38 protein-coding genes, 5 tRNA genes and 1 pseudogene (2 of these 44 cut by a window edge) are annotated in these 57,671 nt (G+C 52.2%); 14 read left to right on the top strand and 30 right to left on the bottom strand.

Going from position 1 to position 57,671, the window contains the following annotated elements:
- Together dnaX and BM123_RS11370 are read left to right on the top strand one after the other, a co-directional pair.
- Positions 1-1,314 carry the 3' portion of a DNA polymerase III subunit gamma/tau gene (dnaX, locus tag BM123_RS11375; protein WP_090168443.1) on the top strand. Its footprint begins 456 nt before the window's first position, so the window shows 1,314 of its 1,770 coding nt (coding positions 457-1,770); the start codon falls outside the window, past its left edge; its stop codon occupies positions 1,312-1,314.
- A 54-nt stretch (positions 1,315-1,368) separates the two neighbouring features.
- On the top strand, positions 1,369-2,040 hold the full coding sequence (locus BM123_RS11370; protein ID WP_245748518.1) for an ExbD/TolR family protein: 672 nt from the start codon (positions 1,369-1,371) through the stop codon (positions 2,038-2,040).
- Positions 2,041-2,273: 233 nt separating this feature from the next.
- Here BM123_RS11370 and BM123_RS11365 read toward each other — a convergent pair whose 3' ends face one another.
- Together BM123_RS11365 and BM123_RS11360 are read right to left on the bottom strand one after the other, a co-directional pair.
- A complete protein-coding gene (locus BM123_RS11365; protein WP_090168440.1) occupies positions 2,274-2,963 on the bottom strand; it encodes an SGNH/GDSL hydrolase family protein in 690 nt (229 codons plus the stop codon).
- Between the two features lie 52 nt (positions 2,964-3,015).
- The gene (locus BM123_RS11360; RefSeq protein ID WP_139211853.1) at positions 3,016-4,578 is read right to left on the bottom strand and encodes a lipopolysaccharide biosynthesis protein; all 1,563 of its coding nucleotides are present in this window, start codon (positions 4,576-4,578) and stop codon (positions 3,016-3,018) included.
- A 383-nt stretch (positions 4,579-4,961) separates the two neighbouring features.
- Here BM123_RS11360 and BM123_RS11355 point away from each other — a divergent pair, with 383 nt between their 5' ends.
- The gene (locus BM123_RS11355) at positions 4,962-6,194 is read left to right on the top strand and encodes an ABC transporter permease (RefSeq protein ID WP_090168434.1); all 1,233 of its coding nucleotides are present in this window, start codon (positions 4,962-4,964) and stop codon (positions 6,192-6,194) included.
- A 288-nt stretch (positions 6,195-6,482) separates the two neighbouring features.
- Here the strand turns inward: BM123_RS11355 and BM123_RS11350 are convergent, their stop codons facing one another.
- The gene (locus BM123_RS11350) at positions 6,483-6,974 is read right to left on the bottom strand and encodes a hypothetical protein (protein WP_139211852.1); all 492 of its coding nucleotides are present in this window, start codon (positions 6,972-6,974) and stop codon (positions 6,483-6,485) included.
- 108 nt (positions 6,975-7,082) lie between these two features.
- On the opposite strand from BM123_RS11350, the gene BM123_RS11345 reads away from it, so the two are divergent.
- From BM123_RS11345 to BM123_RS11325, 5 genes are all read left to right on the top strand, one after another.
- Complete coding sequence (locus tag BM123_RS11345; protein ID WP_090168430.1) at positions 7,083-8,951, top strand: tetratricopeptide repeat protein; 1,869 nt, start codon at positions 7,083-7,085, stop codon at positions 8,949-8,951.
- 204 nt (positions 8,952-9,155) lie between these two features.
- On the top strand, positions 9,156-9,902 hold the full coding sequence (locus BM123_RS11340; protein ID WP_090168428.1) for a LamG domain-containing protein: 747 nt from the start codon (positions 9,156-9,158) through the stop codon (positions 9,900-9,902).
- 310 nt (positions 9,903-10,212) lie between these two features.
- Positions 10,213-10,914, top strand: a complete 702-nt coding sequence (locus BM123_RS11335; RefSeq protein WP_090168426.1) for a porin family protein — start codon at positions 10,213-10,215, stop codon at positions 10,912-10,914.
- A 2-nt stretch (positions 10,915-10,916) separates the two neighbouring features.
- Positions 10,917-12,239, top strand: a complete 1,323-nt coding sequence (locus tag BM123_RS11330; RefSeq protein WP_139211851.1) for a cupredoxin domain-containing protein — start codon at positions 10,917-10,919, stop codon at positions 12,237-12,239.
- Between the two features lie 36 nt (positions 12,240-12,275).
- Positions 12,276-20,873, top strand: coding sequence for a SpvB/TcaC N-terminal domain-containing protein (locus tag BM123_RS11325; RefSeq protein WP_090168420.1), 8,598 nt, complete (start codon positions 12,276-12,278; stop codon positions 20,871-20,873).
- Between the two features lie 35 nt (positions 20,874-20,908).
- On the opposite strand, the gene BM123_RS11320 is transcribed toward BM123_RS11325, so the two are convergent.
- On the bottom strand, positions 20,909-22,264 hold the full coding sequence (locus tag BM123_RS11320) for an aminotransferase class I/II-fold pyridoxal phosphate-dependent enzyme (protein ID WP_090168417.1): 1,356 nt from the start codon (positions 22,262-22,264) through the stop codon (positions 20,909-20,911).
- A gap of 192 nt (positions 22,265-22,456) precedes the next feature.
- On the opposite strand from BM123_RS11320, the gene BM123_RS11315 reads away from it, so the two are divergent.
- The 3 genes from BM123_RS11315 (at position 22,457) to BM123_RS11305 (ending at position 26,372) form a co-directional block, all read left to right on the top strand.
- Positions 22,457-23,989 (top strand): sulfatase-like hydrolase/transferase, encoded by a 1,533-nt coding sequence (locus BM123_RS11315; protein ID WP_090168413.1) that lies wholly within the window; start codon positions 22,457-22,459, stop codon positions 23,987-23,989.
- 61 nt (positions 23,990-24,050) lie between these two features.
- Positions 24,051-25,820, top strand: a complete 1,770-nt coding sequence (aceK, locus tag BM123_RS11310; RefSeq protein WP_175489339.1) for a bifunctional isocitrate dehydrogenase kinase/phosphatase — start codon at positions 24,051-24,053, stop codon at positions 25,818-25,820.
- A gap of 18 nt (positions 25,821-25,838) precedes the next feature.
- Positions 25,839-26,372 carry a DsrE family protein gene (locus BM123_RS11305; protein ID WP_090168408.1) on the top strand — a complete coding sequence of 178 codons (534 nt, stop codon included), beginning with the start codon at positions 25,839-25,841 and terminating at the stop codon, positions 26,370-26,372.
- Positions 26,373-26,406: 34 nt separating this feature from the next.
- On the opposite strand, the gene BM123_RS11300 is transcribed toward BM123_RS11305, so the two are convergent.
- The 17 genes from BM123_RS11300 to BM123_RS11220 all read right to left on the bottom strand — a co-directional run bounded on the left by BM123_RS11300 (position 26,407) and on the right by BM123_RS11220 (position 44,875).
- On the bottom strand, positions 26,407-27,507 hold the full coding sequence (locus tag BM123_RS11300) for a tryptophan 2,3-dioxygenase family protein (RefSeq protein ID WP_090168405.1): 1,101 nt from the start codon (positions 27,505-27,507) through the stop codon (positions 26,407-26,409).
- 151 nt (positions 27,508-27,658) lie between these two features.
- A complete protein-coding gene (gene rpoC, locus BM123_RS11295; protein ID WP_090168402.1) occupies positions 27,659-32,044 on the bottom strand; it encodes a DNA-directed RNA polymerase subunit beta' in 4,386 nt (1,461 codons plus the stop codon).
- A 192-nt stretch (positions 32,045-32,236) separates the two neighbouring features.
- Positions 32,237-36,061, bottom strand: a complete 3,825-nt coding sequence (gene rpoB, locus BM123_RS11290; protein ID WP_090168399.1) for a DNA-directed RNA polymerase subunit beta — start codon at positions 36,059-36,061, stop codon at positions 32,237-32,239.
- 299 nt (positions 36,062-36,360) lie between these two features.
- The gene (rplL, locus tag BM123_RS11285; RefSeq protein WP_090168396.1) at positions 36,361-36,738 is read right to left on the bottom strand and encodes a 50S ribosomal protein L7/L12; all 378 of its coding nucleotides are present in this window, start codon (positions 36,736-36,738) and stop codon (positions 36,361-36,363) included.
- 134 nt (positions 36,739-36,872) lie between these two features.
- Positions 36,873-37,403 (bottom strand): 50S ribosomal protein L10, encoded by a 531-nt coding sequence (gene rplJ, locus BM123_RS11280; RefSeq protein WP_090168391.1) that lies wholly within the window; start codon positions 37,401-37,403, stop codon positions 36,873-36,875.
- Between the two features lie 22 nt (positions 37,404-37,425).
- A complete protein-coding gene (rplA, locus tag BM123_RS11275) occupies positions 37,426-38,118 on the bottom strand; it encodes a 50S ribosomal protein L1 (protein ID WP_090168389.1) in 693 nt (230 codons plus the stop codon).
- Positions 38,119-38,262: 144 nt separating this feature from the next.
- The gene (gene rplK, locus BM123_RS11270) at positions 38,263-38,709 is read right to left on the bottom strand and encodes a 50S ribosomal protein L11 (RefSeq protein ID WP_090168386.1); all 447 of its coding nucleotides are present in this window, start codon (positions 38,707-38,709) and stop codon (positions 38,263-38,265) included.
- 85 nt (positions 38,710-38,794) lie between these two features.
- Positions 38,795-39,337: a transcription termination/antitermination protein NusG gene (nusG, locus tag BM123_RS11265; RefSeq protein ID WP_090168383.1), complete on the bottom strand. Its 543-nt coding sequence runs from the start codon at positions 39,335-39,337 to the stop codon at positions 38,795-38,797.
- A gap of 12 nt (positions 39,338-39,349) precedes the next feature.
- Positions 39,350-39,544, bottom strand: coding sequence for a preprotein translocase subunit SecE (secE, locus tag BM123_RS11260; RefSeq protein WP_090168380.1), 195 nt, complete (start codon positions 39,542-39,544; stop codon positions 39,350-39,352).
- A 195-nt stretch (positions 39,545-39,739) separates the two neighbouring features.
- Positions 39,740-39,812: transfer RNA gene (locus tag BM123_RS11255), tRNA-Trp, on the bottom strand.
- An 863-nt stretch (positions 39,813-40,675) separates the two neighbouring features.
- A complete protein-coding gene (gene tuf, locus BM123_RS11250; RefSeq protein ID WP_090168377.1) occupies positions 40,676-41,869 on the bottom strand; it encodes an elongation factor Tu in 1,194 nt (397 codons plus the stop codon).
- Positions 41,870-42,082: 213 nt separating this feature from the next.
- A tRNA-Thr gene (locus tag BM123_RS11245) sits at positions 42,083-42,154 on the bottom strand.
- A gap of 48 nt (positions 42,155-42,202) precedes the next feature.
- Positions 42,203-42,275, bottom strand: a tRNA-Gly gene (locus BM123_RS11240).
- A 118-nt stretch (positions 42,276-42,393) separates the two neighbouring features.
- Positions 42,394-42,475 (bottom strand) — tRNA-Tyr (locus tag BM123_RS11235).
- A 49-nt stretch (positions 42,476-42,524) separates the two neighbouring features.
- A tRNA-Thr gene (locus BM123_RS11230) sits at positions 42,525-42,598 on the bottom strand.
- A 122-nt stretch (positions 42,599-42,720) separates the two neighbouring features.
- Complete coding sequence (locus tag BM123_RS11225) at positions 42,721-43,632, bottom strand: tyrosine-type recombinase/integrase (RefSeq protein WP_090168374.1); 912 nt, start codon at positions 43,630-43,632, stop codon at positions 42,721-42,723.
- A gap of 223 nt (positions 43,633-43,855) precedes the next feature.
- Positions 43,856-44,875: a tetratricopeptide repeat protein gene (locus tag BM123_RS11220; RefSeq protein ID WP_175489338.1), complete on the bottom strand. Its 1,020-nt coding sequence runs from the start codon at positions 44,873-44,875 to the stop codon at positions 43,856-43,858.
- Between the two features lie 54 nt (positions 44,876-44,929).
- On the opposite strand from BM123_RS11220, the gene ftcD reads away from it, so the two are divergent.
- Positions 44,930-45,904: a glutamate formimidoyltransferase gene (gene ftcD, locus BM123_RS11215; protein ID WP_090168619.1), complete on the top strand. Its 975-nt coding sequence runs from the start codon at positions 44,930-44,932 to the stop codon at positions 45,902-45,904.
- A 232-nt stretch (positions 45,905-46,136) separates the two neighbouring features.
- Here the strand turns inward: ftcD and BM123_RS11210 are convergent, their stop codons facing one another.
- The gene (locus BM123_RS11210) at positions 46,137-47,291 is read right to left on the bottom strand and encodes a hypothetical protein (protein ID WP_090168367.1); all 1,155 of its coding nucleotides are present in this window, start codon (positions 47,289-47,291) and stop codon (positions 46,137-46,139) included.
- A gap of 676 nt (positions 47,292-47,967) precedes the next feature.
- Between BM123_RS11210 and BM123_RS11205 the strand changes: the two are divergent.
- Together BM123_RS11205 and BM123_RS11200 are read left to right on the top strand one after the other, a co-directional pair.
- Positions 47,968-48,333 (top strand): annotated as a pseudogene (locus tag BM123_RS11205) (glycoside hydrolase family 65 protein); the annotation flags it as partial.
- A 38-nt stretch (positions 48,334-48,371) separates the two neighbouring features.
- On the top strand, positions 48,372-49,430 hold the full coding sequence (locus BM123_RS11200; protein WP_090168364.1) for a phosphotransferase enzyme family protein: 1,059 nt from the start codon (positions 48,372-48,374) through the stop codon (positions 49,428-49,430).
- A gap of 170 nt (positions 49,431-49,600) precedes the next feature.
- Here the strand turns inward: BM123_RS11200 and fcl are convergent, their stop codons facing one another.
- The 8 genes from fcl to gmd all read right to left on the bottom strand — a co-directional run.
- The gene (fcl, locus tag BM123_RS11195) at positions 49,601-50,533 is read right to left on the bottom strand and encodes a GDP-L-fucose synthase (RefSeq protein ID WP_090168361.1); all 933 of its coding nucleotides are present in this window, start codon (positions 50,531-50,533) and stop codon (positions 49,601-49,603) included.
- Positions 50,534-50,551: 18 nt separating this feature from the next.
- Positions 50,552-51,754 carry a mannose-6-phosphate isomerase, class I gene (manA, locus tag BM123_RS11190; protein ID WP_090168358.1) on the bottom strand — a complete coding sequence of 401 codons (1,203 nt, stop codon included), beginning with the start codon at positions 51,752-51,754 and terminating at the stop codon, positions 50,552-50,554.
- 44 nt (positions 51,755-51,798) lie between these two features.
- The gene (locus BM123_RS11185; RefSeq protein ID WP_090168355.1) at positions 51,799-53,127 is read right to left on the bottom strand and encodes a UDP-glucose dehydrogenase family protein; all 1,329 of its coding nucleotides are present in this window, start codon (positions 53,125-53,127) and stop codon (positions 51,799-51,801) included.
- 74 nt (positions 53,128-53,201) lie between these two features.
- On the bottom strand, positions 53,202-54,284 hold the full coding sequence (locus tag BM123_RS11180) for a mannose-1-phosphate guanylyltransferase (RefSeq protein WP_245748515.1): 1,083 nt from the start codon (positions 54,282-54,284) through the stop codon (positions 53,202-53,204).
- 138 nt (positions 54,285-54,422) lie between these two features.
- Entirely contained in the window at positions 54,423-55,385 is a 963-nt protein-coding gene (locus BM123_RS11175) for a UDP-glucuronic acid decarboxylase family protein (RefSeq protein ID WP_090168352.1), read from the bottom strand.
- Positions 55,386-55,404: 19 nt separating this feature from the next.
- A complete protein-coding gene (locus tag BM123_RS11170) occupies positions 55,405-56,523 on the bottom strand; it encodes an acyltransferase family protein (protein WP_090168351.1) in 1,119 nt (372 codons plus the stop codon).
- A gap of 13 nt (positions 56,524-56,536) precedes the next feature.
- Positions 56,537-57,142 (bottom strand): DUF1919 domain-containing protein, encoded by a 606-nt coding sequence (locus BM123_RS11165; protein ID WP_217642158.1) that lies wholly within the window; start codon positions 57,140-57,142, stop codon positions 56,537-56,539.
- 76 nt (positions 57,143-57,218) lie between these two features.
- On the bottom strand, positions 57,219-57,671 hold the final stretch of the coding sequence (gene gmd / locus BM123_RS11160) for a GDP-mannose 4,6-dehydratase (protein ID WP_090168346.1). 663 nt of this gene lie beyond the right edge of the window; the window shows 453 of its 1,116 coding nt (coding positions 664-1,116); its start codon lies off the right edge, out of view — the gene reads right to left on this strand; its stop codon occupies positions 57,219-57,221.

Raw genomic sequence — 57,671 nt, 5'->3', positions numbered from 1 at the left:
ATCTTCATTCTCGCCACTACGGAGAAGCACAAGATCATCCCGACGATTCTCTCCCGCTGTCAGATCTTTGACTTTAAGCGAATCCAGCCGGTAGACATCATCGGCCACCTTAAGAGCATTTGTGCGGAAGAAGGTATTTCGGCCGACGAAGACGCGCTCCACATCATCGCCCAGAAAGCGGACGGTGCCCTACGCGATGCGCTGTCTATTTTTGACCGCATTGTTTCTTTCTCCGGCAAAGAGATCACTTACGATGGCGTAATCGAGAACCTGAACGTACTCGACTACGATTACTTCTTCCGGGCCGTGGATGCTATCCTTACCGAGAACCGGGGAGGTATGCTCCTGCTCTTCGACGAAATTTTGCGCAAAGGCTTTGATGAAGACCTCTTTCTGAACGGCCTGGCCGCTCACGTCCGGGACCTGCTGGTGTGCAAAGACGAAGCGACGCTGAAACTGCTCGAAGTCGGTGAAAAGCTCAAACAGCGGTATCATCAACAAGCTGCGCTGGCACCACCGGCATTGCTATTGACGATACTGGACATTGCCAACGACTGCGACCTGGGCTTCCGCATGGCCCGCAACAAGCGCCTCCACGTAGAGATGAGCCTGCTGAAGATGACCGCGGTGAAGCGGGCATTCCGGAACGAACCCACCGTCATTGCCTCTTCCTCCGAGGCTTCCCCGGCACCTGCGGCCGCGGCTGCTGAAAAAAAAAGCCCTGACGCCACCCAAACGGTAACGGCCACCGGCATCGCCGGCGGTGAAGTAGCGGATAAACCGGAGCCCGACCCAAAACTCGAAGCCCCCGCCCCAAGCCCGAAGCCTGAAGCACCTTCGTCTTCAGCTGCTGCCCCCGACGCCTATCAGAGCCTCGACCTGAATAACCTGATGGCGGAAATTGACGAAACGCCCAGTGCAATCACCCCCGCCACTAACCTGCCCGAGCTAACGCAGGAAACCCTTCAACACGCCTGGGACACTTTCCTGCGGGACAATAAGACCACCACCCTGGCACTACAGATCAAACTGGCCGTCCCTACGCTGGAGGGGGAAGAAATCATTGTCCGGATGGGGTCTCAACGGGTCATGGCCTCCCTGCGGGATGACGACACCTTGATCGCTTTTCTACGCGAGACCTTTCAGCGTCCGTCCCTGATTATGCTGCTGAAACTGGATAAAACACTCCGCACAGCCACCCAGCCCACCGTTAAAAAGCGGCTTACTGCTAAGGACAAGTTCCTGATGATGCGAGAGAAAAACCCGGCCATCGATGACTTGCGAAAGCGATTTGACTTAAGACCGGAGGAGTAGTACTGTAGTCTGGTAGTCTGGTAGTGGCTGCCGCAGGTTGGAAGGCACGCTGTTATGCAGCTGACCGCTCGAAGCTGCTTCGTAGCACAGCACCGGGTGAGCTTCGCTTCTGCCTACGGCGGTCAGCTGGAAACTCAGCAGTACAAACGCCAAAATGCACCCTCACCGCATCTTGCCGTCGTAACCAATCCATACATCATGTCTGATAAAAAGACGCGTCGGGAGTCCCCCGCCGTGAACGCCGGCTCCATGGCCGACATCGCCTTTCTCTTGCTCATTTTCTTCCTCGTCACTACTACAATTCAGGAAGACCAGGGGGTGCTGGTGCGCCTGCCGGACTGGTCAAATGATCCACCCCCACCACAGCAAACTCTCGATGAAAATGTGCTAACGGTACTCATCAACACGGATGACAAACTACTCATCGAAGAAGAAAACGCGGAAATAAGAGACATTCCAGGTCTGATCAGGGAGCACGTCATCTCTCCTAAGCGGGCGCCAAACGAGGCCGTCATCAGCCTCACCCACGACCGGGGCACCAGCTACGCCACCTACTTACAGGTTTACGATGCTCTGAAGGCCGGGTACCGCAGCCTCTGGGACGATAAATCCAACGAGCGCTATGGCAAAATTTACGCGCATTTGTCGCAGGCAGAGCAGAAGAGTATCCGGAACGAGATTCCGATGATCATTTCGGAGGCGGAGCCTAGTGATTATGAAGAGTAATGTAGTTTGGTAGTATTGTAGTTTGGTAGTAGCTGCCGCGAGGGGGAGGCACTACATTACTACCGGCTACAATACTACATTACTATCCCTCCAGCCGCGCAGCAACGGGCCCTGAAACAGCGGCAGCCACTACATTACTACCGACTACAATACTACATTACTATCCCTCCAGCCGCGCAGCAGCGGGCCCTGAAACAGCGGCAGCTACGACATTATTACCGACTACATTACTATCAATAACACTCCTTCAAGATCGCCTCCGCCATCAATTCATAGCCGGCGCTGGAGAAATGGATTCCATCATCGCTGAAAGCGAGGGCTTTGGCTCCGGGGTTTTGCTGCAGATCCACGAAACAGAGGCCCTCTTTGGTGGCCAGTTCGCGGAGTTGGCCGGTGAGTTGGGAGACGCAGGCGGAGACGCCCTGAAATTCGTCGGAGACAGCGGTGTTTTGGCCAGCCGGAGGCGGGCTGATGAGGACGATGCGGGGGACTTCCTGCCCGCGTTCTGTGAAAAAAGCACGGGTTCGGGTCACCAGGGTGGCGGCGTTGAGGATGATCTCAGGGTGGCGGTCAGCGAACTCGACTTTGCAATCGTTGGTGCCCAGAGAGATGAGTACTTCATCGATTTTACCCATTTGTGCGTAGCCTTTGCGCAGGTAGCTGGTGAGATTTTCCAGCGAGTTGTATTCCAGTTTATTGCGCCAGTTGAAGCCTACGGTATTTCCGCCCAGGGCGGTGTTCACGAGGGGGCCACCGCCGCGGGTTTCCTGCAGGGCGTAGACCCAGCCTTTGCCGGCGCCGTTGCTGTCACCGATGACGAGCAGGTGTTTTTTCGAAAGGGAGGGCGTGCAGCTCAGGAGGCTTAGCAAAAGACCGAGGGTAAGAAAGCGGAGGCAGTTCAACATCGTTCGAAGGAGATTCATGGGTTGGGCGCCGGAGCGCGGGTGCAAGGTAAGTTGGAAGAAGCTTTGTTCGTTAGAAGAACGTTCTGCGCACCCATTTATGTTCCAGGGCGCCGAAGGCGGCCAGTAGCAAGGTAAACACGGCTCCCCGGATGTACCACTTTGCACCTGCGTCCGCGCCCGCAATGGTCCAGTTATCCGCGCCTTCCAGCCTGGCGGCCAGCATCGTTGCGCCGAGGGCCAACAGCAGGTACAAGCCAATGCGGAGGAGAGGATAATCCACTGGGAAATATTTACGGGAGACAAACCATGCCAGTATACACATTACGGCATAACAGGCCAACATGCCCCAGGCGGGCGCCCAGATGGTTAACTCCGCTGCGTAGCGGGCATTGATGAAATAGATGATAATACTGCCAATGAGCGCGATGCCACCACCCAACCAAGTGCGATCCGTAAGCTTGTAGGCAATCGAAAAATTAGCGTACAGACCAAAGAGGAGGTTAGCACACAGCAATACCGGGAGAATGACCAGACCGCTGTGATACTCAACCGGTACGATGAGTGAAAGCCAGGGCAAAAACAAGAGAATACCCGCGGAGGCAAGGGTGGCAATCAAGCCATAGGCCCGGCAGGCATCCGCATAGATTGTTCGGTCAGCCGTGGCCAGATCCTTCCCGGTTTGTTTGAAGAAAAATGGCTCGGCGGCGTAGTTATAAGCCGTAATGAAGAGGTTCAGTATAATGGCGATTTTCATCGCTGCACTGAACAGGCCGGAGTACGTGAGATTGTCTATCATCGACCCCGTACCGGCTAGTTCCTTAAGCATTGTTGGCCCCGACTGAGCATTGTAAATGCCCGCCACGGCAACCAGCGTCAGTGGAGCGGTATAGCTGAAAATGGTCTTCCAGCTGGGTACTTTATTGACATTTTCCGGAAGAATAGCCGGAAAATCCATCGGTAGCTTCTCCTCCGCAGGCCTGGTAAAGGTGACATAAGTATCGATCGTAAGTGCCAGGAAGCGTGCCAGCGAAGCAATACAGACTGCAGCCAGATAGTAACCCACTTCATGCCCTGGCCGGTAGGTCCAGGGAGTATAATTTTCGATAAGCTGGGGGTACTTCGGCAGAAGGTATAACAAGAGGAATACGAAGAAGATATTGACGATAACATTGCCCAGATTAACGGCCACAAAGAACCAGGCCCGCTCAAACTGCCGGAGTCTGGCCAGTGGCACCGCAACGACGACATCCAAAAAGATAGTCAGCATCACCAATAGCACGTAGGGCACCTGATTTTCATACCCCAGCCAGGTACTGATAGGCTTAGAAAAAACCATACCAAGCAGCAAAAAAGCAAGGCCAATGCGCTGAACAAGACCATCTAACCGGCTAAAAACGGCTCCCGGATGATAGTCTCCCCTACTCGCGAAACGAAACAGTGCCGTATCCATCCGGAAAACCAGCAGTGCAATTAACCATCCGGTCCAGAACATTAAATCCGCCACGACTCCGAACTCTTCCCGGCTCATCAAGCGGGAAATAAAGTAGGTTACCAACACAAAATTCAGCAGCTTTCCAAGCACATTGCTCAGGCCGTAGATCATCGTTTCACTACCGAGTTTACGTAGGGACATGGGGCGAAGGTAGGGAGTATGGTAGTATTGGTAGTAGTGATAGATTGATAGTAGCTGCCGCGTGAGGATATGCGATATGCGATAAAATCGAACACCTCCCGTAAAACCCCAAACAGAACGATATATTTAACACCCTCGGACAGTCCGTAGTCCCGACAGGGACGAGTCTGCGGCTTAGCGAGGTACGCAAGAGCGGCGTAGCCGGCGATGGAGTGCCTCGCGTGCGTGCGGGGGTAAAATGAAGAACACTAGCGATTAACCTCCGGAGGCCTCCATTATCGCTTCGATCCGGCCAGCGGCTTAGCCCTCAAACGACGACCAGCACCGTCCATTCGTCGAAAAGCCGGCCTGACCCGGCGATGAATCTTTACATTTGAGCCGTTATGGGAACTCTTGAAAACTTCCGGGTCGCTTACCGCAGTATCCGCGCTAACATGCTACGGGCTTTGCTGACGATGTTGATCATTGCCGTCGGCATCATGGCTCTGGTCGGTATTTTGACGGCGATTGACGCGGCGATCTACTCCTTATCGTCCAATCTCTCCAGTCTGGGAGCCAATACCATCGAGATCAATCGGGTAAGTACTTCCTTGCGGGGAAACCGGGGGCCACGCACCCGGTCTGCTCCCTTTACCTACGATCAGGCGACGGAGTTCCTGGAACGCTACGACTATCCTTCTGACATCAGCATCAGCTTCTTCGCAACGGGTGCCACCGTGGTGAAACACGGGGAAAAAGAGACCAACCCCAATGTTGCCTTATTCGGGATGACCACGAATTATCTGAACAGTAAGGGCTACGACATTGAGTTTGGCCGCAATTTCACGGATCGCGAAGTCAACGAAGGAAGTAATATTGCCATCATTGGACACGACCTGGTGGAAGATTTATTCGGTGGGAAAGCGTCTTCAGCTCTTGGCAAAGAGATCACGGCAGGCAACTTGCGATATACCGTAGTAGGTTCCCTGAAGAGCCGTGGCAGCAGTATGAATACCAGTCAGGACCGCCGCGTCCTCATCCCGCTACAGACCGCTAAACGCTACTATGGGAGTAACCGGACGAGCTACGACATTCTCATTGCCATCGATGACCCTACGCGGGTAGAAGCGGCGATGGCGGAGGCGACGGTAACGATGCGTAATGTCCGGCGGCTGCGCGCCGGCCAGGAGAATGACTTCGAGGTGGAGAATAGTTCCGACCTCGTTAGCATCATCAAAGACAATACCGTCACCCTTCGCCTGGCGGCCGTCAGTATCGGACTAATGACCCTGCTCGGTGCGGCCATCGGGTTAATGAACATTATGTTGGTATCGGTAACGGAGCGTACCCGGGAAATCGGCGTACGCAAGGCCCTTGGAGCCACCCGCCGCAACGTGCTCCTGCAGTTCCTGATTGAAGCTATTGTGATCTGCCAGTTAGGCGGTATCCTGGGTATTCTTCTCGGAGTTGCCGCAGGCAACGGTGTGGCGATTGCTACCGGAGGCAACTTCATTGTGCCCTGGCTTTGGATCAGTATGGCCTTTGTGGTTTGTACGGTAGTCGGCCTCCTTTCCGGGCTGTACCCCGCCATGCGGGCGGCAGCGCTCGATCCGATTGAGTCGCTGCGCTACGAGTAGACGCAACGCGCTTTCCTCTTAGAGAGTCGGTTCGCTCCTTTTCAGGCAGAGAGCACACGAAAGACGGTATTCCGTTTATGAAACATTGACCGGGAACACTGTCTTTTATGGCTTCCTAAGCAACATTTTCATCGTTTTCCCAACCATCGAAGAGTTAAACAACTGGACGTCTCTACGGAGTACAATAAGTTTTCATTCCTTGAGAATAAGTCACCTATCGTCGTCTTGATGCCCTAAAAGCAGAAGCGCGAAGCGGCTGTCTTAAAGACAAGCGCAGCGCGTTTTCGCTTACTGAGTTTTACTTACCAACCGCATCACCGACCGATAGTCATCATCCTCCTCTCCGTCGAAGTCCCAGTCAACGATCCCCGTCAATGTTAGCAGATTGTTCTCCAGCTCGTGTTTGTAGTATAGCGTTTTATTGGGCTCAATGACCAGCAGGCTATCGGTTCCCTGAATTTTCCAGAGGCCGTTGACGATGTCCGCTACCTTACCATTTTTCATCCGGTGCGTACGCACCAGCTTTCCATCGGGTGTAAAAACCGTTTGAGCGGGCCTTACGCCGAAGTACTTGCCCCAGTCTCCTTCCCGGATAGTCTGATGAACAGTAGTATCTACTCCTTGGTAGGTGGGGGAATGGACTTCAATTTCGATCGTTTCCCAGGTCCCCAAAATGTCCTGAGAAAGATCGGGCTTGGCAATTTTCTCCGAGTCAGTGTCGGTGGAAGCATTCTCACAAGCAAAGAGGAGAATTAAACTGCAGAAAAGTAAAGTAGACATTCGCATAGACTGGCAAAGATAGAAAGCTGTTCACACTTTCGTACCCTTATTCCCCCTTCTTATCCTTACCTGTATATTTGTCAAAACCTTTCATCCCATCCAAAACCTATGCGTTCAGGCCTGATTTTACTGTTGCTATTATGGTCAGTGACCAACCTTTCCGGGCAGGATCAGGAAGTGATGGATAGCCTGCGCACAGATTTGGAGCTTCATGCTGTGGGGGATAGCCTGCGGTTTAACACCCTTAGCCAGCTCTGGCTAACTACCCTGAATAACGACCTGTTGAGCTCCGTCGGTTTTGCCCGACAGATTATTCGGGAAGCGAAAATCACTAAAAACGACGAGTGGACGGCCGTCGGCAATCGGGTGCTGGGCATCAACCTGGATTACATGGGCGAAAGCGACAGCGCCCTCTATTACTACACTCTTGCCCGACCCTATTACCGGCAAACCGACAATCTGCTGCAAAGTGGTGTATTACTTTTCAATACGGCCATCATCCATCAGGGAGCCGGCCGGTATGACTCAGCAAAACACTACCTCTTACTGGCTGATAGTTGCTTCACCAACCCCAAACACCTTCGCCAGCGCAGTGCCGTGAATAAGCTCACAGCCACCATTGCCCGGGAACAAGGAGATGAGGCCGAGGCCGTTAAATATGCCAGTTCTGCTTTTGAGCTCGCCCGGGAAGCAGGTGACAGCGCCCGAATGGCGGATGCGGAGCAAGAGATTGCCTTTGCCTATCAAGCCCTGAATGATTACGGTACTTCGGCGGAGTACTTCCTGCGGTCCTTGAAGTATTACGAGCGGACACATGACTATTACTTCGCAACCGTTTCGCTGATAAACCTGGCTACTTGCTACCAGGCCATTGGTGATTTTGAGAATGCCATTCAATACGGAGAGCGTGGCCTCACCTACATTGAAAATGGTGGCATGGGAGACCTGGAGATCGACATTCGGAACATCCTGGGCAATGTCTACTGGTCCGTTGGAGATCATACCAAAGCTGAAGACCAATTCGTCCGGGCGGAAAAACTACTTCGCAAAGAAGAAGACCGGAGACTTCGGGGAGAAGTGCTTACCTACCTTTCCGGTGTACAGCTGAACCTGAACAATCTGGTGGAAGCCAGACGCAATGGACTAGAAGCCATCGAGATTGTCACGGAACAAGGCCGGCTCGAATTAGCGCACAAGGGCTACGGTCAGCTGGCCATCATTTCCCGCAAGCGCGGAGACTATGAGAAGGCCTACGACTATATGGTTTTACGACAGGGTTTTCAGGACAGCCTTTACCGCAAGGAACAATCGGATAAGTTAGCCGAACTCACGCTACTGTTTGAGAAAGAAAAGAAAGATCGCCTCATCAGTGAGCAGAAGAGCCAGCTGGCCTTGTTGGAAAGTCAGGCAGAAGTGGACCGGCTACAGAAAACTGCTCTGGGTGTCGGTCTGGCTGCCTTATTATTCTTACTGTTTGCCGGGGGCTATAGTTACCAGCAACGCGGGAAACGACAGCAACTGGAAAAGGATCAGCTGGCCATTAAAGTAAAGAATCAGCAAAAGGAGCTGAGCACTCACGCCCTGCAAATGGCACAGAAGGGACAACTTCTGGACCAACTTGGTGAAGAGTTACAACAGATTCGGGGCGAACGCCCCGACGACCGAAAAAAGCTCGACGGTATGCTTCGGGAGTTAAACTCCGAAGAACGGATCGATACGGACTGGACCAATTTCCGGACTTACTTCCAGGGAGTACACGGAGACTTTGAGGAGCGGCTAAAGCTTGCCGCCAACGCCTCCCTCTCCCCCCGCGAGCTGCGGCTCGCAGCCCTGATCAAGATGCAGCTCAATAATCAGGAAGTGGGCTCCATACTAAGTGTAACGCAAGACAGCCTCTACAAGGCTAAGTACCGTCTACGCAAGAAGTTGCCCGCAGCAGGAGAAGGCGAATTGGATGGATATATCCGCTCGCTGTAAAACAACACATACAACTAGTAATCAATAATTTAAGCAAACGCGTCCGGCTTTTGTCCGGTACGGAACAGGGTGGATGTCCGGCATACGTCCGGCCCCAAAAATAGTTTCAGGGGGGCTTTCGCATGAGTTTTGTGGAACAATCAGGGTTCGTCCGTTCAGGTATGATCGGAAGGGCTGAATAATTCAACACAAATACCTGCTGTTATGAAAACCTTCCTTTGCACCTGCGTCTGCGCCGCCTTCTTACTCTTCACCAGCGGCTGCGTCGTATCCGACGACCCAATTACCCCCATGCCGGAACCTGATCCGGAACCCATTTCCCTGCGCACCGGCCTCATCTTCCACACCCCTTTCTCCGGTAATGCTGACGACATTGCGCTCAACGGTATAGCAGGAACCATTACCGGAGCAACCCTGACCAGTGACCGACATGGCAACCCTAATGAAGCCTATCGCTTTGATGGCGTTGACGACGTGATCAATTACGGGAACCCCGCAGATTTTGGCTTCGGCGGTGCAGCGACTTACACCATGGCTGCCTGGGTAAAGCTCGAGGATAGAGGTGATGATCAGCGTAACACAATCATTTCCAAATTCAATGGCGGCGTTGCCGCTGGCTGGTACCTCGCAGTAAACGCTAACGAAGAAATTCAAGCCTACCGCAATGTTGCTCCCTGGTCTGTTTCGGGAGGAAGTAGCGTCCCCTATGGTGAGTACGTCCACGTGGCTGCCTCTTTTGATGGTTCCAACTTCTCCGTCTGGCTCAACGGCGAACTGGATGGCACCACCGTTTTCAGAACTCATCCCAATGACCGCAATACCGATATGTTGATTGGCGGAACTTTCAACCGTAATGTCCTGGTTCCCCTGCTCAAAGGCACCGTTGACGATATCCGCATCTACAACCGGGTGCTCACTGCCGAAGAACGCACCTGGCTGGCCACACACTAAGGTTTAACCTTGATTGACCCGCGCCCCTCCCAAACGGAAAGGTATGATTTGGGACGGGGCGTAGGGTTGATTTGGTAGTCTCGTCGTCTTGTAGTCTACCGCATTTTGGAGGCATTGGAGAAATACCGTATAGCTTTTTGTGCCGCCTACAGCACATGGCCGCCTACAATGTGCGGCAGCCTACAAGACCACCAAACTACAAGACTACCTCCCCCCTGTCCAGTAGATGTCCACCCCCTCCTTTAGGTAAAACACCCCCGAAGAGCCCATCTTCGTCACCAATCAATCAAGGTTCATCCCTTAACCCGATATGAAAAACTTTTTCTTATTGCTACTGGCGCTGTTGCCGGTAGCCTGGCTCGGCGCGCAGCCGGAGTCCGACGTTTGGTTCTATGGCTTCAAGGCTGGCGTTAATCGTCACCAGATTCAGGATGTCAGCACCACCATTATCCCTGAGGTGTTTCCGACGGAGACCTACACCACTGAGATGGTGCCCGCTCTCGGATTCACCGGCGGGGTCACTTTATATCATCGGTTCTATGATTCCCGCTTTGCGGTGCAGCCAGAGATACTGTTCAGTAGCCGGAGCAGTGACTTCAACTATACGGACATCCGCGACCTGGAGTATTCTATCCGCTTCGGTTATCAATACGTCAGTCTGGGCGGCGTCATCAAGCTTTACCCTGCGGCCGGCATCAATTTCGGTGTTGGGGCGCAGGCGGCCTTCAACGTCGCGACGGATCAGTTAAAGTACACCTCTAACATGCCGGAGTTAGGCCCGGACCTGCAGATTCAGCAAAGCCTCCGGGAAGTCCTCATCGGAAGTAATGACATCAACCTGCTCTTTCAGGCGGGCTATGATTTCAACTTCGGCCTGATGCTGGAGGCCAGATATATTCTTGGCCTCAGCGATGTACTGGAAACCCGGGCCAACGGCTTCAACTTCATCGAGAACAGCAACCGGAGCAGCGGCTTTCAGATCACGCTGGGCTGGCTGATCGAATTTCCTTAGGTATGAACTTCTTTCTATCAACCCCAGCGAAGGACCTCGAAGCGTCCGCAACACGACGCGTAGCGGCGTTTTTGCGGTCCTTTGAGCGTCCGGCAGGCTACCGGCTTTGTATCGGCATCCTCTTCCTCACCAGTCTCCTCGCCAACGCCCAACCCCTCCCCCCCGACACTACTGGCCTTCCCGCGCGCTACCTCTTCACGGTTTACACGCCCCTATCTGCGGCGGAAACCCTCGTTTGGCACAACGAAACCGTTTCGCTGACGACCCACCGACTTATCGACAAAGCAGACTCGACGGAAGTAAGATTCCCCGCAGCTTCAACGGCTTTGCTACGGACCTACGTGGATTTGGGCGCTAACGCAGGTGCCGTGCAGGTTAATGAAGCAATGGACGCTCCCACCATCCTCGAGCATCTCTCCTACCCCGACCTCCTTTCCCCCGCCCAACGCCAGCTGACCGAGTCTTATCTGGCCATCAGGCACGGCCTGACGCTCCATCAATATCAACCCACCAATTACCTGGCGCCCGCAGCAGAAGGAGGCACCTATCCGGTATGGACAGCAACGGCCGAGCGTGATTTCCGCCACCGTATTACCGGCCTGGCGCTTGATGATCAGTCCCACCTGAAGCGATTACAAGGTAGCTCCGTACTTGCTCCGGACCTGTTACAACTACAGTGGGAGGAAGCTCCCCACCAAACTGCCTACCTGCTACTGGCCGACGATGATTTACCAACCGCCAGAGAACCCAATGTCTCCCCTGACGGAACCCAGCGCCTGCAACGCCGCTGGCGGGTGCAGGCCACGGGAGAGGCTAAGCCAACAACCCTGGTGTTTAGTCCCCAACAGCTCTTCGCCCGGGCGCAGCCAGGAGAGCTTTGGCAGCTAATCCTTCGGCAGGCGGACGGTTCAGAGGCCATCTTCCACCCAAGCTCCGCCAGTCGCAAAGCCCTCGTCTTTTCGGGTATTCACTTTCCGGAGGACACCGTCTCCTACCTCCAGCTCGCGCTGGCATGCAACAATTGCCAACGGCAGGCGACTACCATTGCTACAGACTTCGTCTCTTCCGTTGAGCTGAGTCCCAACCCCGTCAGCCGCAACGAGCCCGTCCAGCTGCGCGTAGCGCTGCGCGAAGCCGCCGCCCTCGTCATCACGGCTTATGACGCCTCCGGCAAACTCGTCTTCCAGCACCCCACCCTGCCCTCCGCCAGCCACCACCTGACGGAACTCACCTTCCCCGCTCCCGGTCCCTACACCCTGCACCTGCGTCCGCGCCTGAAGAGTCGAAAAGCCCCTCAGCACACCCTTCGTGTAATCGTCCATTAACACGTTTCATCCTTAACAACACCATATCCAAAAATCATGCGTAAAATCTTATTTGGAAAAACGCTTAGCGTTTTAATAAGCCCCTCCCCCGTGGGACCGCCGAAGGCAGCCGCGAAGCGCACGGGTTGGGGAGGGGGTTTCCTATTACTCCTATTCTCCTTCACCCTCTCCGCCCAAACACCCAGCACTCCCGCCCCCACCTATCGCATCCTCTCCGAAAACGATCGGCCTCCGGCCGCTCACCCTGCCGACGGTATCGCCCTCATCGAAGCCCCGACCTCCAGCCCCATGGGCGGCGCGAACCTCGACTACCCCATCAAACTGCCCCCCGCCCGAAAACAGCACGCACCGGACCTGAGCATCGGCTATTCCAGCGACCATCTTCACGGCTGGCTGGGGCGTGGCTGGGACCTTAGCCTGCCCACCATCGACGTGGAAACCCGCTGGGGCGTTCCCCGCTTTGACGCTACGACGGAAACGGAGACCTACCTGCTCGAAGGCAGCATGCTCGCTCCCGTTGCCCACCGGGGCGAAAGCCGGCCGCGCGCAGCCAACGTCACCTTTAGCCCAAGGGTAGAATCCGACTTTCAACGCATCACCCGCCACGGCAACTCGCCGAAAAACTACTGGTGGGAGATTCAGTATCCCGACGGCATCGTGGAATACTACGGCGGCAACCCCGATGGTTTGATCCCCACTGCCCATATCCGGGATGCTGCCGGCAACATCGCCAGTTGGGCGCTCGTCCGCTCCACTGACGTACACGGCAACCGGATCGACTATCACTACCTGACCCAGGCAGACAAGGGCCGAGAAAGCAGTCCCGAAATAGGCACGAATCGCTATCCGGACCACATCACCTTCAACGGTTTTGGCAATGAGGCAGGTCCCTGCCAAATTCGTTTTGTCCGCGACCGGCAGCTGGGCGAAGCCCGGCGGCCCGACGTGCGCGCCGACTACGCCGGCGGCTACAAAATGGTTACGGCTGACCTGCTACGCCGCATCGAAATCAGCTATCGCGGAGAGATGATCCGTCACTACGAGCTCGGCTATGAAACCGGCGCCTTCCGGCAAAGCCTGCTCTCTTCCATCACCGAATTTGGCAGCGACGGCAGCGAACTGGCCAGCCACGCTTTCGACTATTATGATGAAACCGACGGAGCCTTCTCCGCCTTCGGCCCCACCGAGACCTGGAACGCCGGGCGGGATAATGTTGAGGGAGACATCCTTAACCCCATTCCCGGTTTTACCGGGGAAATTTCGGCCCTGGGCGGCTCAAAATCCACCAGCCAGCAGGTGGGGGCGGTAGCAACCGTTGGGCCCATCGGGCCACTGGCCTCAAAGGAATTTACCGTGGGAGGCTCCTTCGGTTCCGGCTCCAGCGAGGCGAACGGGATGCTGTCGTTTGTTGACATCAACGGCGATTTGCTGCCCGACAAGCTCTTCCGCCGGGGCAGCGAACTTGTCTGGCGTAAGAACCTCTTCGGGGAGGGCTCGCCAACCTTCGGGCCGGTGCGCCCGGTGAACGGTATCGCTGACTTCAGCATCGTCTCCACTTCAGAAACCAATTTCGGTTTCGAGGCCAACATCACGCCCTTCTTCGCCGGCTACGAGAACACAACGGCGCGGACGTCCACCACGACCTACTTCAGCGATTTCAACGGGGATGACCTCGTTGACATACTCCACAAAGGCAAGATTTACTTTAACCGCCTGAACGGTAACGGCGACCCGACCTTCACGCTCAGCAGTGGCGATACGCCGAGTCCCATCATCAGCGGTGCCGCGCCCGACGGCGACCTGGTGACCGTTGACCCCGCAGAGCAACAGGCCTTGATTGACGCTACGCCCCTGCACGACGTCGTGCGCAGCTGGGAAGCACCTTTCACCGGCACGGTTCGCATTAGCGGAGACATCCGCCTGGTGGCCCAAAGCGGCATTGATGAATACGAACGGGAAGACGGCCTTCGCGTGAGCATCGAGACGCCCCAGTCCTTCATCAGTGGGCAACGCCTTTACGAGGCAAACATCCCGGCGAACGACTATGCCCCGAGAACACCAACGGGCGTCAATGCCATCAACGTCGTTGCCGGCCAGCGGATTTACTTTCGCGTGCATTCCATTTTTGACGGCGCTTTCGACCGGGTAGCCTGGGACCCCGAGATCACCTACGTCGGGCAAGACCCGACGGAAACCGACGTAAACGGACTGCCGCTTTACCGTTACCGCGCCGGCGAGGATTTCCTACTGGCCAGTTGCCAGACCGTAGCCATGCCGATTGCCGGACGGGTGGACCTGACGGGAACGTTCACCAAACCCGCTTTGCGCGACAGCCTGCACCTCGAACTCCTCCGCAACGGCCAGGTACTTTTCACCCACACCTACGCACCAGACAGCGTGGTGACAGATCAACCGATTGAATTCCGGAACTTCCCGGTCGGGCAGGACAATCAGATACAACTGCGCATGCGGTCCTACGCTTCGGTCGACTGGACGGCACCGAAGTGGACACCGCTACTGACGTATGTGAGCGCCGACGATGGCACTTCCGTCATTAACGACGAGGGAGAGCCCGTCTACAGCTACTGCCCGGCCATCGATTACACCATGCGGACGAAACTTCTGCAGCAGCCCCGCGTCTGGCGGCCGGCGGCAGACTCTTTCCGGTATACCTACAACCTCAACTATGGCTTTAACGGGATGCTGACCGTTGATTTTCAGGACTTCTCCCTGGCCGTTCGTGGCCGGGACACCACCTATTTACAGCGGGACACCTTGCTGGCACTAGGGGGCGCAATCGCAGGTGCAGTGGACTGGGATGGAGGCTTTGCCGTGGAGCCGGGAGACAGCGTCTGGATCGAGGTCTTCGGCCCAGCCGCCCTGGAGGCAGAACTAAACAGCAGTGTATTCAGCCTGAGCCGTAACGGAAACAATGTACCCGTCACCCTGGGCGTGCACCGCAAACGAACAAGCGACGAGATGATCTTCGGGCCGCAGTTTCGTGGTTGGGGGCAGTTTGTTTACCGGGGTGCCGACGGAGCTGGCGCACTCCCCATTCAGGATCTCTTGCTCCGGCTCCCAGACCCCGACATCAACGAGGAGGACATTGAGGACATCGAGATTGACCCGGACAACCCGGACTTCAGCGACTTCGAAGACCTGGCCGATGACCCGACCAGGGAACAGTTCATCGTGATGGTGGCTGACCCCAAAGAAGCAAGCTGGCGGGGCTACGACGACCTGACCCTGGTGGGCCGCGATTACCTGAGCAGCTCCCGTCTGGGCGAAGACGACGTCATCCTGACACCCGACCTCGGCACCGGCGGCTCCGCGCCGCCACTGACCAGCATCGCTAAAATCGAAGCCGTAGCTGCGGGTGCCGGCTTCGGCCCCGCCAGCCTGGCCGGTTCCATTGCCGAAAACACCACCACCAACCTGCTGGAAGTGATGGACCTCAACGGTGATCGTTACCCAGATCTGGTGACGCCAACCCGCGCCCAGTACACCACCGTATACGGAGGATTGAGCGACCGTTCTACTACCCACGGCTTCGGCAACCACGTTGCGCACAGCCGCGCGGTGGGCGGCACGGCCGGCGGTAAGTTCGTTGACTCAAGCCCGACCAACTCCGGAGACGGCAGCGGTAAAGGCAGTCGCAAGCGATTCCGCAAAGCCAAAGCAGTGAGCAAAAACCAGGGCGCTAAGGCGCAGTCGGCCAACGAGTCCGCCGAAGCCGGTGGATCCATCAGCCTGTCCTTTTCCGTAGACAATGACTACACCGAGCACAGCTGGCTCGACGTGAACGGCGATGGTCTGACGGACAAAGTCTGGGACAACGGCGACGTAGCCTTCAACTACGGCTACCGCTTCGGGGCGCGCGAGAACTGGGGATTCGCCGATATCCGGCGGGGGCAAAGCCAGGACTTTGGCGCCGGCGGCGGCATCAATATCAGCAACAACTCCTTCGCGGCCGGCTTCGCGATCACGCGAACGGACAACTACAGCTCCGCCGCCCTGCAGGACGTCAACGGCGACGGCCTGGCTGATGCCCTGAGTTACGACCCCGACACGCGGATGCTCCGCGTAGCCCTCAACCACGGCTCCGGCTTCAGCAATTACATCGACTGGGCGCGGCTGGACCAGAACTTTGACAAAGGTGACGCGACGGCGGAGTCCCTCAACTTCGCCTTCACGGTTTGCATCCCGATCTTTTTCATCCGCCTGTGTGTAAACCCAAGTGGATCGGCAGGCCGGGGCGTTAGCCGGGTGCTGAGTCAGTTTAACGACATTGACGGAGATGGCTTCCTGGACGAAATACATTCCACAACAGACAATGAACTGAAGGTTCGTCGTTCCACCATCGGTAAGACGAATTTGCTGCGGGAGGTACGTCGCCCGCTAGGGGCAACCATTGAAATGGACTACGTGGCGGCGGGCAATGATTACGGCCTGCCCTTCCCGAAGTGGCTACTGGAGGAGAGCCGGCTAAACGACGGCGTTGACGGAGACGGACCCCGCTGGCGTAAGACCCGGCACCACTACGAATCGCCCGCCCATGACCGTCACGAGCGGGAGTTCCTGGGCTTTGGCAAGACCATCGACGAAGAGCTGGATACGGAAAATGGTGACGTTCCTTACCGGAAGACCGTCATTGAATACAGCAATGCGAACTACTACAACCGGGGCTTGCCGCAACGGCAATACACGGAAGATGCTGACGGAAATCGCTACCGGGAGACCGTCTTCACCTACCTGATCACCAACCCCGAGACGCAGACCGAGCTACCACTCAACCTGCTGGCCAGTGACCAGGGTCGAGCACTACCGCTGTTAATGGAGAGAACGGAGAACTTTTATGAGGGTGGCCCTACGGTGGCATTGAGCCGCCGGACGGCATTCCTCTACGACAGCCTTGGCAACGTACTGAGCAGAATAGAATACGGCGACGGTACGCCGGAAGATGAACTCCGTACGGATTACGTCTATCATCCCTTCGGCGCCACTTATCTGGCCGGGCAGCCGCAGTCGATCAAAATTTATGGGGGCGGGGAACTGCTCCGGCACAGTGAGACGGATATTGACGGTCGAGGTAATGTAATGCAGTTAAGAAAGTTCCTGGCCGAAAACACGGTGGCCGTGCATGACTTCACTTATGATGAATGGTCGAACGTACTGACGGCCAGCCGGCCGGCCAACGAGGCCGGGGAACGGATGACCTACACGTATACCATCGACTCGGTGGAGCACCTATTTGCCATCAGGACAGAAGACAGCTACGGCTACTCTTCAACGGCGGAGTATGAATTTTCCTACGGGCAAATGCTGATGGAGACCGACATTAATGGCCACAGCATGAAGTACAAGCTGGATGCTCACGGTCGGGTGGAGAAAATCAAGCTGCCCAAAGATTCCGTTTACAGTTTTCGGTACCGCTATTTCGAAGGGGCTACCCCACCCTACGCGATGACGGAACGCTTTGATCCGCTGACGGAGTCGGCGGTACCGAGTTACACAGTGCTGGATGGTCTTGGCCGGATGATTCAGCAGCAGCACCTTGAGGTAATTGACAATGCTGAGCGACTCGTTGTAACCGGAGAAGTAGGGTACGATTCCTTTGATCGACCAGTAACGGAGGGCTATCCCCGGGCCAGAAACACCGCTGTCTTTGGTTTTTCCACTGCACCTGCGTCTGCGCCCAAAGCCACTTCGTCCTTCGATGTACTGGATCGGGTAACAACGCTTCGCATGCCTGACAACTCCGGCAGCACGATGGAATATGGCTTCGCCACCGACCCGGCGGGTAAACTACGCTTCCAGGAAAAAATGACGGACGCCCTTGGCTTTAGTGAAACAACACTGATGGATGAGCGCGGTCGTCGTCAGGCTTTCATCCGGGAAGCAGACACGACCTCCATCACGACCCTTTTCACCTACAACACGCTTAGTGAACTGCTGTCCGTGACGGATGCCGGGGGCTTTGTGAGCAGCTATGAATACGACCGTCTGGGCAGGCGCATCGCCAGCACCCCCGCCGACGGCGGCCGCACGGACCTGGTCTATGACCTTTCGGACAACCTCGTCCGTAAGCAAACACCCAACCTCCGGGAAATTCTCGGAAACGACGGCTTTATTGAGTACGACTATGACCACGAAAGGCTAAGGCGCATCACCTATCCCATCAATTTTCAAAACAAGACGGAGTTCAGCTACGGGGCGCCAAGCGCCCGATTTAACCGGGCTGGCCGAATTGTGTTACGACAGGATGCCAGTGGCGGTGAGGAGTATTTCTACGACGAACACGGGATGCTGCGCAAGACCATCCGTACGATGCTGATCAATGAATCAACGGCCCGAACCTTCGTTAGTGAAATTATCTATGACAGTTGGGGGCGGGAGACCGCCATGGCTTATCCCGACGGAGAATGGGTCAACTATGGCTACAATGCTGCCGGTAAACTTAGCAGTATGCGGGGAGAAAAAGACGGCAATACCTATGACTACCTCAAGCACATCCAGTACGATGCCTTCGGTAGAATGGTGGGTAAAACACTGGGAAATGACAGTGAAGAAACCATCACTTTTGATCCCTTAAGCCAGCGGCCGTCCAGGCTTAGCGTGCGTACGGATGGCTCGCCCCTGCAGGATCTGAGCCTGACCTACGATGTAGTTGGCAACCTGGAAACCAGTGAACAAAGCGTTGCCTCCATTGAGGGGCTTGGAGGCAGTCACCGGCAGCAGTTCGCTTACGACCCACTGCACCGGTTAACGGAGGCAACGGGCAGCTACCAGCTGGCTGACGGGGAAGAAAGCTTCAGCTATTTTATTGATCACGACGATTTGTACAATCAAAGCCGGCGGGAGTTAGCCCGGCAGAAAAACGGAGAGCCGGACCTGCTGAACAGCTTTGATCAGCGCCTTAGCCCGGACCCCGCATTCCCGCATCGCATCCAGGAACTCGGCGGCAGAGCCTATGATTATGACGCCAATGGCAATTTGCTTGGCTATCAGGGTGAAGCCGGGAGCTACCGCTACCAACAGGCCCGCTGGGATGAAGAAAACCGCATGATGGAATTTAGCGACAATGGTACGATTAGCCGATATACCTATTCTGCGGACGGCGAGCGGGCCATCCAAAGCCAGGGAGCGATGAAGGGGGTATTTACGGACGGTGCCCCGGCGGGCTTCATCAGTCATTCCGGTAATTACGTCGCCTACGTTTCTCCCTTTTTCACCTTTACGGAGAGTAGCTTCACGAAGCACTACTTTATCGGAGACCAGCGGATAATGACCAAAGAGGGGACGGGTGAGTTCAATAATACTTACTGGTATGCCGGAGGGCTGACGGCGGGTGATTTGAATTATACCGCCCGGATGGATGATCTGACGCGAACGGTCTGGAACTATTATGTTGCATTGGGTCTGCCCCCCGGCCCACCTACCCTGCCCGGCTACTACGGTCAACCGGGGGTTACGGGAGATCCGCTGCCAACCAGCGAAGGAGGTATTTTCGGCTCACAGCCAGGCTTTGGCGTTCCCGGCCCCGGTGGCCCGCCGGATACCGCGGGCCCTCCCGGCCCGCCGACCTGGTACGCCAGTCCGCCGGAACGCGACAGCATCGGCGCCGGATATGGGTATGAAGGCTACGGGGTCTTTCCGGAGGTGGTGGCTTCTTACTACCACGGAGACCAGCTGGGCAATGTTTGCTGGATAACCGACCAGCGTGGGAAGCCGGCAGCCTACCGGGCCTATCTTCCTTCCGGTGAAGTATTGACCCGACAGACGGTAAAAGCCCCGCCGCTGGACTATAACTTCAATGGTAAAGAAGAAGACTCCGCCTCCGGCCTGAACTACTTTGGTGCCCGTTACCTGGAGCCGGAAACGGGGCGATGGTTGAGTATGGATCCGTTGGCCGATGAGTTTCCCGGGCACAACCCCTATGCCTTCGGACTGCACAATCCACTCCGCTTTACCGACCCTGACGGACGGGAAGCCTTTGATATGTTTTCCAGCCCCTTGGCGGCCGCCATTGATTTCTCCCGCATCTACAATGAACGGTCCATCTTCCACAACTACGAGTTCGGCACCCTGATCTACAAACAGCGTCTTAACGGGCAGGACGTATACTTCTACGATGACCCGGTGACGGATCTGGATGATAGCGGCGTTTCCCTACCGGAACCCAAGCGCTTTGGAAAGGTGGTCGCTGACATCCACACCCACAGCCGGATGGAGCCCAACTCTGACGGCTATCTGGAGCACTCCGACACCGATCTGGATGGCAACGACCGTGACCGTCGGCCTGGCTACGTAGCTAACCCCAAAGGGCAAATCCGTAAATACGATCCACGAACAGGAGAGATCAGCATCGTCGCCACCGGCCTGCCGCATGATGAGTTGTTCTACGGACCAGAGGACCCTAGCACCTCAAAAGACCGGCACTGGCGGCGGATGAACCACCGATCAGTCTCCGGACGGACGGGCACCTCCCACACCCGCAGGCAGAATCGCCGGAACGGCCGTCGGTACGCTGGCCCGCCGCTGGCGGGCGGGCGGACGGGGATCGATCCCCGGAAGCGTTGGGGCTGGCATGCGGCGCTGAAGCGCCGCCCGGTGCGCCACGCTCAGCGTCGGTAACGCCGGCCTTCCGCGCCCGCAAGACTCCAGTATCTTTAGTTGCCCGGACGAAGGCCTAGCCAATGATCAAACCGCGCCATTGCCACCCCCAGTTCGGCCAGCGAGACACAGGAATAGACCATTCTTAGCCAGCCGCGTTGGGGGCTGCCCATCCCGACTGGCGAAGTGAGCAGGATCCCCGTCTTATCATAGACTTCACGCCACAATGCCAGTTCGGCCTCCTCGGTATCGGCAGTCAGAAAGGCCGACAGGTCAAGCCAGACAAAGAGGCTGCCCATGGCCCGGGCGTAGGCAATGTCATGCTTCCGGAGCACCTGAATGACCGTTGCGTAGCTATCTGACAATCGCTGCGTGTTCGCTCTAACGAAGGCGGCCACCCAGTCCAGGTCCGTAAAAATTTCGGCCATCATCCACTGTGTGTGGTTGGAGGTCATGGAAGTGGACCCATAATTACTCCAGGCCTTCAGCAAATCTTCGTTGTAGGTGTAGGCCATGCCGAGGCGTAAGCCGGACAAGCCGAAGTCTTTGGAAATCGCATACCACCAATGCAGGTAAGGGCTCTTTTGCTGCTCCAGCCAGCGGAGGGAGGAAGTAAACCATCGGCGTTCGCCATAGTCATCGATCAGATCGTCGTGATCCTGGTCGATCATGGATAGTGCGTAGATTTCATTAAAGACAAGGTGAATTTCCCGCTCGACACACCAGTTGCTGAAATCGGCTATTTGCTGCTCCGTATAGACCTGCCCCGTCGGATTATTGGGCTGGGTAAGCAGCAGGACGCGGAAGCGGTCTCCCAATTCAGCATGGGCCCGGTCGAGGTCGTCGGTCGTCAGTTCGTAGTAAGTTGGGAAGGCGTAGTTGGCGCTGTTCGCGTCTTGTTTACGGAGCGCGGGGCCGCCGGATGCAGAGGCGGTTGAAGGCGCAAGGTGAAACAGGTCGTAGCGCTCAAGCTCTGCCTTATTGGCGATGTCCGGGGTATAAGCCATGTACGCCGGGCCGGGAATGACGACGACGTCTCCGGGGTCGCCCAGCAGCAGGGCGCACATTTCGATGACCGCCGCGGCTCCGGCGGCGATGGCGAGGCGCTCCGCGTCAAGATCCACACCAGCGAGGAAACGCTTTAAGAGACCAGCGGCAGCTTCCCGCAGCGGTGGCGCGCCCAGGATGGCCGTGTAGCTTGGCACCCAGTCGGGGATCGGGCCTGCGGCCACCTCCCGCAGCTTAGCTTCCATCTCCTTCCAGTTGAGAATATTTTCTGCAATGCAAAGAGTAAATACACCATCGGGGTTTTCGCTCTCGTCGTAACGGTTTTCCATGGCTTCGTAGAAGAGGTCAAGATCGGCACGGAGGGGTTGGTTGATGGCGCGCTTACCGCGCTTGGACAGGAGCATTCTAGAAGGTTATGGGCCGTAAATGTAGTTCGGCTCAACGGCATTCACACTGCCATAGGGCAATAAGGCTGTTCAAGGACTGATTTACAAATGCACCACAAATGATTAAAAGCCCGGTTCCGACGGTATAGAAAGAAGCTATGGTGCCTGGCAGGCTTTCCTTTCCTGGTCGTTCTGCTTACATTGCTTACCATGAGAACTTCCCTTGCACCTGCGGTAAGCGCCCTGTTATTACTCCTTTTGCTGGCCTCCTGCACGGGCTCGCCTGAAACCGCCTCTGGCAACGATGCGCCACCCAATGTCCTCTTCCTTTTCACCGACGATCAGACTTATACCTCCATCGCCGCTCTCGGCAACGAAGAAATTCGTACACCTAACATTGACCGGCTCGTAGCCAGAGGGACCAGCTTCACCCACACCTATAATATGGGAGGATGGAATGGCGCTATTTGCATGGCCAGCCGGGCCATGATCAATTCCGGCCGCTCGGTCTGGCGGGCCAATGAGCTCAGTGATCACTACCGGACGGGAGACACCACCCGCTATCATCAAAGCTGGGCCCGCCTGCTCCGTCAGGCAGGGTACGCCACTTACATGAGCGGCAAGTGGCACGTCAATGCGCCCGCTGAAGCCCTCTTCGAAACCGTCCGCCACATCCGCCCCGGCATGCCACCCGACGGGTGGCAGCACCACAAAATGGTCGCCCTCTACAAACGCCACGGCGGTAGCCCGCCGCTTGACTCCGTCCTCGCCCTCCAGCCTCCCGGCTACAATCGCCCCCTCAACGAAAACGACAACAGCTGGGACCCCACCGACAAGCAGCACGGCGGCTTCTGGACCGACGGCAAACACTGGAGTGAGGTCCTCGCCGATGACGGCATCGACTATCTTCAACGTGCCAAAAGCGACGATCGCCCCTTCTTCATGTACCTGGCCTTCAACGCGCCCCATGATCCCCGGCAGGCTCCTCCGGAATATGTAGAGATGTACACCCCCGGTGAGCTTAGTATTCCCAACAGCTTCCAGCCCCTCTATCCGGATAAAGAACTGATGGGGAACGGACAAGACCTCCGCGACGAAGCGCTCGCCCCCTACCCCCGCACCGAACTGGCGGTTCGGAAACACAAACAGGAATACTACGCCATCATTACCCATCTTGATGCTCAGATCGGGCGCATCCTCGACGCCCTGGAAGCGAGCGGTAAAGCAGATAATACCGTCATTATTTTCACCGCTGACCATGGCCTTGCCATGGGCCGCCATGGCCTGATTGGCAAACAGAGTCTCTACGACCATAGCGTCCGGGTACCCCTGGTACTCGCCGGCCCGGGCATCCCGGCCGGGAAACGGATCAGCACTGACGTCTATCTTCAGGATGTCATGCCCACTACCCTGGAGCTTGCGGGCGTGGAAAAGCCCGATTACGTCGAATTCAACTCTCTCCTTCCCCTGCTGGAAGAGCCCGATGCCGGCAAGATGGATGGTGTTTATCTGGCTTATGTCGATTTCCAACGAGGCATCCGTAAAGACGGCTACAAACTGCTTCTTTACCCCAAAGTACCCGCCATAAAGCTCTTCGACCTCAGTAAAGACCCCGAAGAAATGAACAACCTCGCCGCTGAGCCCGCACAGGCCGATCGGGTCAGGGCTCTCTTCGCCGACCTACGGGCAATGCAGGAAATGATGGGGGATGAGCTGGAATTACAATGGGAAGACTATCAATGACGCTGTGTGGGCACCATCAAATTGTCCCCCACGACCCAACTATCATTACTATCTTTCTCCTATGTTTTCCAGCCTGCAACACTTCGACGTAGCCCAACGAATTTTGATGGGATACATGGACTATTATTACCGCTTCAAACTGATCACGAAGCGGGCCAGAATTCGCTTTGAACGGCAAGACTGGCACGGCACCCAGGCCGACGCCCGGGGCAGAATTGAACTCTACCGGGACATCGTTGGCAACACTACCGAGTCCGTCGTTGAGGTACTGGCGGGCATGAATACGGAGCCGGATTTCTGGCAAAAAGTTAAAGGGGCTTTTTCCGAAGACATCGTCGACTTCAACACCCGCAACATTGCGGAGACTTTCTACAACTCCGTCTATCGCCACTTTCACCAGGTTGGCGCTGACCCCGGCCTGATGTTCGTTTCCCGTACGGGTTCCTACCGGGAAAACCGGGAAACTTCAAAGATTAGTGTAGGCTATACTATCGGGACCTTCCGCCTCGAAGATCTGGTGTCGGATATGCTACGGCATTTCCCCTTTGATGCAGCATGGGACGATAAGGAGCGTGACATTCATCTCGTTGCGGAACGCTGGCAACAACGGCTCGATGAGTGGGGCGGGCGTTCCCCTACGGACCGGCTGGAGGTACTCACTTCTGTTTTTTACCGCAATAAATCGGCTTACATCGTTGGTCGCTTCTTGAAAAATGGCCGGGTTCACCCCTTTATTCTGCCCGTGCTGCATCCTGATGGCCGTGGAATCCTTATCGATGCCTTACTGCTGGAAAGCGATCAGGTAACGTCCATTTTCAGCTACCACCGTTCTTATTTTCTGGCCGATATTACGGTGCCCAGCGATATGGTCGACTTCCTGCAAACCTTTATGCCCACAAAAGCGATCAGTGAATTATATAACGCCATCGGCTTCGAAAAACACGGAAAAACCGTCTTTTACCGGGAGCTCAGACGGCACTTTAGGAAGACGGCAAAGGGGGCGCGGCCGCAGGTGCAGGGCAACGGTTTGGAGCAGGGTGCGGAGCCCTTCGTCACGGCTCCCGGCATCGCCGGCATGGTGATGTATGTCTTTACTATGCCGTCGCTAAACATGGTTTTTAAGATCATCCGGGATAAGTTCGCTCCGCCAAAGCAGGTTACACCTGCCATCGTAAAGGCCAAATACGACCTCGTAAAACGCCACGACCGCGTAGGCCGGATGGCGGACAGCTACCTCTTCGAGAAACTCTCGCTACCCCTTGACCGCTTCGACCCGGAGTGTTTGGAAGAACTCCGCTCCACCGCCCCTTCCAAAGTAGAAATTACGGATGACTCTGTGCTTATCTCCCACGTCTACGTAGAGAAAAAAATGACGCCGCTTAACATCTTCCTGGAAAATGCCAACGAGGAGATGTGCCGAAAGGCCCTGCGCGACTACGGCCGGGCCATCAAGCAACTCGCCGCCGCCAACATCTTCCCCGGAGATCTGCTGCTCAAAAACTTTGGCGTTACCCGCGTCAAAAGAGTGGTCTTCTATGATTATGACGAAATCGAACTGGTAACCGATTGCAACTTCCGCTTCATTCCCGAAGCAAAGACTTACGAGCAGGAAATGGCCAGCACCCCCTGGTACACCGTTCGGCCCAACGACATCTTCCCGGAAGAATTCCCCGGTTTCCTCATGCGGGCGGGCGCCAACCTCAATTACCTGCGTGAAAAGCATGGTGATATCTTCGACGCCAACTTCTGGAACGACGTTAAGCAACGGCTCCTGGCCGGTGAGATAATGGATGTTTTCCCCTATCGGACAGGGCACCGGTTTTTGCAATAAAGACCCTACCTTGCCTTCATGAAACGTCAATGGCTATTCCTTCTTCTTTTCACCGCTACCCTAACCCTCAGCGCTCAGGAACGCGTTTTCCCGCTCGTTAAAGACTATGGTGGCATCTTCGACATTCCTTCTGCTACTATGAAACCTGACCCGACTCAGGTCTATAAAATCGTGGTTGATGTTTACACTGGTGCTAAAGAGCCAACGGAGCTTGCCTCAGGCCTCAACAACGTAGCCCGGATGCTCAATCTTCACGTGGTGGGCGGTGTACCACCGGGTAAGCTTGACGTTGTCCTGGCGATTCACGGTGGTGCCACTTTTAGCGTACTTGACAATGACAGCTACCGCAAAAAGCATGGAGTCGACAACCCTAACATTGGTCTGATCAAAGCACTGAAGGACGCCGGTGTTCGCCTGACCGTCTGTGGCCAATCTCTCCTCGGCCGGGAAATCCCCCTTTCCGCCGTCAACCCTGACGTAGAAGTAGCTACCTCAATGCTGACTACCGTCAGCACCTATCAATTGAAGGGCTACGCTGTTTTTAAGTTTTAAGCTGGCGCTTAACAGCTATAGTGTAATCACTCTTTTACGCCCCGCTCCCGTAGTAAAACCCTAATTCTCGTCCCAAGCCTTCCGGCAAAACGGGCAAGGACGATCTTGGGATTAACAACGAAGATATATTATGCAGATCTTTAAAGATCTTATGCTTTTCGGCTGTTTTGGCCAGGTAGTCGTGTCCGGAGGAACCGCCCGTCCCGATCTTGTTCCCAATCATCCGCATTACCATCTGAGCGTGACGGTAGCGCCAGGTGGTGAGCAATTCATCAATGTTCATCAGCTCGGTCAGCAGGTTAAAGGGAATACTCAAAATAGGCTTTTCCCGGTATAAATTGATGAGTAGCGCCGCAATCGTGGCATTGTAGGATAAACGGCATTCCCCCTCCGCTATCATCCGCTCATGCTCTTCCCGCGAAAGAACGTGCTTGAAATAACTATTACTGTCTCCGACCATCCGAAGACGCATTTCTTTCATTTTTGGCGGGATGTATTCGCTGGCCCTAATGGCCGCCTGCTCCTTGGTGACCATTTCGTCAACGGCTTTCTTGTAAGCGGTCAGAAAATCAAAGCCTTCAAACCGTAGAAAGGGGGTGCGCTCCAGCCAACCCTCCACTAATTCAAACAGGCTTCCGCCCTCTTCAATGGCTGTGAGGCGTGCCGTTTGCTCTTCGTTGAAGACAATTTTGTAAGACTTACCGTGGTAAGTCATCCGGTCTTCCTCCCGCAACCCCAGCGTTGACTCAATCATCCGAAACTGCATGCTTTGAAAACCCGATGCCGGAAACAGAAAATCGCGGAACTCCAGAAAATCAAGCGGCGTCATCGTCTCCATCGTCTTGATCTGCTCAATCATCAGGTCAATGATGACCGATACCCGCTGAAGGCGTAGTAGTACCGTTTGCATATTATCAGCGTTCACCGTTTCTGTCCGGAACATTCCACAGACGGAATCCAACTCATGTAAGATTTGCTTGAACCACAACTCATACACCTGGTGCATAATGATGAATAGCGTCTCGTCGTGCGCCGCTTTGCCCAGAGCGGCACTGCGTTCTTTTTGTAAAGACAGCAGAGCATCCAACTCCAGGTAATTGTGATAATGAACGGTAGAGTATTTTTCATTGGCCATAGGGCGAAGATAGGGTGCGTACCATTAGGTCTGACCCAGTGATGATTTTGTAATCAGCCCCTGCTTTTTCATCTATCCCTCAACCAAAAACGCCCCGCCAACCTAAGTCAGCGGGGCGTTCCCTTTTCTAATCTGTATCGGAATCGGAGTCTTATTCAGCAGACTCAACCTCGCCGGAAGTCTCCGCACTTACGGCAGAAGCTTCTTCGGCGGCACGTGCAGCAGCCTCTTCCTCAGCGAAAGCAGCCTGACGGGCTTCCCACTGATCCTGAGCCTCCTGCGTCGTAACGAACAGGCGATCGTACTTACGCATACCGGTACCGGCGGGGATTCGCTTACCAACGATAACGTTTTCTTTCAGGCCCTCCAGGTAGTCGCGCTTGGCGGCAATGGCGGCAGTAGAAAGAACTTTCGTCGTCTCCTGGAAGGATGCGGCAGAAATCCAGCTCGGCGTACCGAGGGAAGACTTCGTAATACCCTGCAGCAGCGGGAAGCTGGTAGCAGCCTGGGCGTCGCGGAAAGTCATCGTCTTCAGATCTTCCCGCTTCAGGCGGCTGTTCTCTTCGCGGACTTCACGCATCGTTACGATCTTACCAGCACGGAAGGTTTCACTCTCTCCGGCGTCCGTAATGACTTTCTTGTCGTAAATCCAGTCATTCTGCTTAAAGAATTCGTAGCGCTCAACGGCTTCTCCTTCGAGGAAAGTAGTATCTCCCTGGTCCACGATCTGAACACGACGCATCATCTGACGCACAATGGCTTCAATGTGCTTGTTGTTGATCGTGATACCCTGCGAACGGTAAACTTCCTGTACACCGTTAACCAGGTAGGTCTGTACGGCGAATGGGCCTTTAATGTTGAGGATATCCCGTGGAGCAATCGCACCATCAGAGAGTGGCATACCTGCCCGAACGAAATCCTGGTCCTGCACAAGAATGTGCTTACTCAGGTTGATCAGGTACTTACGCTTCTGACCATCCTTCGCTTCCACGATTAGCTCGCGGTTACCACGCTTGATCTTCTTGGAGAAGGTAACGATACCGTCAATCTCAGATACAACGGCAGGGTTACTTGGGTTACGCGCTTCGAAAAGCTCCGTTACCCGCGGCAGACCACCGGTGATATCCGCAATCTTACCACCCTTCCGTGGAATCTTGACGATTTTCTCACCCGTCTTCACTTCAGCACCATCTTCAATGCTGATGTAGGCACCTACCGGCAGGTTGTACTGGCGGAGTTCCTCACCATCTTTGTTGACGATGGTAATCGTCGGAATTTTCTTACGATCCCGGGTCTCGATCACCACCTTCTCGGTGTAACCAGTCTGGTCATCCCGCTCCGTACGGAAGGTTACCCCTTCGTCAATGTCGGAGAAACGGGCGATACCGTTGAATTCAGAAACGATAACGGCATTGTAGGGGTCCCACTCAACGATCAGGTCATTCTTCTTAAGAATCTGACCTTCCTGAATGTGCAAGGTACCACCGTAAGGAATGTGCTGAGTAGTGAAGATCTTATTCGTCTCCTCATCTACGATCCGGATTTCACCGGAGCGAGAAAGAACAACGTTCTGCTTCTCTCCCATCTCGTTCTCAGACTCAACGGTGCGGATATCGTCAAACAATACCTTACCGTTAAACTTAGAACGGAGCTCAGACTCCTGGCGGGTTACCGAGGCAATACCACCTACGTGGAAAGTACGCAGTGTCAGCTGGGTTCCCGGCTCACCGATGGACTGAGCAGCAATGATACCAACGGCATCACCCATCTCCGCCTTACGGCCGGTTGCCAGGTTCTTACCGTAGCACTTGGCACATACACCACGCTCAACCTCACAGGTGAGGACGGAACGGATAGTTACTTCTTCCACACCTTCCCGCTCAATGTAGGCTGCGGTTTTACCGTTGATGTACTCATCGGCCGCAACGATTACCTCGTCGGTTACGGGGTGGAGAATGTCTTCGAGGGCATAGCGGCCGGCAATCCGGCTTTCCAGACTCTCGATCACTTTGTCGTTCTCCTTAAGGGCAGAAGTGTCGATACCTCGAAGGGTTCCACAATCCGCCGTCATTACTACAACATCCTGTGCAACGTCTACCAGACGACGCGTCAGGTAACCGGCATCCGCCGTCTTCAGGGCCGTATCGGCCAGTCCCTTACGGGCACCGTGCGTAGAGATAAAGTATTCCAGTACGGAAAGACCATCTACGAAGTTGGAGAGGATCGGGTTTTCGATCACCGCAGGGCCGGCATCATTAGACTTCTTCGGCTTGGCCATCAGTCCACGAAGACCACACAACTGCTTAATCTGCTGCTGAGAACCACGGGCACCGGAGTGAAGCATCATGTATACAGAGTTGAAGCCTTGCTTGTGCTCGGCCAGTTCCTCCATCAGAGTGCTGGTAATCTGGTTATCCGCGTACGTCCACTTATCAATGATCTGGTTGTAGCGTTCGTTGTTCGTGATCAGACCCATGTTAAAGTTGTCCATCACCTCGTCCACGTCAACGCGGGCCTGGGTAAGGACTTTCTGCTTAACGGAAGGAGTGATCAGGTCACCAAGGTTGAAAGAAAGACCACCTTTGAATGCCCAACGGAAGCCCATATCCTTGATCTTGTCAAGGAAGATAGCCGTAACGGCAAAGCTGGTCCGATCGATGATATCACCAATCACCTTCTTCAGGTTCTTTTTGGTCAGCAGAACATTCTGGAAAGGTACCGTAGTCGGCATCGCACTGTTGAAGATCACCCGGCCACAAGTGGTCTCGGTCAGCTTCGTTACCAGTTTCGTATTGCCTTCTTCATCCTTTACTTCAACGGGGACGCGGACACTGATCTTAGCGTGCAGGTCAAGCTTGCCCTCGTTGTAAGCAATCATCACTTCCTCGGGGCTGTAGAAACGACGGCCCTCACCAGGTACGGGGCGCTCGGCAGTACCGGTCCGCTCCTTAGTGATGTAGTACAGACCCAATACCATATCCTGCGAAGGCAGTGTCACCGGCGTACCGTTCTGCGGGTTCAGCATGTTGTGAGCCGAAAGCATCAGCACCTGGGCTTCCAGAATAGCAGCCTGACTCAATGGCACGTGAACGGCCATCTGGTCACCGTCAAAGTCGGCGTTAAAGGCCGAACAAACGAGTGGGTGCAGCTGGATCGCCTTGCCCTCAATCAGCTTCGGTTGGAAGCTCTGAATGGACAGACGGTGAAGCGTCGGTGCCCGGTTCAACATCACGGGGTGTCCTTTGAGAATGTTCTCCAGGATTTCCCAGATTACGGGCTCTTTACGGTCTACCAATTTCTTGGCGGACTTTACCGTCTTCACGATACCACGCTCAATGAGCTTACGGATCACGAAGGGCTTGAAGAGCTCAGCTGCCATTCCTTTAGGAATACCACATTCGTGCAGCTTCAGCGTCGGGCCTACAACAATAACGGAACGACCGGAGTAGTCAACACGCTTACCGAGGAGGTTCTGACGGAAACGTCCCTGCTTACCCTTCAGGATATCAGAGAGCGACTTCAGGGCACGACCACCTTCAGCCTTTACGGCGTTAGACTTACGGCTGTTGTCGAAGAGACTGTCTACAGCCTCCTGCAGCATCCGCTTTTCGTTTCTCAGGATCACTTCCGGAGCTTTGATCTCCAACAGACGCTTAAGGCGGTTGTTACGGATGATCACACGACGGTAGAGATCGTTGAGGTCAGAAGAAGCGAAGCGACCACCGTCCAGTGGTACCAGCGGGCGCAGTTCCGGTGGAACTACGGGCAGGTATTGGATGATCGTCCATTCGGGCTTGTTCACGATGTGCTTCTGCGCATCACGGAAAGCCTCCACTACGCGGAGACGCTTGAGGGCCTCGCTCTTACGCTGCTGACTCGTCTCGGTGCTGGCCTGGTGGCGCAGTTGATCACTGAGGCTGTCAAGCTCAAGGCCTTCGAGAAGGTCACGAACGGCTTCGGCGCCCATTTTGGCGACGAACTTGTCCGGGTGACCGTCTTCGAGCTGCTGATTCTCGATTGGCAGCGTCTCGAGAATATCGAGGTACTGTTCTTCGGTAATCAGTGCTTTGTGGTGAATCTCATCACTTTCCCGGATACCGGGATTGATGACCACGTAGCGTTCGTAGTAAATAATGCTTTCCAGATTCTTGGAGCTAAAGCCAAGGAGGTAAGCAATTTTGTTAGGTAAGCTCTTGAAGAACCAGATGTGAACAACCGGTACGACGAGGCGGATGTGCCCCATACGCTCCCGGCGAACCTTCTTCTCGGTTACTTCAACTCCACAACGGTCACAAACGATACCCTTATAGCGGATACGCTTGTACTTACCACAGTAACATTCGTAATCTTTGACCGGGCCAAAGATCCGCTCACAGAAAAGACCATCACGTTCCGGCTTGTAGCTACGGTAGTTGATCGTCTCAGGCTTCAATACTTCACCAAAGCTGCGCTCCAGGATCTCGTCCGGGCTTGAGAGGCTAATGGTGATAGAATCGAAGTCCTGCTTCTGGATGCTATTTGTCTTTTTGAATGCCATATTTCTTTTTATAAGGAAGGCTTTGGTGGCGCGGCCGCAGGTGCAGAGTAAGTTGTACTGCCGACTTCAGTCGGCATCCGCCGGCTGAAGCCGGCGGTACAAACAAACATTGCACCTGCGTTCGCGCCAAAAAAGCTAACTTTTCAAAAATGTGATCCTCCTCCGTCTGAGGAAGATCGTTTCCCGCTGCGCTTAGTCGAATTTCACGTCTAGCGCCAGTCCACGAAGCTCGTGTACCAATACGTTGAACGACTCCGGAATGTTAGGCTCCGGCAGGTTATCGCCCTTAACGATGGCCTCGTAGGCCTTGGCGCGTCCCTGAATGTCATCCGACTTAATGGTGAGCAGCTCCTGCAGGATATTGGCGGCACCGAAGGCCTCCAATGCCCACACCTCCATCTCGCCGAAGCGCTGGCCACCGAACTGTGCCTTACCACCCAGCGGCTGCTGAGTAATGAGACTGTAGGGGCCGATGGAACGAGCGTGCATCTTATCGTCAACCATGTGGCTGAGCTTAAGCATGTAGATCACCCCTACCGTCGCCTGCTGGTGGAAACGGTCACCCGTTTCACCATCAAAGAGGTAAGTCTGACCCAAGCTGGGCAGCTTTGCCTGCTGGATGTATTCTTCGATCTCATCCTGGCTCGCACCGTCAAAGATCGGCGTGCCGAACTTCATGCCGAGCTTCTCACCGGCCCAACCAAGAACCGTTTCGAAAATCTGGCCCAGGTTCATCCGCGAGGGTACACCCAGTGGGTTCAGAATGATATCAACCGGCGTACCGTCTTCCAGGAATGGCATGTCCTCATCACGAACGATGCGGGATACAATACCCTTGTTACCGTGACGGCCGGCAAGCTTATCACCAACCTTCAGCTTACGCTTCTTAGCCAGGTAAACCTTAGCGAGCTTAAGTACACCTGCGGGCAGTTCATCACCAACGCTGATGTTAAACGTTTCACGCTTGTAGCGACCAACTTCCTCGTTTACCTTGATGCTGTAATTGTGCAGCAGGCGGGCGATGAGTTGGTTGAGGTCCTCGCTGGTCGTCCAACCGGTGTAATCAATTGACGTAAAGTCGAGGTCACGCAGCAGAGACTGAGTAAACTTCTCTCCTTTCGGTACAACGGGCTCGTTGTAGATCGTATTAACTCCCTGGCTTGCGCGACCGCGCACCAGTTTGTCCAGTTTATCAACCAGCAGTGTCTTGAGCTTATTCAGGTTCACCTTGTGCTCATCCTCCAGTTTCTGGAGCTTGATCTTTTCGGCGTCCTTCTGGCTCTGGTCTTTCTTGGTCTTGCTAAAGAGGTCCTTACCAATTACCACTCCTTTCAGAGAGGGGCTGGCTTTCATGGAAGCATCCTTTACGTCACCAGCTTTGTCACCAAAGATGGCACGAAGAAGTTTCTCTTCCGGAGTAGGATCACTTTCTCCTTTCGGGGTAATCTTACCGATCAGGATGTCGCCTTCCTTAACCCAGGCACCGACACGGATAATACCGTTCTCGTCCAGGTCTTTGGTGGCTTCCTCACTGACGTTAGGAATGTCATTGGTCAGTTCTTCCTCTCCCAGTTTGGTGTCGCGCACGTCCATTTCGAAGTGCTCGATGTGAAGGGAGGTAAAGACGTCTTCGCGGACAACGCGCTCAGAGAGTACGATGGCATCCTCGAAGTTGTATCCTTTCCAGGGCATGAAGGCAACCTTCATGTTCTGTCCAAGCGCCAGCTCTCCTTTTTCCGTAGCGTAGCCATCACAAAGGATCTGTCCCTTCTTCACCTTCTGTCCTTTACGAACAATCGGCTTGAGGTTAACACAAGTACCCTGGTTAGTACGCAGGAATTTGGTCAGAACGTAGGTTACGCGGTCATCGTCGAAGGAAACCAGACGGTCTTCATCCGTCCGCTCATAGCGAACGATGATCTCGTTTGCGTCAACGTATTCTACAACACCTTCGCCTTCGGCGTTAATGAGCATCCGGCTATCCCGGGCTACTTTACCTTCCAAACCAGTACCCACAATCGGGCTGGAGGGGCGGAGCAGTGGAACGGCCTGGCGCTGCATGTTCGAGCCCATCAGGGCACGGTTGGCATCATCGTTCTCCAGGAAAGGAATCATGGAAGCCGACACCCCAACAATCTGGTTAGGGGCAACATCCATGTACTCAATCTCAGAAGGTTCGAGCACGGGGAAGTCACCGTGGTCACGAGCTTTTACCCGATCACTGACAAAAGCACCTTTCTCGTTAATTTCAGAGTTAGCCTGGGCAATCTTCTTGAAATCTTCGCCCTCAGCACTCAGGTAGATAGGCTCACCTTTCATCACCACCTGTGCGTCTTCGACGGCACGGTAAGGTGTTTCCAGGAAGCCCATTTTGTTCACCTTGGCGTGTACACAGAGGGTAGAGATCAGACCAATGTTAGGTCCTTCCGGTGTTTCAATCGTACAGAGACGGCCGTAGTGGCTGTAGTGAACGTCACGCACCTCGAAACCTGCACGCTCACGACTCAGACCACCAGGTCCAAGAGCGGAAATCCGCCGCTTGTGGGTGATTTCAGAAAGCGGGTTGGTCTGGTCGAGGAACTGGCTCAACTGGCTGGTACCGAAAAAAGAGTTGATAACGCTGGACAGAGTCCGGGCATTGATCAGATCAATCGGGGTAAAGACTTCGTTGTCACGAACGTTCATCCGCTCACGGATCGTCCGGGCCATACGGGCCAGACCGACACCAAACTGAGCGTAGAGCTGCTCACCCACCGTACGAACACGGCGGTTACTGAGGTGATCGATATCATCGATCTCAGCGCGCTGGTTCATCAAAGCAACGAGGTACTTAACGATAGCGATGATGTCTTCCTTGGTTAATACCAGAATTTCATCATCCGTTCCTGCCTGAAGCTTACGGTTGATCTTGTAGCGTCCTACTTCACCGAGGTTATAGCGCTTATCACTAAAGAAGAGCTTGTCGATGATACCACGGGCAGTTTCCTCATCTGGTGGATCACTGCCGCGAAGTTGACGGTATATATACTGTACGGCTTCAATTTCAGAGCTGGACGGATCTTTCTGAAGCGTGTTGTAGATGATGCTGTAGTCCATACCAACATCTTCCTTCTGCAGAATGATGTTTTCAATGCCATCAGCAGCAAGGATGTCCTCGATGTTATCTTCCGTGAGCACGGTATCACGCTCGAGAATGATCTCATTACGCTCCAGGATAACAAGCTCACCGGTGTCTTCGTCTACAAAGTCTTCCGTCCAGGCGCGCAGCACACGTGCGGCCAGCTTACGGCCGATGGCCGTAGTGAGTGCTTCCCGGGTGTTGGGCACTTCATCCGCCAGACCAAAGAGGTCAAGGATTGATTTATCGCTATCAAAACCGATAGCACGAAGCAGCGTGGTAACGGGGAACTTTTTCTTCCGGTCAATGTAGGCATACATCACCGTATTGATATCGGTAGCAAATTCCATCCAGGCCCCTTTGAAGGGGATTACTCTGGCCGAGTAAATGGCCGTACCGTTCGGGTGGAAGTTCTGACCAAAGAATACACCGGGGCTACGGTGAAGCTGAGATACAATCACCCTTTCAGCACCGTTGATAACAAAGGTACCCTTGGGGGTCATGTAAGGGATGTTTCCAAGAAATACATCCTGCTCGATGGTCTTAAAGTCAACGTGCTCCTCGTCATTACAAGACAAACGAAGCTTAGCCTTCAGCGGTACGCTGTAGGTAAGTCCTCTTTGCATACACTCAGGAATGGTGTAGCGGGGAGGGTCGACGAAATAATCGAGAAATTCCAGGTTGAAGATATTCCGGGTATCGGAAATCGGGAAGTTTTCCTGAAAGACTCGGTATAAACCTTCTAAAGCCCGGTTTTCGGGCGTGGTTTCGAGTTGGAAGAACTCCTGGAAAGATTTTAATTGGATTTCAAGAAGATCGGGAGAATGATCTGTAAGCTTAATCTTACCGAAGCTCACCCGTTGCTCTTCGGCGTTAAGGATCTGGCCGTTTGACGTCATTAGCAGTTTTCCTTTATATTGTGCCCAGATGCAAACCGTCCGCGGTGGGTCTGATCTGAGATGATTTATAGGGGGCCGGGCGCGTTTGCCCGGGCGGGAGTAGGGAATGCGAATTGATAAGACAATTTTTATCCCTAAAAAGTTTCACCGAACCGGCAATTCTTTATACGCAAATAGCTTAGCCAGACAATCCGTCTGCTAAGCTGCTAAAAGGCGTTAGTTAACACCTCTTAAAACAAGAATTAGTGGGGGCGAGGCCGAGGCTTCGCCCCCATCTATTTCTTGGGTAGGGAACTGAATTACTTCAGTTCAACCGTAGCACCAGCTTCTTCAAGAGCAGCTTTGATGCTTTCGGCTTCATCCTTGGCAACGCCTTCCTTAATCGTAGCGGGAGCACCGTCAACCAGTTCTTTAGCTTCTTTGAGGCCAAGACCGAGGAGTGACTTAACTTCCTTCACCACCTTGAGCTTGCTGCCACCGGCAGATTCAAGAACGATGTCGAAGTCAGTCTTAGCAGCAGCAGCTTCATCACCACCACCTCCACCACCACCGGCGACGGCGACAGCTGCGGCAGCAGGCTCGATGCCATACTCATCCTTCATAATAGTTACGAGCTCGGTAACTTCCTTAATGGTAAGTCCTACGAGTGATTCGGCGATTGATTTTACATCTGCCATAATAAAAAAGTATTTAAAAGTGATTTACGAGTAGATCGCGTATATCAGCTTGGAAGCCAAATGGATTAATTCAAGCAGTCAAATGGTTAAGCAGGTTGCTCCTCTCAGGCGGGAAGCCCTGAAAACGCTTTTGATTATGCTTCGCGCTCTTCGAGCGTCTTGAGAATGCCAGCAATTTTGCTGCCGCCACTGTTGAGGGCACCAAGCAGGTTCTGCATGGGGCTCTGGAGAAGCGTAAGCACATCGGAGATCATTTCTTCGCGGGACTTTAGCTTAGCGAGAGCGTCAAGCTGTTCGTCACCGGTGTAAACGGAACTTGCGATGTAGGCGGCTTTCAGAATCGGACGTTCACCGTCCGCTCCACGGAATTCCTTGATCACTTTAGCGGGCGCATTGGCTACTTCCGTGAACATGATGGCCGTGGGGCCTTTAAGTGCGTCAAAAACGGCACTGTAGTTATTTTCCTCCGGCAGGGCCTCCAGCGCCTTACGGGCCAGAGTGTTTTTAACAACCTGCATGGAAATACCTTTCTCGAAGAGCATACCACGCAGTTCGGTGGTCTTCTCAGCGGTCATGGTAGAAGCGTCAGCGATGTAGAAAAACTCATTGTTCTCAAATCGCTCCTTGAGCTGCTCGATTGCCGCTCCTTTTTCTGTCTTAGTCATGGTAAGTTAGTTTGAGGGACGGTTAAGCAATGGTTTTCGGATCGATCTTGATACCTGGGCTCATGGTAGAGCACATGGTAACAGATTTCATGTAGGTACCTTTAGCACTGGATGGCTTCATCCGTACCAGAGTTCCCAGTAGTTCGTTAGCATTGTCCTTCAGCTGCTCGGGGGTGAACTCGACGCGACCGATGCTACTGTGAACGATACCGAACTTGTCTACCCGGAAGGCGATCTTACCACCCTTTACGTCAGCAATTGCCTGAGCTACGTCCATAGTTACCGTGCCCGTCTTAGGGTTTGGCATCAGGCCACGAGGACCAAGAACGCGACCAAGACGACCAACCTTTGCCATCGTCTGTGGCATTGCCACTACAACGTCGAAGTCGGTCCATCCGTCGTTTACTTTGGTTACCAGCTCATCGAGGCCGGCGAAGTCAGCACCCGCATCGAGTGCTTCCTGCTCCTTATCGGGAGTTACGAATGCCACAACGCGCTTGGTTTTTCCCGTGCCGTGAGGCAGGGTAACGGTACCACGCAGCGCCTGATCAGCCTTACGGGGGTCGATTCCGAGACGTACGTGTACGTCAACCGATGCATTGAACTTGGCAGTGTTGACCTTCTTTACAAGGGCCGTGGCCTCGGTGAGGCTGTACTGCTTGTCGACATCGACCTTTTCGGCAGCGGCTTTCCGTGCTTTACTAAGTTTTGCCATAATAATTAAAAATTTGAGGTAAATGACGCGCTTCCCTAAGGTTGCGCTCCCTTCTGCCAGACACCTTAAAGATGACCAGCGTTATGATTCTGATTTCGATCGTTCGTTGTGCCGAACGGAAGGCCTTGCGACTAAACGATTGGTTTAGTTAGCATCCCAGGGAGCATCACCGCTGATGGTGATACCCATGGAGCGAGCAGTACCCGCCACCATCTTCATTCCGCTTTCAACGGTGAAGCAGTTGAGGTCGACCATTTTGCTTTCTGCAATGGTCCGAACCTGATCCCAGGTTACACTACCAACCTTAATCCGGTTAGATTCCTGAGAGCCCTTCTTGAGCTTAGATGCTTCCAACAGCTGGATGGCCGCTGGTGGCGTCTTGATGATAAAGTCAAAAGACTTGTCTTTGTACACGGAAATAACAACCGGGAGAACTTTTCCCTGCTGATCCTGTGTAGCGGCGTTAAAGCGCTTACAGAATTCCATGATGTTGACTCCCTTGGCACCGAGAGCCGGACCTACCGGAGGAGCTGGGTTAGCACCACCACCGCGGACCTGTAATTTGATGAAAGTTTCTACTTCCTTAGCCATAGTAGCTTATTTGTGTCGTGCTGACGGAACAGAATGACGAGATCAGACCGTTCCTCCGACGTTTGGAATTATTCGGGGTATTAATTTATTGCTTCTCGACCTGCATGAAGTTGAGTTCAACTTCAGTGCCACGGCCAAAGATCTTTACGATCACTTTTAGCTTCTTCTTTTCTTCGTTTACTTCCTGGATATCGCCAACAAACTCGTTGAACGGGCCATCAATAATTTTGACCGTTTCACCTTCGATGAAGGGCTCGATCATCGTATCGGCAGCTTCCAGACTCTCGTCAACTTTACCGAGCAGACGGTTAGCTTCAGAGTCCCGCATCGGGATCGGCTCGCTTCTGCCGAGGAAGTGAATGACATTGGGCAGACTGGTAATCGCATCAACGAGTTCTGCGTTCAGTGCATAGGGATCTGCTTCTACAAGAATATACCCAGGAAGGATGTTACGATCAGAGATGACCTTCTTGCCACCACGGATTTTATATACCTTCTCCGTAGGCACGATGATCTTCATCACATGGTTTTCCCACTGATTGCGCTGAATCTCTTTCTCGATCCGCTCTTTGATCTTCTTCTCCTTACCGCTGATTACCCGCAGAGAGTACCACTTAGTTACTGCCATTATCCTTTTTTATCAGAGGCTTAGTCCGTAAACGAAATCAACGACAAACTGCCAAACCACATCCATAACGAAGATGAGCAGAGCAAAAATCGCCGAGCCTACAAGGACGAGGATAGTATTAGTCTGAAGGGTACCATAGCTAGGCCAGGTCACATTGTGAACCAGTTCGTTATAGCTTTCCCGCAGGTATAGTCCTAATTTGTCCATTTTTGTAATGTTTGCACGGGAGGAGAGATTACGCCCGACTGCGTCGGGCCGTGAGACCGCTTCGCTAAGTTCGAACTCCCAGCCGCTGATTTAGCTTCGCGGCTGCCTTCGGCAGTTGGAGGCTAAGTGCTGGGGGGAAGAAATCTTTCCTGCCTATTCTTTTAAATAATCCAGCTTCGTTAAGCCGGATATTTGCACGGGCGGAGAGACTCGAACTCCCAGCCGCTGGTTTTGGAGACCAGTGCTCTACCAATTGAGCTACGCCCGTAAATAAATTCAAACCTTACGTTCAAGGTCTGGGACCCAGCCTGATGGTTGCGCTGTTCGCGGCTGCCTTACGGCGGTTGGAGACAGTATGCTGACCATTGAGCTACGCCCGTAAATAAATTCAAACCTTACGTTCAAGGTCTGGGACCCAGCCTGATGGTTGCGCTGTTCGCGGCTGCCTTACGGCGGTTGGAGACAGTATGCTGACCATTGAGCTACGCCCGTAAATAAATTCAAACCTTACGTTCAAGGTCTGGGACCCAGCCTGATGGTTGCGCTGTTCGCGGCTGCCTTACGGCGGTTGGAGACAGTGTGCTGACCAATTGAGCTACGCCCGTAGATAAATTCAAACCTTACGTTCAAGGTTTGGGACCCAGCCTGATGGTTGCGCTGTTCGCGGCTGCCTTACGGCGGTTGGAGACAGTGTGCTGACCAATTGAGCTACGCCCGTAGATAAATTCAAACCTTACGTTCAAGGTTTGGGACCCAGCCTGATGGTTGCGCTGTTCGCGGCTGCCTTACGGCGGTTGGAGACAGTGTGCTGACCAATTGAGCTACGCCCGTAAATAAATTCAAACCTTACGTTCAAGGTCTGGGACCCAGCCTGATGGTTGCGCTGTTCGCGGCTGCCTTACGGCGGTTGGAGACAGTGTGCTGACCATTGAGCTACGCCCGTAAATAAATTCAAACCTTACGTTCAAGGTTTGGGAAGAGGATTTTACTCCTCAAGAGACATTTTGCGTCGCTAAGCGGCTGCAAAAGTACACAATTCCTAAGAAAGTGAAAGTTAAGTACCCGCAGTTAGGTACTTAACTTTCACAATAGGAAGACTTATAAGCCTGGGCGATAAAGCCCTAAGGCATATTAGTCGAGGATTTCAGTTACCTGACCGGCACCAACGGTACGGCCACCTTCGCGGATAGCGAAGCGGAGACCTTTCTCCATGGCGATCTCGTTGAGGAGAGTAACTTCCAGGGTAACGTTGTCACCTGGCATTACCATTTCAACGTTCTCAGGCAGCTTCACGTCACCAGTTACGTCCGTGGTACGGAAGTAGAACTGTGGGCGGTAGCCGTTGAAGAATGGCGTGTGACGGCCACCTTCGTCCTTAGAGAGAACGTATACCTCACACTTGAACTTAGTGTGTGGCTTTACGGAACCTGGCTTACAGATTACCATACCACGCTTGATAGCGGTCTTTTCAATACCACGAAGGAGGAGACCGGCGTTATCACCAGCTTCACCGCGATCGAGGATCTTACGGAACATCTCTACACCAGTGATGGTAGAAGAGAGCTTCTTGCCCGTTTCCTGCATACCGATGATATCAACGGCTTCACCTACGTTTACAACACCACGCTCGATACGTCCGGTAGCAACCGTACCACGACCAGTGATAGAGAATACGTCCTCAACAGGCATGAGGAAAGGAAGGTCAACCAGACGCTCTGGCTCAGGGATTTCAGCGTCAACGGCAGCCATCAGGTCTTGAACCTGCTTAACACCGTCAGCGTCTCCTTCGAGAGCCTTAAGAGCAGAACCAATTACGATGCTGGCATTGTCACCATCATAATCGTAAGCAGAAAGAAGTTCGCGAACTTCCATTTCTACGAGCTCAAGCATTTCTTCATCATCAACAAGGTCAGCCTTGTTCATGAATACTACGATATTAGGTACACCTACCTGACGAGCCAGGAGGATGTGCTCGCGCGTCTGAGGCATTGGGCCATCAGTAGCAGCTACTACAAGGATAGCACCGTCCATCTGAGCAGCACCCGTTACCATGTTCTTTACGTAGTCAGCGTGGCCGGGGCAGTCAACGTGAGCGTAGTGACGGTTAGCCGTCTCGTACTCAACGTGAGCCGTGTTAATCGTGATACCACGTTCCTTTTCTTCCGGAGCGGAGTCAATGCTGTCGTAAGACATTTTAGCAGCAGAACCAGCATCCGCAAGAACGGAAGTGATCGCAGCCGTAAGGGTAGTCTTACCGTGGTCTACGTGACCGATAGTGCCGATGTTTACGTGCGGCTTATCTCTGTTGAATGTTTCCTTAGCCATTTCAGCTTAAGCATTTAGGGGATTAAAAAACTAGTTTGGTCAGGGATGCGAACCGCACCCCGGCCGCCCCTTCTTCAGCGGATGCCGAAGATTAATTTTGTTACGATGTACCATCGTCTGAGCCAACGGTGAGATTTACTCCCAAGGTCGTGGTCGCTACGCTCTGCTGAACTAAGCGCCCCCAGAGAAGGCTACCCTTCCGCTGTCCCTATGAGCCAACGGTGAGATTTGAACTCACGACCCCTTCCTTACCATGGAAGTGCTCTACCCCTGAGCTACGTCGGCAAATGGTGATTTTGTCTAATTAGAAATCGCCGTTGCGATTTCTTTTAGAGCGGAAGACGAGGCTCGAACCCGCGACCCTCAGCTTGGAAGGCTGATGCTCTACCAACTGAGCTACTTCCGCTTGTAGATTGACAGACCTTTAAGTTACAAGATACACCACATGTTCCACCATGCAGCTCCGTATTACGGTAGTACCTCATAATTCATCACTTCTATCTTACCATCAATCTAATATGGTGTGGGGGTGGTAGGATTCGAACCTACTCAGCCGAAACATTGGATTTACAGTCCAACCTACCTCTCCAACTGTAGCGCACCCCCGGTGAAAATTTTCAGATTACTAACGAGGCCATGGCCTCCTAGAAATGAGAGCCGATAGACGGATTCGAACCGCCGACCAGCTGATTACAAATCAGCTGCTCTACCAGACTGAGCTATATCGGCTTAAATCAGTAATCTGAACCAGATTTTCAACTAAACTCTTGGTCGTTTTCCAAAAGCGATTGCAAAGGTAAGTCCTTTCTTACAATTGACAAAACAGTATGAATTTATTTTTTAGTTGCAGTTCATTCTTCTTTCTTTTTTTCCCCTTCCGGATGGGCCTGACGGTAGATTTCTCTAAGCCTTGCCACGTTATTGTGGGTGTACAGTTGAGTAGCAGATAAATTCGCATGACCCAATAATTCCTTTACTGCATTGAGGTCTGCGCCCCCTTCCAGCAAATGTGTAGCGAAAGTATGCCGCAAAACGTGTGGGCTCTTCCTTTCTTCAGTGGTAAAGTCTTCCAGGTATGTAACCACCGTATTGTAGACGAATTTTGGATAAATTTTTCGCCCACGGTCCGTCAGGAGCAAGGAATTAGTCTCCAAATCCGGAAAAGTAGTGGCACGCAGGCTCCCGTAAGCCTCCAAAATTTCCGTCAGACCGCCGCCCAGTGGAATCAAGCGCTGCTTATTCCCTTTTCCCAAAACGGTAAGCCGTCGGTTATCAAGATCGATGTCTGTTTCCGTAAGTCCGATCAGTTCCGCCCGGCGCATACCCGTCTGATACAATAAGGCGAGCAGAAGATGGTCCCTCAGCAAACCGAAATGAGTGTTTTGCGTAGGGTCCGGAAAGGCAGCAAAGAGACGTTTAAGGTCGGTCGCAGCGATGGTCGCCGGCAGGCGACGGCCCAGTTTAGGGGTAGGGATGCGGAGGGTGGGGTTTTCCTGCTGCTGCCCCCGCTGCTGACGGTAAGCATAAAAGGCTTTGAGCGCGGATAGCTTTCGACGGATGGAGGCAGCGGCCAAATCCTGCGTCATCAGACTGGCGAGCCACGCCTTGATGTGTTCGCGGCTAACCCCCTTGGGAGATGTAACGTCATATTCTTCCAGGCAGAAGGTCGCGAATTGGGACAGATCCCCCGAATAAGCCGTGACCGTATGCTCACTCAGACGACGCTGGTGGCGGAGATGCGCGAGAAACTCGTGGAAGTGCATGGGGGTGTAGTGTGATAGTAATAGTAGTAATGTTAGTTGGATAGTAGCTACCGTGAGGGAAGAGGCACGCCGCTAGCGGCTGGAGTTAACAACAGGGATTACTGTTGGGTGCTGAATAGCGGCCAGCCCGACAAGATAGCTAGTACAGTGTACTTGTGGGCGATTCGGGCCCTTTTGAAAACCCTGCGACCTCAACCTTTATTGCACCTGCGGTCCCGCGCCGCTATTCCTTCTGATCCATGAAAGTTTTTACCCGGCTCAGTCCTTCCAGTGCCAGTTCATAATCGGGTGCATAGCGGAGTGCGACTTCATAATCCTGTTGTGCCTCCTTCAGATTGCCCAGTAACTCACTGGCGTAGCCCCGGAAGAAAAAGCCCCTGATGTGCACCGGATCGTTTTTGATTACGAGGTCGAACTCCCGAAAAGCGCGCTCGATGCTGTCCATTTCCATTAACAGCAGGCCTGCATTGAAAAAGCCGGCTACGTATTGCCGGTCCACCAGACTAGCCCGCCGGTAGGTCTCAATGGCTTTATCGATTTGCTCTGTATCCCGCAGATAATCTGCCTTAGCATGCAGGGCGTAAGCATCTTCCGGATCAATGGCCACCGCCGCATCGAAATACTGGCCGGCACGCGGCAGGCCCTTGGCGAAGAGTAGCTGCCCGAGGCTGATGAAAGCGTCCGTCATATCCGGATCAATCTCGGTCACTTCTTCGGCGGCCTTAATGGCCCGGGCCGTGTCCCCCGTTTCCAGGAAGGCCTCACTTAGTAAGAGATAAGCATCGGGGTTGCGGGGGTCCAGGCGCGTCACTTCATTGAGTGACTGAAAGGCATCATCATATTGCTTCAGGATGATCTGCGTCTCCGCCAGGCGAAGTTGGGTCTCTACCTTATTGGGTTCAAGTTGCGCGGCCCGTTCCAGCGTACGCAGGGCAAGCCGGCTACGGTAGTAATCGAGATAGACATCGCTTAGGTTGTAGTGGTAGCTGATGTTGGTACTATCGATGAGTAAAGCCCGCTGCAGGTCAGCGATGGCGGCATCATAGTTGTCTTTGTCGTACCACATCGTGGCGCGCTGGGCCAGGAGGTCGGCGTCAGCCGGATTAGCGGCGATGGCCGCATTGAGTTCGTTAATGGCCGGGTCTCCGGAATCCGGCGTTTCCGTGACAGCCCGTTCAGGTGAAGTTTCCCCATTACAAGCGAAGAGGAAAAGAAGAATTAACAATGGAAGGAATCGATGCATAAAGTAGTATAGCTTTGTGGCCAACGAATTAACGCTGACGAACGCAAAGTTACTATGCCCCACCCCACCCCGCTGGTTGAATGTATTGTGAATGTTTCCGAAGGTCGGGATGCCGCCACGCTGGCGGCCTTCGCGGCGGCGATTCAGGCGGTTGATGGCTGCCAATTGTTGCATCAGGATAGTGGGGAGGGGGCTCACCGGACCGTTTTCACCTTCGCAGGAAGCCCGGATGCCGTTTTTGAAGCGGCCTACCATATATATAAGGTAGCGGCCGAGCGGATCGATATGCGTCGCCATAAGGGCGAGCATCCGCGCATTGGGGCGGTGGACGTTTGCCCTTTCGTTCCCATCTCCGGGATCAGCATGGAGGAGTTGGTGGCGCGCACGCAGGTGCTGGGGGAGCTTTTGGGGCAAAGCCTGGGCATCCCCGTTTATTTGTACGAAGCGTCCGCGTCTGCTCCTCACCGCAAGAACCTGGCGGACATTCGCCGGGGCGAATATGAAGGACTACCCGAAAAAATAAAGGACTCCGACTGGCAACCGGACTACGGTCCGGCGCTTAACGAGCGCTTCGGCGCAACCGTACTCGGTGCCCGCCCTTTCCTGATTGCCTGGAACATCAATCTGGCGCCGGAGGTGTCGCTGGCCACAGCAAAAGCTTTGGCGGCGAAGCTGCGCGGTAGTGGCCGCCAAGGAACGCCCGGCCTCTTTCCCGGTCTCAAAGCCATCGGCTGGCACATTGAAGAGTTTGGGCGTTGCCAGATCAGCTGCAACGTCGTTGACGCCGACAAAACCGACCTGGCCCGCGTCTACCTCACCTCCGTTAATCTGGCTGAGGGTATGGGGGGCCGGGTTACGGGCTCGGAGCTCATTGGCCTCATCCCCGAAAAGTATCTCCGCAAAGCTGGCAAGGCTTTTTGTTTTGACGGCAGCCGGGAGGGGGAGCTGGAGGCGGCCGTTGCCGTCCTCGGCTTATCAGATTTGGAGGCGTTTGACTGGCGGGAGCGGGTGTTGGAGGAGTTGGTGTAGCTCGCCGGAACGCTATCCAGCCTGCAAAATTATTGTTCCGTAACTGGCCCCTTTGGCCAACAACAATAGGCATTATAGGGAGTAGATCCACAATGTGTTACAATTCTCCCATCAGAGTCAAGCGTTGCATATGCTCGCTGGCTTAAAAAGCCTGCTTGACAGGCTGCATATAATGCAATCCCAAACATGAACAATAATGAAAACACAACAATACGTTTCACAAGGCAGTATTTTAGTGGTAAATTTTAGCAATATAAAGAGTAACTCCTTCCTTGGATTCTACTTCATTAATGTTTTGAGTTAATAACAAACGTCCGTCTTGAAAAGAAGTAACTAAACTATTTACTTTCGCAGGTAAGATTGTCTGATAATACTTCTCAGAGGAACGTTCTCGAACAACTAGATAGTTTTTATTGTTTTTTACAAATAATTTAAAACCATCCTCCGGACTAACCCCTTGCTTTATTTCATCTTGTGGCACACCAGACCTAACAGAGAAATACAGGTATCGATCATCTATTGCAACACCCGTAAAAGAACTCGTCGTATATAGGCTATAGATCATTGGTGTATTAATCGCCTCTTCTTGAAACCAAGGCAAATTGATATCATAAGCCTCTTTGATTTGAAAAGGCGCAATTAATGTGTAAAGGGCATATCTAGGTACGGGGTTACATACCACTAACAACTCGTTTTTATTACTGGCATTAATACTTGAAAAATTATAGTATCCACGCGGAGATTGAGTTGAGCGCATCTTGCTTTCAGGATCTATCTCTAACACATGGTTCTGATACATTAAATCTTCATATTTGTAGAAAGAAAAAAGCTTGTGCTTTTGATAAAACTCCGGGTCAGTTGTCATTAATGTCTCCTCTCCGCTATTTTGATGGGAAACAAGAAAGCCATTTAATGAATCCTGCTCCATGACTGTATGAACCGATGAGTTCATCATGTCTATTAAAGGAGCTTCTTCGCGAGCTGATCTTACAAGTTGTCCTTCTAGGTTATACAAGTGTACACCACCATCAGTCACCAGTAGAATAGACTTTTCCCCAAGCAATCCAAAACTGCTTACCCTGTTCCCCATCAAACCATTCTCAAATAATTTCATTTGACGGATCAGACGGTAGCCCTTTGTATTACTATAGCTTCCTAATTCAAATGCTTTTTCATTTGGCTTGTCATACAATAAATAATGCACTACTTCTTCCCCTGATTCTATCATCCCTCCGTACCAATATTCATTTTCTGGTTGTGGGAGAGTGATTGAATCCGTAATGGCAAAATCAATTTCTATCGGGGCATGATATTGTTTATTCTGGTCGTCAGAGTCGCAGCTATAAACAAGTAACAGCGATAGGGCAAAGAGATTAAAAATTTTCATTAACCTACTGGTCTTGTGCTCTAGGACCTGATGGAAGACAACAAGACGACTGTGCAATAAAGACATTACAGTACGAGTGCACCTGCCCAGTTACACTGGTCGATATAAGATAAGGCTGGCTTTTCAACTGTACCCGCAGGACACCTAGAGGTTTGAGCGTCCATTATGGGGAGAAAAGAAAAGATTGATATTAATAAGGCTATAATATATCGCTTCATCAAAAATAGGATTTAGTTTTCTTATGACCTATATTATAAAATAGGCCATCTAATTTCATGCCTGCAATATACGTGTGTGTGTGTGTGAAACTACAAACCCAAACAGTATTTTTCTGTCGAAAACCTTAAAGTCGCAAGCAATCAATCTGAAACTCCATAGAAAATTAAGATTTCGCCTATCTACGCAACTACTTTGTAGCTACAGCAAAAGCTAACACAAGGATGTGAATCAAGTGACTATTTTCTGAAATGGAAACTGAGTGAGTTATTTTAAGTGCCTGTTCCAGTAATTGCCCTACAGGGCGAAAACAAGATTGTCACTTTTGGTTCACCCCTTTGGAGAGTTAGAGAGGGTTACAGCGACAATTTGATTGTACCCGCCCTGTAAAGCCCCCATCATTTTAATTTGTCTGTACTTTCGATTATTCGGACATTAGCCGTGTTTAAGTCTACCAATCATGCAAAAATTCTTTTTCCTCTTTTTCGAATTGTTGCCTTGTTTCCTATTTGCTCAATGGACGACTACGGCCGACGATATAGACCCCAAGCATTACTACGGCATCACTGTAGCTAACGGGATGGTGGGTCTGGTGAGCAGCCCGGAGCCCATGCGCATTCAGGACGTTGTACTTAATGGGGTATACGACAACTACCAGCGAGGGCGGGTTTCTAACATCCTTAAAACGTTCAACCACCTGAACATGAATCTTGACGTGGATGGTGCACGCATTGGACCTAAAAACATCAGCAACTTCCGTCAGGAGTTAAACATGAGAACGGCAGAACTGGTAACGACCTTCGACGTAGGAGATAAGCTTTCCGTCACCGGCGTAAGCCCCGAGGAGAAAACTTTCGTCGTAAAATGACAACACCGTTAACTGGCATAGCTGCGGGCTTCCGGCCCGTTTACAACATCCAACAGATTACTCCCTTCGGCTCTGGCCACATCAACACTTCCTACCTGGTAAAGACGAATAGTAGCAGCTACCTCCTTCAGCGCATCAACCACCACGTTTTTCCGGACGTGGCTGCTCTGAGCGCAAATATTGAGAGCGTCACCGATCATCTGCGTAAACGGATCGCTACGGCGGATGGAGAGGCCGGAGAGCAAATGACGCTTCGCCTGATCCCCGCCCACAACGGTAAACGCTGGCATCAGGATGAAACGGGTGGTTACTGGCGGATGTATGATTTCCTGGAGGGCTTAGTCTCCTACGATGTAGTAGAAACCGCGGAGCAAGCTTACGCTGGCGCCCGTTCCTACGGCCACTTCCTGAATTTCCTCTCCGACTTCAATGCGAAGCAGCTCACGCCCGTATTACCGGACTTTCACAACGTCGTCTCCCGACTGCGGAACTTCGAGGGTGCCCTAAAGTCCAGTGTACCGAAACTGGCAGAAAGGGTCCGCCAATGCCCGTCCGAAATTAAGCGAGTGTATGAACTGGCGGATGGGCTAACGGCCATCCAGCGGGCCTGGGAGAACGGTAAGCTCTCCACCCGCGTCACCCATAACGACACCAAATTCAACAACGTGCTTCTGACGCCGGACGGTCGGGGAAGGGCGGTTGTCGACCTGGACACCGTTATGCCAGGCATCGTTCACTTCGACTACGGAGACGGCATCCGCACCGCCACCGCCACGGTGGCGGAAGACGAGGCGGACCTACAGTTGCTGGACGTCGACCGGGAGAAATACCGGGCCTTCACGGAAGGCTATCTCTCGGTTACCCGGGACCTACTGAACCCGGCGGAGCTACACTATCTGCCGCGCTCCGGAGCCCTTCTGGCGTACCTGATGGCCGTTCGTTTTTTGACCGACTACTTTGAGGGCGATGTTTACTATACAACGAAGTATCCAGAGCACAACCTGGTGCGGGGGCGGAATCAGTTAAAGCTAGCGGAGCTTTTACTCAAAAATTGAGTCCGAATCTTACCGTCTCTTTATACAACCATGATAATCGGCTATTAGTCAGGTCATTGTGTCTTTCGCTTCAATTTCAATCAGCTCTAAAATAAACGACGGTACCATGCCAGCCTCTCAAGTGGCGCATGATACCGTCAAAATGGAACACACTTACAAACACAGAGGTCTTAAAACCATTCCTGAGCCGACAAATCATTATAGACTGCCTGGACCCCCTGGGATAAGCCTATTTGATGTCTCCAGCCATGGGCGTGGAGCTTACTGACGTCCATTAATTTTTGGGGAGTGCCATCAGGTTTACTTCTATCATGAGTAATACTTCCTTCAAATCCTACGACATCTTTAATGAGATGAGCGAGTTCAAGAATGCTTATATCTTTTCCGGTACCGATATTGACAAACCCATAGTCACTAAATTCCTTCATGAGGTATACACAAGCATCAGCCAGGTCATCAGCATGAAGAAATTCCCGCCGTGGAGAACCGGTGCCCCATATTACCACCTCGTTATCGCCTCGTTTTTTTGCCTCATGAAATTTTCGAATCAATGCTGGAAGAACATGACTGGTTTTAAGATCATAGTTGTCGTTTGGGCCATATAGATTGGTTGGCATAACTGAGATAAAATCACAGCCATATTGGTGTCGGTAGGCATCGCAAAGCTTAATGCCCGTGATTTTGGCAATAGCATATGGTTCATTGGTTGGTTCCAGAGGGCCGGTAAGCAGACTTTCTTCAAGAAGTGGCTGCGGAGCCAATTTGGGATAGATACAAGAAGACCCGAGGAACATTAATTTACCCACCTTAGTTAATCGTGCCGCTTCGATTACGTTTGCTTCGATCATTAGGTTATCGTAAAGGAATTCTCCGCGGTAAGAATTATTTGCCAGAATGCCTCCCACCTTAGCGGCTGCCAAAAAAACATACTCTGGTTTTTCGGCGTAGAAAAAATTTTGGACGGATTGTTGATTTCTTAGGTCAAGTTGCTTGCTGTTACGGAACAAGATATTTTCAAAACCCTTTTTTTCCAGATTTCTAACGATGGCAGACCCCACCATGCCGCGATGGCCTGCAACATAAATTTTAGCGTTTTTATTCATTGTTCTTTTTGAGTACGTTTATAATTTCCCCGGAGATGCTCTATAGACCTTGGTGTTTTCCTTCACTTGAAAGAGGATGGTCGAACCGGCAGGAACAAATACTGCACGATTAGAGAGGTCTAGTTTTACGCCCTCCCCTTCTTCGATCAGGCAGCCTTCCAGCAAAAACAGCACACTAGGCCCCCTAAGAGTATCGAGCAAGAGCGTTTTCCCTGCCCTGGGCGTAGCAACAGCAAGTTGAAAGTCTGGTGCGGGAGTAGGATAAATCCTCCAATCTTCTTCTGTTTCTGAGGCCGTTAACAGTTTTGGGCGGACGGGACAGAAAGAGATATGAGCCAATAGTTCTGGCACATCAATATATTTCGGAGTCAAACCACAGCGCAGCACATTATCACTATTGGCCATGATTTCAACGCATATACCCTCTAAGTAAGCGTGTGGGACACCAGCGTCCTGATAGATAGCCTGCCCCGGGAGTAAGTGTACAATATTGAACCAACAAATACTGAAAATGCCCCGGTCATGGTGTTGTTCCTGGCTATACTTTTTTACCGCTTTGTGTATCCAGTGAGCGATATCCTCTTTACTTGTCTTCTCGTACGGTGGTAAGCTATCAATAAGAGGCTGCAGAAGCCGATCCACTACAGATTGTTCGGCGGACATGACGAACTCATATAACTGCTGAACTCCACCTTTACGAAGTATGGGTTGCAGTGCTTCCCAGCCGGGCACTTTTTGGAGGGTCCAGGCGATGCATTCTTCGTCTCGAAAACCATGTAGCAGATAGAAATCGGTGAGCGCCACCCCAAGTTCTGGTTTGTGATTATCGTCCCGGTAATTACGATTGGGTGCCGTCCGCTCAGGTCCACAGGCTTCTTCACGGGCAAAACCACGTTCCGCAGCGGCTTTGTTCGGGTGCACCTGAATAGAAAGCATTTCACGAACATCCAACACTTTGAAAAGAAACGGCAGGCGATCACCATATCGATGACTTATGGTCTCTCCCAGGCTTTTAACAGGGTTTGCCCTAATCAGATCACGTAAACTTAGCTCTTGTCCTAAAACGCGGGCCGGGGCTCTGGGGTGATCTCCCAACCAGAGTTCAGCAGTAGTTTTTCCCTTGAGCATTTTCTTACCGGTCAAGGTAGCCAGATAATCATAGCCCCCCCAGTCGTAGTGCTGAAGAGTGCCTTCAAGATAAGTGGCGGAGGTATTTCTCATGTTTTTAAGTTTAAATAGGTGTAATATTCCGCAAGTAAACCTGCTTAAGCCATGGCTTTACGACCGACTGGCTTTCGTCCAATACTTTCATATTGGAAGCCATTTTCCAGCATTCGTTGCACATCATAGAGGTTTCGCCCATCAATAACTACGGGGTCTTTTAACAATGACTTCATATGATTAAAATCAGGAGTACGAAACATACTCCATTCGGTCATGATCGCCAGGCAATCAGCATTGCGGATTGCTTCATATTGATCTTCGCAAAAAGTTATTTTGTCTCCATAAATTTTGCGGACATTGCCCATTGCCTCTGGATCGAAAACCCGGACATTAGTTCCAGCTTTCAGGAGTCGGTCTATCGTGTACAAAGCAGGAGCTTCCCGGATGTCATCTGTATTGGGTTTGAAGGCTAATCCCCAAAGAGCAATGGTTTTACCGCCAATTTCATCTCCAAAATGTGCTTCCAGTTTATCTGCTACCCGAAACCGCTGTCGGGTATTGACATCCATGACTGCATCAAGGATTTTGAACGAATACCCATATTGGTCAGAGGTATGCGCCAAAGCCTGTACGTCTTTAGGGAAACAGCTACCACCATATCCTACACCTGGAAAGAGGAAACGTTTCCCGATCCGGGTATCGCTGCCCATACCTTTCCGAACTGCATCTACATCAGCACCAACCTGCTCACAAAGGTTAGCTATTTCGTTCATGAAAGAAATGCGAGTGGCCAAATAAGAGTTGGCGGCATATTTAGTCATTTCGGCGGAGCGCAGATCCATGATAATAATTGGATTTCCTGAACGGACAAAGGGTTCATAAAGGCGCTGCATCATATCTGCTGCTCGTTTTGAGTCTACGCCAATAACCACTCGGTCAGGCTTGAGGAAATCATCAACGGCCACCCCTTCCCGAAGAAACTCAGGATTTGAGACTACGTCGAAGAGCGTTTCATCAAGGTGCTCACCCAATACTGCCCGGACTTTTTCTGCCGTCCCTACGGGTACAGTACTCTTATCCACGATAACCGTATAGCGGTTAATCATTTTAGAAAGCTGGCTGGCGACTCCAAGAATGTATTTAAGGTCTGCCTGCCCGTCTTCCCCCGGAGGTGTAGGTAGGGCGAGAAAGATAATTTCAGCCATATCGACCGCTTCCTGTAAGTCTGTGGTAAAACTTAGTCTCCCCTGTCGTTGGTTCCGCTCGAAAAGAACGTCGAGGTCAGGCTCATAGATTGGGACTTCGCCATTACGCATCTTGTCTACTTTGGCCGCATCGATATCGACGCAAAGAACAGAGTTTCCGGTTTCGGCAAAGCATGTTCCGGAAACCAGGCCAACGTAGCCCGTTCCTATTACTGCAATTTTCATGTTATGTGAATTCTCTTAAAGAAATGAGTGATAATAAGTGTATTTCGCGAAAGGGAATTTCAGGACAGAGATAGCTATACGTATTCCGCCCCAAATTCCTGTTCGGCTAAACCACGTAGCTTTTTGATTTCCTGTTCCCGGTTACGGGGGTAGACGAGTAGCACGTCCTTTTCGTCGATGATCATAAGGTCATCCACTCCACCGACAACTACCAATTTTTCTGGCCGGGCACGGATTAGAGTATTATGAACGTCCTCAGTAATCGTCCGCTCAGCGGAAATTACGTTACCGAAAGCATCCTTATCACTTTCATCATGCAAGGCTCCCCATGCACCAAGATCGGACCATCCAAATTGAGCTGGTATGGTGAACACATTCGTAGCGTTTTCCATAATGGCATAATCCACCGATATACTAGGAGTTTGAGGATAGAACTCATTGATGAAGGATTGTTCTTTTTCAGTGTTGTAAACTGACATTCCACGGTGAAGCAGCTCATAAATTTCAGGAGCGAATTTTTTATAAGCAGCAAGAATTGTTTTTGTACTCCAGATAAAAATTCCGGCGTTCCATAAATAGTTACCCGTTGCCAAAAAGCCTCGTGCCTTCTCTTCATCAGGTTTTTCTGTAAATCGACGAACAGGGTAGACTCCATGGTCGACTCCTTCGCCTTCAAACTCAATGTAACCATAGCCGGTATGGGGTCTGTCAGGACTAATACCCAAGGTTACAATTGCATTTTGGGAAGCCGTGAACTCAAGAGCCCGATTAATATTTTCCGAAAAAAGAGTCTCATTGGTAATCAGAGCATCACTGGGTGCAATAACAAAATTTGCTTCTTCATTCAGCGCATGGAGCTTAAAAGCGGTGTAGGCTACACAGGGAGCAGTATTGTTACGGCTTGGCTCGCAGAGGATTTGATTGTCTGCTAATTCAGGTAAGTGTTGTTTTACCTGGTCCAGATATTTCCCATTAGTGACAATGAAAATTTTTTCCGCGGAGGTTACCTTCAGAAACCGTTCGAAAGTAATACGCAAAAGGCTGCGGCCGTCTCCGGTAATGTCCAGAAACTGTTTAGGTTTATGCTCGCGGCTGGCAGGCCAAAACCGGCTGCCTACGCCGCCGGCCATAATGGCTACATAAGTGTTGGTGTTCATTTAAATTTGTTTTTTTGATGGGTAGTTATGCCAGAAGACAGGTTCAACGTTTGGCTAAGGACGATGAAACACCTGAAGGAGTAAAAAACACCCCGTGGCTTAAATGACTTATTTACTGTTTTCTGTAGTCTGGTAACCTTAACAAGAGGTCTGACTAGTTTTGACGGTTTCTAAGAAGTATGGCAGCGTACGCTTCAAGCCTTCAGCGCGATCTACTTTTGGAGTCCAACCCAGTACCTTTTTAGCCAGACTAATGTCAGGCTTACGCACTTTAGGATCATCTACCGGCAAGGGGCGTTCGTCCAGAAAAGCATCTTGATTCCCGACCAACTCCAGTATTTCCCGGGCAAAATCCAGCATGCTTATTTCGGAAGTATTTCCAATATTTACGGGCTGTGCATAATCACTAAGCAGGAGCCGATAAATACCATCCACCAAATCATCTACATAGCAGAAAGACCGCGTCTGGCTACCATCACCGAAGACAGTTAGTCCCTCGCCCCGTATCGCCTGGCTAATGAAAGCGGGTAAAACCCGTCCATCATTGATACGCATTCTTGGGCCATAGGTGTTAAAGATGCGGACTATCCGAGTCTCCAAACCATGGTAGGTATGATAAGCCATCGTCATTGCCTCCTGAAATCTCTTTGCTTCATCGTATACTCCTCTTGGGCCTACGGGATTGACGTTTCCCCAATACTCTTCGGGTTGGGGGTGAACCAGGGGATCTCCATAAACTTCGCTGGTGGAAGCGATGAGCATTCTTGCCCCTTTAGCTTTAGCCAACCCAAGTAAGTTATGGGTACCAAGGCTCCCCACCTTGAGAGTCTGAATCGGCATTTTCAAATAATCAATCGGGCTGGCGGGGCTGGCGAAATGTAGAATATAGTCCAGTTGACCAGGTACATGAACGAATTTGCTCACATCGTGATGATAAAACGCGAAGTCTTCACGAGGCATCAGATGAGCAATATTATCCATCGATCCAGTCAGAAGGTTGTCCATGCCAATAACACGAATTCCTTCAGCCAGGAAACGATCACACAGATGGGAGCCTAAAAAACCGGCGGCGCCGGTAATGAGGGCAGTTTTAGTTTGCATTGTAGTTTGTTTTTTGTGTTTACAAGAAAGACCTTAATTTACTTAAGACCTTGGAGTGGTATTTTTTTCGGTATGCTCTATTAATTTTCACATAGACTACGCGTTCCACCAGCCAGGAAAATCCAAAACAAATAATAGAGTAAAGCAGAAGTCTTAACCCTGACTGAGCAAAAAGAAGATCATCAAGGTAAGTAGCATTGGAAATCATAAAATAATGGGAAATATAAAGGCCGTAGGATATTGGTGCTAATTGAATGAAGGGAGTCATCAATTGATCAAAAAACAACCATCTAAAATGACACCAACAAAGGGAGACCAATATGGCAAATACAGCAAAAAAAAAGTGCCTCACCTCAAGTATCGGGCTTAACCCAACACCTCCTTCCTCGTAATTAACAATCACATTGAGTACTAAAACAATACTAATAATTACCATAATGGTCAAAAGAGGCAATAGTCTTAATAGCGTTATTTTTTCTTTTTCGGCATACAGCCTGGCCAGCACCACCCCACTCCACCAAATAACCAGATACATAAGCTCCCGATTGATGAAATTCGGGCAAATAACGTATGTCCCGGCGGCAATTACTCCAAGCCCATAAACTATCTGAGAAGATTTTTGTGGAAAAAAGCGCATAATGGGGAAATAAAGCATGTAAAACCACCATTCATAACTCAAAGACCACAGAGGAGAATTGCCAAATAGCGGAGCTACAATAACGTTAGGTTTAATCCAGTCTAAATCCTGCAGCATTAGCATATTTAACAAAAAATCCGTCCAACTCACTCTTACAGAATCAGATTGAAACAACACCAGCGCATAATTGGCCATGAATACACAGAGGAGAGGAATATATATTCGGATAAGTCGTTTGGTGAAATAGGTACTAAACGATTTATCTTTCCCTTTGGAGAAAGAAATTTCTATAACAAATCCAGAAATAATAAAAAACAAAATAACTGCCTCCTGTCCAAATCGGAATAATAACGAAAGATCCCATCCAAAAGCGAAAAATGAATTAAAAGTGTGATGAAGTATTACGTACAAGGCAGCCGCCCCACGGATAGCTTCAAGTTTAAGAAGCTTATCTTGTCCTGTTCTTTTTCTATCAGGACCATACATTTTTGGGTTATTCATTATGTCTGGTGCACTAATAAATCTTGAGCAACCATTTTATTTTGCTGTTCAAAGTGAGGCTTCTCCTTTTGTCTCTGACCCAGGAAAGAACATCCAAATAATGGTGAGAAACCCGGTAGAGTACGACCCCGTCAGGCACTACACCCTGATCATTTTCGGCAATTAAAACATGATCCGAAGAGTCAATTTTTTGTCTTCCGAAAGAAATTTTGTTAGGTAATTTTAAACGATGGAACTCACGTAGTATCGCAGGGGTTCCGCCATCCCGATCACAAATTTTAAAGAAAAATCGGGAGCCATCCACCATTTTTTTTTGACGTTCCAGCCGGCGGCACCATTTCTCCAATGCCTCTTCCTCAGAACCATAATGTACAAAATGGATTTCTACATCCTTTAGTATACCCAATGGATATATTGCGGTGGATGGCCTCCAGCGGGACACGTAACCCTTTGGGAAGGTCATCGGTTCGGCCAGGTAATTGTCCAGATCGGCCAGAAGGCGTACAAAGTCTGGCCCAGGTACGAACAACCCAATAAATGGAGTATTATAGGGACGGCCAAGGCGTTGATAAACTTCTCCACCAAAGCAATTATTGGCAATTAACACAAAGTCATCCATACTGTAATATGCCCGATCAAACCGGACAGAAACAGTTCTAACCCACTGCCTTATTGGATAAATAATGGCCACCGCTTTACTCGTATTGCTGCTTAATCAGGAATCCTTCCCGTTTTAGAATTTGATCCCTACGGAACAGCTCAATATCTGCCTGGACCATCTCCGAACACATCCTCTCCAGGGTGTATTCTGGCTTCCAACCCAGCTTATTAATGGCCTTAGTAGGGTCTCCCAGTAGTAACTCTACCTCCGTAGGACGGAAATAGCGAGGGTCAACTCCAACTACCTGAGTACCTACTGAGAGAGGAAAGTCTACATTACGAATGGATTTAATCACTCCGATTTCATCCACTCCTTCACCTTTAAATTCCAGCTCTACCCCGACCTCGCGAAAACTCATTATGACGAAATCCCGCACACGGGTAGTCACCCCGGTAGCCAAAACGAAGTCTTCAGGTTCGTCCTGTTGAAGCATTTTCCACATTCCTTCAACGTAATCTCTGGCATGTCCCCAATCCCGTTGAGCGTC

Source organism: Neolewinella agarilytica (genome assembly GCF_900110645.1).
Taxonomy (GTDB): domain Bacteria; phylum Bacteroidota; class Bacteroidia; order Chitinophagales; family Saprospiraceae; genus Neolewinella; species Neolewinella agarilytica.
This window is presented reverse-complemented; position numbering and strand designations above follow the sequence as displayed.

Excerpts from the sequence above, each read along its gene's own strand:
- BM123_RS11355 (WP_090168434.1), top strand. The coding sequence starts at position 4,962 with ATGGGAACTCTTGAAAACTTCCGGGTCGCTTACCGCAGTATCCGCGCT.
- BM123_RS11165 (WP_217642158.1), bottom strand. The coding sequence starts at position 57,142 with ATGGATGACTTTGTGTTAATTGCCAATAATTGCTTTGGTGGAGAAGTT.
- BM123_RS11325 (WP_090168420.1), top strand. The coding sequence starts at position 12,276 with ATGCGTAAAATCTTATTTGGAAAAACGCTTAGCGTTTTAATAAGCCCC.
- rpoB (WP_090168399.1), bottom strand. The coding sequence starts at position 36,061 with ATGACGTCAAACGGCCAGATCCTTAACGCCGAAGAGCAACGGGTGAGC.
- nusG (WP_090168383.1), bottom strand. The coding sequence starts at position 39,337 with ATGGCAGTAACTAAGTGGTACTCTCTGCGGGTAATCAGCGGTAAGGAG.
- BM123_RS11365 (WP_090168440.1), bottom strand. The coding sequence starts at position 2,963 with ATGAATCTCCTTCGAACGATGTTGAACTGCCTCCGCTTTCTTACCCTC.
- BM123_RS11225 (WP_090168374.1), bottom strand. The coding sequence starts at position 43,632 with ATGCACTTCCACGAGTTTCTCGCGCATCTCCGCCACCAGCGTCGTCTG.
- BM123_RS11210 (WP_090168367.1), bottom strand. The coding sequence starts at position 47,291 with ATGAAAATTTTTAATCTCTTTGCCCTATCGCTGTTACTTGTTTATAGC.
- ftcD (WP_090168619.1), top strand. The coding sequence starts at position 44,930 with ATGCCCCACCCCACCCCGCTGGTTGAATGTATTGTGAATGTTTCCGAA.
- BM123_RS11370 (WP_245748518.1), top strand. The coding sequence starts at position 1,369 with ATGCAGCTGACCGCTCGAAGCTGCTTCGTAGCACAGCACCGGGTGAGC.
- BM123_RS11320 (WP_090168417.1), bottom strand. The coding sequence starts at position 22,264 with ATGCTCCTGTCCAAGCGCGGTAAGCGCGCCATCAACCAACCCCTCCGT.
- BM123_RS11180 (WP_245748515.1), bottom strand. The coding sequence starts at position 54,284 with ATGAACACCAACACTTATGTAGCCATTATGGCCGGCGGCGTAGGCAGC.
- BM123_RS11200 (WP_090168364.1), top strand. The coding sequence starts at position 48,372 with ATGACAACACCGTTAACTGGCATAGCTGCGGGCTTCCGGCCCGTTTAC.
- rpoC (WP_090168402.1), bottom strand. The coding sequence starts at position 32,044 with ATGGCATTCAAAAAGACAAATAGCATCCAGAAGCAGGACTTCGATTCT.
- BM123_RS11345 (WP_090168430.1), top strand. The coding sequence starts at position 7,083 with ATGCGTTCAGGCCTGATTTTACTGTTGCTATTATGGTCAGTGACCAAC.
- rplJ (WP_090168391.1), bottom strand. The coding sequence starts at position 37,403 with ATGACTAAGACAGAAAAAGGAGCGGCAATCGAGCAGCTCAAGGAGCGA.
- BM123_RS11175 (WP_090168352.1), bottom strand. The coding sequence starts at position 55,385 with ATGCAAACTAAAACTGCCCTCATTACCGGCGCCGCCGGTTTTTTAGGC.
- BM123_RS11300 (WP_090168405.1), bottom strand. The coding sequence starts at position 27,507 with ATGGCCAATGAAAAATACTCTACCGTTCATTATCACAATTACCTGGAG.
- rplK (WP_090168386.1), bottom strand. The coding sequence starts at position 38,709 with ATGGCTAAGGAAGTAGAAACTTTCATCAAATTACAGGTCCGCGGTGGT.
- BM123_RS11305 (WP_090168408.1), top strand. The coding sequence starts at position 25,839 with ATGAAACGTCAATGGCTATTCCTTCTTCTTTTCACCGCTACCCTAACC.
- BM123_RS11360 (WP_139211853.1), bottom strand. The coding sequence starts at position 4,578 with ATGTCCCTACGTAAACTCGGTAGTGAAACGATGATCTACGGCCTGAGC.
- BM123_RS11330 (WP_139211851.1), top strand. The coding sequence starts at position 10,917 with ATGAACTTCTTTCTATCAACCCCAGCGAAGGACCTCGAAGCGTCCGCA.
- BM123_RS11315 (WP_090168413.1), top strand. The coding sequence starts at position 22,457 with ATGAGAACTTCCCTTGCACCTGCGGTAAGCGCCCTGTTATTACTCCTT.
- tuf (WP_090168377.1), bottom strand. The coding sequence starts at position 41,869 with ATGGCTAAGGAAACATTCAACAGAGATAAGCCGCACGTAAACATCGGC.
- BM123_RS11340 (WP_090168428.1), top strand. The coding sequence starts at position 9,156 with ATGAAAACCTTCCTTTGCACCTGCGTCTGCGCCGCCTTCTTACTCTTC.
- BM123_RS11220 (WP_175489338.1), bottom strand. The coding sequence starts at position 44,875 with ATGCATCGATTCCTTCCATTGTTAATTCTTCTTTTCCTCTTCGCTTGT.
- BM123_RS11335 (WP_090168426.1), top strand. The coding sequence starts at position 10,213 with ATGAAAAACTTTTTCTTATTGCTACTGGCGCTGTTGCCGGTAGCCTGG.
- secE (WP_090168380.1), bottom strand. The coding sequence starts at position 39,544 with ATGGACAAATTAGGACTATACCTGCGGGAAAGCTATAACGAACTGGTT.
- rplA (WP_090168389.1), bottom strand. The coding sequence starts at position 38,118 with ATGGCAAAACTTAGTAAAGCACGGAAAGCCGCTGCCGAAAAGGTCGAT.
- BM123_RS11350 (WP_139211852.1), bottom strand. The coding sequence starts at position 6,974 with ATGTCTACTTTACTTTTCTGCAGTTTAATTCTCCTCTTTGCTTGTGAG.
- BM123_RS11185 (WP_090168355.1), bottom strand. The coding sequence starts at position 53,127 with ATGAAAATTGCAGTAATAGGAACGGGCTACGTTGGCCTGGTTTCCGGA.
- manA (WP_090168358.1), bottom strand. The coding sequence starts at position 51,754 with ATGAGAAATACCTCCGCCACTTATCTTGAAGGCACTCTTCAGCACTAC.
- fcl (WP_090168361.1), bottom strand. The coding sequence starts at position 50,533 with ATGAATAAAAACGCTAAAATTTATGTTGCAGGCCATCGCGGCATGGTG.
- BM123_RS11170 (WP_090168351.1), bottom strand. The coding sequence starts at position 56,523 with ATGAATAACCCAAAAATGTATGGTCCTGATAGAAAAAGAACAGGACAA.
- aceK (WP_175489339.1), top strand. The coding sequence starts at position 24,051 with ATGTTTTCCAGCCTGCAACACTTCGACGTAGCCCAACGAATTTTGATG.
- rplL (WP_090168396.1), bottom strand. The coding sequence starts at position 36,738 with ATGGCAGATGTAAAATCAATCGCCGAATCACTCGTAGGACTTACCATT.